The organism is Alexandriicola marinus (assembly GCF_004000435.1).
Lineage (GTDB): Bacteria > Pseudomonadota > Alphaproteobacteria > Rhodobacterales > Rhodobacteraceae > Alexandriicola > Alexandriicola marinus.
The window spans coordinates 902,328-958,570 of the sequence record NZ_RBVZ01000001.1 but is presented as its reverse complement, the minus strand read 5'-3'; the positions used below and the strand labels follow the sequence as shown (position 1 = coordinate 958,570).

At 64.2% G+C, this 56,243-nt stretch carries 55 protein-coding genes, 1 tRNA gene and 2 pseudogenes (2 of these 58 cut by a window edge); 22 read left to right on the top strand and 36 right to left on the bottom strand.

Annotation, left to right across the window (positions count from 1 at the left end; all coding sequences use genetic code 11):
- Positions 1-606, top strand: the final stretch of a protein-coding gene (locus tag EP376_RS04735) for a calcium-binding protein (protein ID WP_203331166.1). The gene continues 1,824 nt to the left of window position 1, outside the view; the window shows 606 of its 2,430 coding nt (coding positions 1,825-2,430); its start codon lies beyond the left edge, outside the window; it ends in the stop codon at positions 604-606.
- Positions 607-624: 18 nt separating this feature from the next.
- Here the strand turns inward: EP376_RS04735 and EP376_RS04730 are convergent, their stop codons facing one another.
- Positions 625-1,266: a hypothetical protein gene (locus EP376_RS04730; protein WP_127654368.1), complete on the bottom strand. Its 642-nt coding sequence runs from the start codon at positions 1,264-1,266 to the stop codon at positions 625-627.
- Positions 1,267-1,459: 193 nt separating this feature from the next.
- Positions 1,460-1,545: transfer RNA gene (locus EP376_RS04725), tRNA-Leu, on the bottom strand.
- A gap of 166 nt (positions 1,546-1,711) precedes the next feature.
- Here EP376_RS04725 and EP376_RS04720 point away from each other — a divergent pair.
- Together EP376_RS04720 and EP376_RS04715 are read left to right on the top strand one after the other, a co-directional pair.
- On the top strand, positions 1,712-2,290 hold the full coding sequence (locus EP376_RS04720) for a YqaA family protein (RefSeq protein ID WP_127654367.1): 579 nt from the start codon (positions 1,712-1,714) through the stop codon (positions 2,288-2,290).
- On the top strand, positions 2,287-2,745 hold the full coding sequence (locus EP376_RS04715; RefSeq protein ID WP_127654366.1) for a disulfide bond formation protein B: 459 nt from the start codon (positions 2,287-2,289) through the stop codon (positions 2,743-2,745). The genes EP376_RS04720 and EP376_RS04715 overlap by 4 nt, the downstream gene beginning before the upstream one ends.
- On the opposite strand, the gene EP376_RS04710 is transcribed toward EP376_RS04715, so the two are convergent.
- Positions 2,720-3,166: an Lrp/AsnC family transcriptional regulator gene (locus EP376_RS04710; protein WP_127654365.1), complete on the bottom strand. Its 447-nt coding sequence runs from the start codon at positions 3,164-3,166 to the stop codon at positions 2,720-2,722. The two genes, EP376_RS04715 and EP376_RS04710, sit on opposite strands and share 26 nt — an antisense overlap.
- Positions 3,167-3,253: 87 nt before the next feature.
- On the opposite strand from EP376_RS04710, the gene rocF reads away from it, so the two are divergent.
- On the top strand, positions 3,254-4,183 hold the full coding sequence (gene rocF / locus EP376_RS04705) for an arginase (protein WP_127654364.1): 930 nt from the start codon (positions 3,254-3,256) through the stop codon (positions 4,181-4,183).
- A complete protein-coding gene (locus EP376_RS04700; protein ID WP_127654363.1) occupies positions 4,180-5,223 on the top strand; it encodes an ornithine cyclodeaminase in 1,044 nt (347 codons plus the stop codon). The genes rocF and EP376_RS04700 overlap by 4 nt, the downstream gene beginning before the upstream one ends.
- 21 nt (positions 5,224-5,244) lie before the next feature.
- Here EP376_RS04700 and EP376_RS04695 read toward each other — a convergent pair whose 3' ends face one another.
- On the bottom strand, positions 5,245-5,523 hold the full coding sequence (locus EP376_RS04695) for an usg protein (protein WP_127654362.1): 279 nt from the start codon (positions 5,521-5,523) through the stop codon (positions 5,245-5,247).
- 191 nt (positions 5,524-5,714) lie between these two features.
- On the opposite strand from EP376_RS04695, the gene gyrA reads away from it, so the two are divergent.
- The 4 genes from gyrA to gluQRS are packed head-to-tail and all read left to right on the top strand — an operon-like array spanning position 5,715 to position 11,506.
- Positions 5,715-8,474: a DNA gyrase subunit A gene (gene gyrA, locus EP376_RS04690; protein WP_127654361.1), complete on the top strand. Its 2,760-nt coding sequence runs from the start codon at positions 5,715-5,717 to the stop codon at positions 8,472-8,474.
- Positions 8,471-9,250, top strand: coding sequence for a hypothetical protein (locus EP376_RS04685; RefSeq protein ID WP_127654360.1), 780 nt, complete (start codon positions 8,471-8,473; stop codon positions 9,248-9,250). Before gyrA ends, EP376_RS04685 begins: the two co-directional genes overlap by 4 nt.
- A 49-nt stretch (positions 9,251-9,299) precedes the next feature.
- Positions 9,300-10,655 carry a methylenetetrahydrofolate--tRNA-(uracil(54)-C(5))-methyltransferase (FADH(2)-oxidizing) TrmFO gene (gene trmFO / locus EP376_RS04680; RefSeq protein ID WP_127654359.1) on the top strand — a complete coding sequence of 452 codons (1,356 nt, stop codon included), beginning with the start codon at positions 9,300-9,302 and terminating at the stop codon, positions 10,653-10,655.
- The gene (gene gluQRS / locus EP376_RS04675) at positions 10,652-11,506 is read left to right on the top strand and encodes a tRNA glutamyl-Q(34) synthetase GluQRS (protein WP_127654358.1); all 855 of its coding nucleotides are present in this window, start codon (positions 10,652-10,654) and stop codon (positions 11,504-11,506) included. Before trmFO ends, gluQRS begins: the two co-directional genes overlap by 4 nt.
- Here the strand turns inward: gluQRS and hisI are convergent.
- Positions 11,491-11,850 carry a phosphoribosyl-AMP cyclohydrolase gene (hisI, locus tag EP376_RS04670; RefSeq protein ID WP_127654357.1) on the bottom strand — a complete coding sequence of 120 codons (360 nt, stop codon included), beginning with the start codon at positions 11,848-11,850 and terminating at the stop codon, positions 11,491-11,493. The genes gluQRS and hisI overlap by 16 nt on opposite strands.
- A 71-nt stretch (positions 11,851-11,921) precedes the next feature.
- Between hisI and EP376_RS04665 the strand changes: the two genes are divergently transcribed.
- On the top strand, positions 11,922-12,374 hold the full coding sequence (locus EP376_RS04665; RefSeq protein WP_127654356.1) for an iron-sulfur cluster assembly scaffold protein: 453 nt from the start codon (positions 11,922-11,924) through the stop codon (positions 12,372-12,374).
- 202 nt (positions 12,375-12,576) lie between these two features.
- Here the strand turns inward: EP376_RS04665 and EP376_RS23495 are convergent, their stop codons facing one another.
- The 5 genes from EP376_RS23495 to sciP form a co-directional block, all read right to left on the bottom strand.
- Complete coding sequence (locus tag EP376_RS23495) at positions 12,577-12,699, bottom strand: hypothetical protein (protein ID WP_255519399.1); 123 nt, start codon at positions 12,697-12,699, stop codon at positions 12,577-12,579.
- A gap of 111 nt (positions 12,700-12,810) precedes the next feature.
- On the bottom strand, positions 12,811-14,907 hold the full coding sequence (recG, locus tag EP376_RS04660) for an ATP-dependent DNA helicase RecG (protein WP_127654355.1): 2,097 nt from the start codon (positions 14,905-14,907) through the stop codon (positions 12,811-12,813).
- Complete coding sequence (gene ligA / locus EP376_RS04655; RefSeq protein WP_127654724.1) at positions 14,904-17,171, bottom strand: NAD-dependent DNA ligase LigA; 2,268 nt, start codon at positions 17,169-17,171, stop codon at positions 14,904-14,906. The genes recG and ligA overlap by 4 nt, the downstream gene beginning before the upstream one ends.
- A 587-nt stretch (positions 17,172-17,758) precedes the next feature.
- Complete coding sequence (ctrA, locus tag EP376_RS04650) at positions 17,759-18,475, bottom strand: response regulator transcription factor CtrA (RefSeq protein ID WP_127654354.1); 717 nt, start codon at positions 18,473-18,475, stop codon at positions 17,759-17,761.
- An 86-nt stretch (positions 18,476-18,561) separates the two neighbouring features.
- Entirely contained in the window at positions 18,562-18,840 is a 279-nt protein-coding gene (gene sciP / locus EP376_RS04645) for a CtrA inhibitor SciP (RefSeq protein ID WP_127654353.1), read from the bottom strand.
- Between the two features lie 149 nt (positions 18,841-18,989).
- Here sciP and mnmA point away from each other — a divergent pair, with 149 nt between their 5' ends.
- A complete protein-coding gene (gene mnmA / locus EP376_RS04640; protein WP_127654352.1) occupies positions 18,990-20,129 on the top strand; it encodes a tRNA 2-thiouridine(34) synthase MnmA in 1,140 nt (379 codons plus the stop codon).
- Positions 20,044-20,967, top strand: a pseudogene (locus tag EP376_RS23285) (aminoglycoside phosphotransferase family protein). The gene mnmA and the pseudogene EP376_RS23285 overlap by 86 nt, the downstream one beginning before the upstream one ends.
- On the opposite strand, the gene lpxB reads toward EP376_RS23285, so the two are convergent.
- The 14 genes from lpxB to pyrH all read right to left on the bottom strand — a co-directional run bounded on the left by lpxB (position 20,964) and on the right by pyrH (position 33,686).
- Complete coding sequence (lpxB, locus tag EP376_RS04625) at positions 20,964-22,136, bottom strand: lipid-A-disaccharide synthase (protein ID WP_127654349.1); 1,173 nt, start codon at positions 22,134-22,136, stop codon at positions 20,964-20,966. The pseudogene EP376_RS23285 and the gene lpxB sit on opposite strands and share 4 nt — an antisense overlap.
- On the bottom strand, positions 22,133-23,053 hold the full coding sequence (locus EP376_RS04620) for an LpxI family protein (RefSeq protein WP_127654348.1): 921 nt from the start codon (positions 23,051-23,053) through the stop codon (positions 22,133-22,135). Before EP376_RS04620 ends, lpxB begins: the two co-directional genes overlap by 4 nt.
- Positions 23,050-23,832 carry an acyl-ACP--UDP-N-acetylglucosamine O-acyltransferase gene (lpxA, locus tag EP376_RS04615; RefSeq protein WP_127654347.1) on the bottom strand — a complete coding sequence of 261 codons (783 nt, stop codon included), beginning with the start codon at positions 23,830-23,832 and terminating at the stop codon, positions 23,050-23,052. Before lpxA ends, EP376_RS04620 begins: the two co-directional genes overlap by 4 nt.
- Positions 23,832-24,305: a 3-hydroxyacyl-ACP dehydratase FabZ gene (gene fabZ, locus EP376_RS04610; protein ID WP_127654346.1), complete on the bottom strand. Its 474-nt coding sequence runs from the start codon at positions 24,303-24,305 to the stop codon at positions 23,832-23,834. Before fabZ ends, lpxA begins: the two co-directional genes overlap by 1 nt.
- Positions 24,306-24,435: 130 nt before the next feature.
- On the bottom strand, positions 24,436-25,053 hold the full coding sequence (locus EP376_RS04605; RefSeq protein ID WP_240652429.1) for an OmpH/Skp family outer membrane protein: 618 nt from the start codon (positions 25,051-25,053) through the stop codon (positions 24,436-24,438).
- An 8-nt stretch (positions 25,054-25,061) separates the two neighbouring features.
- On the bottom strand, positions 25,062-27,410 hold the full coding sequence (gene bamA, locus EP376_RS04600) for an outer membrane protein assembly factor BamA (RefSeq protein WP_127654344.1): 2,349 nt from the start codon (positions 27,408-27,410) through the stop codon (positions 25,062-25,064).
- A 122-nt stretch (positions 27,411-27,532) separates the two neighbouring features.
- Positions 27,533-27,667, bottom strand: coding sequence for a hypothetical protein (locus EP376_RS23490; protein WP_255519401.1), 135 nt, complete (start codon positions 27,665-27,667; stop codon positions 27,533-27,535).
- Between the two features lie 102 nt (positions 27,668-27,769).
- Positions 27,770-29,104: an RIP metalloprotease RseP gene (gene rseP / locus EP376_RS04595; RefSeq protein WP_127654343.1), complete on the bottom strand. Its 1,335-nt coding sequence runs from the start codon at positions 29,102-29,104 to the stop codon at positions 27,770-27,772.
- 5 nt (positions 29,105-29,109) lie between these two features.
- On the bottom strand, positions 29,110-30,279 hold the full coding sequence (gene dxr, locus EP376_RS04590; protein WP_127654342.1) for a 1-deoxy-D-xylulose-5-phosphate reductoisomerase: 1,170 nt from the start codon (positions 30,277-30,279) through the stop codon (positions 29,110-29,112).
- Entirely contained in the window at positions 30,276-31,082 is an 807-nt protein-coding gene (locus tag EP376_RS04585; RefSeq protein ID WP_127654341.1) for a phosphatidate cytidylyltransferase, read from the bottom strand. Before EP376_RS04585 ends, dxr begins: the two co-directional genes overlap by 4 nt.
- Before the next feature lie 16 nt (positions 31,083-31,098).
- A complete protein-coding gene (gene uppS, locus EP376_RS04580; protein ID WP_127654340.1) occupies positions 31,099-31,833 on the bottom strand; it encodes a polyprenyl diphosphate synthase in 735 nt (244 codons plus the stop codon).
- A gap of 27 nt (positions 31,834-31,860) precedes the next feature.
- On the bottom strand, positions 31,861-32,424 hold the full coding sequence (gene frr / locus EP376_RS04575) for a ribosome recycling factor (protein WP_127654339.1): 564 nt from the start codon (positions 32,422-32,424) through the stop codon (positions 31,861-31,863).
- Between the two features lie 120 nt (positions 32,425-32,544).
- A complete protein-coding gene (locus EP376_RS04570) occupies positions 32,545-32,856 on the bottom strand; it encodes a hypothetical protein (protein WP_127654338.1) in 312 nt (103 codons plus the stop codon).
- 104 nt (positions 32,857-32,960) lie between these two features.
- A complete protein-coding gene (gene pyrH / locus EP376_RS04565) occupies positions 32,961-33,686 on the bottom strand; it encodes a UMP kinase (protein ID WP_127654337.1) in 726 nt (241 codons plus the stop codon).
- A gap of 153 nt (positions 33,687-33,839) precedes the next feature.
- On the opposite strand from pyrH, the gene miaA reads away from it, so the two are divergent.
- The 3 genes from miaA to EP376_RS04550 all read left to right on the top strand — a co-directional run bounded on the left by miaA (position 33,840) and on the right by EP376_RS04550 (position 37,414).
- Positions 33,840-34,718: a tRNA (adenosine(37)-N6)-dimethylallyltransferase MiaA gene (miaA, locus tag EP376_RS04560; RefSeq protein WP_127654336.1), complete on the top strand. Its 879-nt coding sequence runs from the start codon at positions 33,840-33,842 to the stop codon at positions 34,716-34,718.
- Between the two features lie 155 nt (positions 34,719-34,873).
- Positions 34,874-35,689 carry a helix-turn-helix domain-containing protein gene (locus EP376_RS04555; RefSeq protein WP_127654335.1) on the top strand — a complete coding sequence of 272 codons (816 nt, stop codon included), beginning with the start codon at positions 34,874-34,876 and terminating at the stop codon, positions 35,687-35,689.
- Positions 35,690-35,770: 81 nt separating this feature from the next.
- A complete protein-coding gene (locus EP376_RS04550) occupies positions 35,771-37,414 on the top strand; it encodes an ABC transporter substrate-binding protein (protein WP_238928570.1) in 1,644 nt (547 codons plus the stop codon).
- A 4-nt stretch (positions 37,415-37,418) separates the two neighbouring features.
- On the opposite strand, the gene EP376_RS04545 is transcribed toward EP376_RS04550, so the two are convergent.
- On the bottom strand, positions 37,419-38,012 hold the full coding sequence (locus EP376_RS04545) for a lytic transglycosylase domain-containing protein (RefSeq protein WP_127654334.1): 594 nt from the start codon (positions 38,010-38,012) through the stop codon (positions 37,419-37,421).
- A gap of 319 nt (positions 38,013-38,331) precedes the next feature.
- On the opposite strand from EP376_RS04545, the gene ssb reads away from it, so the two are divergent.
- Complete coding sequence (gene ssb, locus EP376_RS04540) at positions 38,332-38,844, top strand: single-stranded DNA-binding protein (protein ID WP_127654333.1); 513 nt, start codon at positions 38,332-38,334, stop codon at positions 38,842-38,844.
- Positions 38,845-39,035: 191 nt separating this feature from the next.
- Here the strand turns inward: ssb and aroB are convergent, their stop codons facing one another.
- Positions 39,036-40,148 (bottom strand): 3-dehydroquinate synthase, encoded by a 1,113-nt coding sequence (aroB, locus tag EP376_RS04535; RefSeq protein WP_127654332.1) that lies wholly within the window; start codon positions 40,146-40,148, stop codon positions 39,036-39,038.
- Between the two features lie 2 nt (positions 40,149-40,150).
- A complete protein-coding gene (locus EP376_RS04530; protein ID WP_127654331.1) occupies positions 40,151-40,741 on the bottom strand; it encodes a shikimate kinase in 591 nt (196 codons plus the stop codon).
- A 166-nt stretch (positions 40,742-40,907) separates the two neighbouring features.
- Here EP376_RS04530 and EP376_RS22930 point away from each other — a divergent pair, with 166 nt between their 5' ends.
- The 4 genes from EP376_RS22930 to EP376_RS04515 are packed head-to-tail and all read left to right on the top strand — an operon-like array spanning position 40,908 to position 44,910.
- Complete coding sequence (locus EP376_RS22930) at positions 40,908-41,063, top strand: hypothetical protein (RefSeq protein ID WP_164744826.1); 156 nt, start codon at positions 40,908-40,910, stop codon at positions 41,061-41,063.
- The gene (locus EP376_RS04525; protein ID WP_238928569.1) at positions 41,060-42,607 is read left to right on the top strand and encodes a hypothetical protein; all 1,548 of its coding nucleotides are present in this window, start codon (positions 41,060-41,062) and stop codon (positions 42,605-42,607) included. The genes EP376_RS22930 and EP376_RS04525 overlap by 4 nt, the downstream gene beginning before the upstream one ends.
- Positions 42,604-43,551, top strand: coding sequence for a site-specific tyrosine recombinase XerD (locus EP376_RS04520; protein WP_127654330.1), 948 nt, complete (start codon positions 42,604-42,606; stop codon positions 43,549-43,551). The genes EP376_RS04525 and EP376_RS04520 overlap by 4 nt, the downstream gene beginning before the upstream one ends.
- Before the next feature lie 54 nt (positions 43,552-43,605).
- Positions 43,606-44,910 carry an HlyC/CorC family transporter gene (locus EP376_RS04515; RefSeq protein WP_127654329.1) on the top strand — a complete coding sequence of 435 codons (1,305 nt, stop codon included), beginning with the start codon at positions 43,606-43,608 and terminating at the stop codon, positions 44,908-44,910.
- Positions 44,911-44,928: 18 nt separating this feature from the next.
- Here EP376_RS04515 and EP376_RS04510 read toward each other — a convergent pair whose 3' ends face one another.
- The gene (locus tag EP376_RS04510) at positions 44,929-46,476 is read right to left on the bottom strand and encodes a helicase HerA-like domain-containing protein (RefSeq protein ID WP_127654328.1); all 1,548 of its coding nucleotides are present in this window, start codon (positions 46,474-46,476) and stop codon (positions 44,929-44,931) included.
- 488 nt (positions 46,477-46,964) lie between these two features.
- Here EP376_RS04510 and EP376_RS04505 point away from each other — a divergent pair, with 488 nt between their 5' ends.
- Positions 46,965-47,567 carry an invasion associated locus B family protein gene (locus EP376_RS04505; protein WP_127654327.1) on the top strand — a complete coding sequence of 201 codons (603 nt, stop codon included), beginning with the start codon at positions 46,965-46,967 and terminating at the stop codon, positions 47,565-47,567.
- A gap of 64 nt (positions 47,568-47,631) precedes the next feature.
- On the opposite strand, the pseudogene EP376_RS04500 reads toward EP376_RS04505, so the two are convergent.
- From EP376_RS04500 to EP376_RS04485, 4 genes and pseudogenes are all read right to left on the bottom strand, one after another.
- Positions 47,632-48,847 (bottom strand): annotated as a pseudogene (locus EP376_RS04500) (beta-ketoacyl-[acyl-carrier-protein] synthase family protein).
- On the bottom strand, positions 48,844-49,101 hold the full coding sequence (locus EP376_RS04495; RefSeq protein ID WP_127654326.1) for an acyl carrier protein: 258 nt from the start codon (positions 49,099-49,101) through the stop codon (positions 48,844-48,846). Before EP376_RS04495 ends, EP376_RS04500 begins: the two are co-directional and overlap by 4 nt.
- 45 nt (positions 49,102-49,146) lie before the next feature.
- Complete coding sequence (locus tag EP376_RS04490) at positions 49,147-50,247, bottom strand: UDP-3-O-(3-hydroxymyristoyl)glucosamine N-acyltransferase (protein ID WP_127654325.1); 1,101 nt, start codon at positions 50,245-50,247, stop codon at positions 49,147-49,149.
- Positions 50,248-50,281: 34 nt separating this feature from the next.
- Positions 50,282-51,865 (bottom strand): L,D-transpeptidase family protein, encoded by a 1,584-nt coding sequence (locus tag EP376_RS04485; protein WP_127654324.1) that lies wholly within the window; start codon positions 51,863-51,865, stop codon positions 50,282-50,284.
- A gap of 351 nt (positions 51,866-52,216) precedes the next feature.
- On the opposite strand from EP376_RS04485, the gene mepK reads away from it, so the two are divergent.
- Positions 52,217-52,786: a peptidoglycan L,D-endopeptidase MepK gene (gene mepK, locus EP376_RS04480; protein WP_127654323.1), complete on the top strand. Its 570-nt coding sequence runs from the start codon at positions 52,217-52,219 to the stop codon at positions 52,784-52,786.
- A gap of 78 nt (positions 52,787-52,864) precedes the next feature.
- Here mepK and EP376_RS04475 read toward each other — a convergent pair whose 3' ends face one another.
- From EP376_RS04475 to EP376_RS04460, 4 genes are all read right to left on the bottom strand, one after another.
- Complete coding sequence (locus EP376_RS04475) at positions 52,865-54,604, bottom strand: SulP family inorganic anion transporter (protein WP_203330875.1); 1,740 nt, start codon at positions 54,602-54,604, stop codon at positions 52,865-52,867.
- 136 nt (positions 54,605-54,740) lie between these two features.
- A complete protein-coding gene (locus EP376_RS04470; protein ID WP_127654322.1) occupies positions 54,741-55,160 on the bottom strand; it encodes a protein tyrosine phosphatase family protein in 420 nt (139 codons plus the stop codon).
- Between the two features lie 14 nt (positions 55,161-55,174).
- Positions 55,175-56,059 carry an MBL fold metallo-hydrolase gene (locus tag EP376_RS04465; protein ID WP_127654720.1) on the bottom strand — a complete coding sequence of 295 codons (885 nt, stop codon included), beginning with the start codon at positions 56,057-56,059 and terminating at the stop codon, positions 55,175-55,177.
- Between the two features lie 40 nt (positions 56,060-56,099).
- Positions 56,100-56,243: the 3' portion of a DUF6691 family protein gene (locus EP376_RS04460; RefSeq protein ID WP_127654321.1), read on the bottom strand. 297 nt of this gene lie beyond the right edge of the window; the window shows 144 of its 441 coding nt (coding positions 298-441); its start codon lies beyond the right edge, outside the window; the stop codon is at positions 56,100-56,102.

The following is a 56,243-nucleotide window of genomic DNA, read 5'->3' as shown; positions in this document are numbered from 1 at the left end:
GCCGATACGATCTATGGCAATGTCGGAAACGACGAGATCCATGGCGGCGCGGATGCCGACAGGCTCCGGGGCGGTGACGGTGCCGACCTGTTGTACGGTGGAACGGGCGCGGATAACCTCGACGGCCAGACCGGTGACGATATCCTGTTTGGTGGCGACGGATCAGACCGGCTTTTCGGCGGTGATGGCAACGATGTGCTCGATGCCGGCGGCGCTGAGGTTGAAACCGTGACAGAGGCGATGTCTGATCCGGGCGCCACCACGACGGCGGGAGTGTCCAGCGCCGACTGGTGGTTGGACGTGTCCGGGCTTTATGACACCAACTATCTGGACGGGGGCGCCGGCGACGACACACTGATCGGCTCGAAGGGGGCTGACGAATTCGTCTTCTCCAGTGGGCACGACACGATCGAAGGCTTTCAACCGATCCTCGACAAGATTCTGTTTGCTGGAGAACTGTTCGATCAGATCGATATCGACGACGTGCTCTCGACCGCGACACAGACGACGTCGGGCATCGTGTTCCAGTTCGACGAAGACGCTTCCCTGACCCTGAGTGACATGTCGCTTTACCCGGATATCGACCGCGATCTGTTCATCCTGTGACCGGTCGACGAGGCAAACTCATTCCCGCTCGGCGATAAAGGCGGCGTCGGCGCCGATTTCAGCAACCGGCTCGGTCGCCAGGATCAGATTGCCCGCGACGATTCCCGCGATCGCGTCGAGCTCGCTATAGAAATCACCGAACAGGCCCGCATCGACGGTGATTTCTGTTCCTTCATCGAAGCGGAGCGTGCCTGTCAGGTCTGACTGATATGTGACGTCCTGGTCGAAGTCCGCGTCGCGATCGATGGTGCCGTTTCCGACATACAGGCTGCCATCGGCAAGGCCGAGATCTTCGTCGACAACGTTCGACACGGCCCCGGAAAATGCGTCCGACGCAAACTGCATCTCGATCGTCAGCAGGCCGAGCATGCTGTAATCCGTCCCACCGACACTGCCCGGAAGGCGCAGGGTGCCGACATAGTCGACCCGCCCGCTCTCAGGAAGCTCGGCACCCGGCTCCGGTGTTTCCAGATCGGTGACCTGCCGGATCTCGGCACCGTAACCGCTCAGCTGATCGTAGGTAAGGATCGCGTCGTTATCTGTCGAACGGGGCGGGCCGATCGCGGGATCTGGCCCGGGGGTCGCGCCTTCCGGTGAACCAAGGCAGCCCGACAATGCGACGACCAACACCACAAGTCCCGACGCGGTCAATAATTTCATCGCTGGCTCTCCTATTGGAGCGCGTATCCCTGACAGCACGATTGCTGCCCGACCACTTCATAAATCCGCAAGAAGGAATGCGAAAAACGAACCGACCGCGCCATCTGATTCAACCGTTCGTAACGTGATGTCTGCATGAGAGTTGAATTCCCCCCAAGCCATAAAGATCATGGAAGTAAATCAAACAGATCTATGGTGCCGGTGGAGAGACTCGAACTCTCACGATGTTGCCATCGGGGGATTTTGAATCCCCTGCGTCTACCATTCCGCCACACCGGCCCATTGGTCATGCTCTAGCCGCCCTTTTCTGCGGGGTCAACGATCTGAAAGGGGACCCTGCGCGATCGACGGTCTGGACACGTCGTGCAGTTGACCATTGCCCTGCGCCATGCCCTAAGGGGGACGATTTCGATTGGTCGGATTTTGCACGGGCAGATAGCAACCGATGATACGCAGCTTGTATGACTGGACGATCCGCAAGGCGTCGTCGGATAACGCGCTTTGGTTTCTGGCGTTCGTGTCGTTCATCGAATCGTCGGTATTTCCGATCCCGCCCGACGTGCTGATGATCCCGATGATCCTCGCGCGTCCGAACCGGGCCTTCGTGATCGCGGGTGTGGCGCTTGTCTCGTCGGTTCTGGGCGGGCTTCTGGGCTATGCGATCGGGGCCTTCGCCTTCGAAAGCATCGGCCAGCCCATCCTGATGAGCCTTGGCAAGGCGGAGGCGATCGAGGCCTTCAACGGCCGGTTCAACGATCTTGGCTTCTGGCCGGTTCTGATCGCGGGGCTCACGCCTTTCCCCTACAAGGTGATCACGATCATGTCGGGCTGGACGGGATTGCCACTGGCCACCTTCATCGTAACCTCGATCGTCGCGCGCGGCATCCGGTTCTTTCTGGTAGCGGGCCTTTTGTGGAAATTCGGTGAACCCATCCGCGATTTCATCGAGCGGCGGTTGGGGCTGATGTTCATCCTGTTCTGCGGTCTTCTTCTGGGCGGCTTCTATCTCGTGAGGTTCCTATGACCCGAAATGCATTGATTGGCCTTGCAGGCGGCGGGTCGCTTGCGCTTCTGGCCGGGGCGTTCCTTTTCCAGTCGCTGGGCTATGCGCCCTGTGCGATGTGCCTCTGGCAGCGCTGGCCCCATGCCGCCGCGATCGTGATCGCCGCCATTGCGCTGGTGCTCGGCGTGCGGGCGCTGGCATGGGTGGGCGCGCTGGCCGCGCTCACGACGGCCGGGATCGGCATCTACCACACCGGTGTCGAGCGCGACTTGTGGGAGGGCCCGTCAAGCTGCACCGGCGGGGGCGATCTGGGCGGCCTCGATGGTGCGGCACTCCTGTCGATGGACGCGCCCGCGATCGTGCTGTGCGACGAAGTCGCGTGGGAATTCCTGACGTTGTCGATGGCAAGCTGGAACGCGCTGTTCTCGATCGCGCTTGCCGTGATCTGGATCATGGCCGCCCGCCTTCGGGCCTGACGGGGCGCCGGGTCGACAGAAGAAGACTGGTCTCGCTACGGCGCACCCCATCGAGTTTGCGCACCGCGAACAGGACCCGGTCGAATTGCTCGAGCGTGTCGGCCCCGATCTCGACGATCAGATCCCAGCTGCCATTTGTCGTGTGAACCGCGCGCACCTCGCGCAGCGCCGACAGCCGGGCCATGATGCGTTCGGTCCCCTGCCCCTCGATCCCCAGCATCATGAGACCGCGAACCGGGCTTTGCGCGACATCGGCGCGGGTCAGCACGGTGAACCCCGCGATATCGCCATCTGCGATCATGCGCGCCATGCGGCTGCGCACGGTGGTGCGGGTGACGCCCAGGTCGGCCGCAAGCTCTGACAGCGACGCCCGCCCGTCGCGCCGCAAGGCCCCAACCAGTTCATTGTCCAGTTTGTCCATGATGACTGCCCGATATGATCAACTCCGACACATATTGCACATTATCAGGGTTTGAGACATCCCCGATCGGGCGCGATATCCGCGGGCATGACACATGACACCATCATCCTGATCGGCGCGCCGGTCGATAGCGGCAAGCGCAGCCGGGGCTGCCTGATGGGGCCGGACGCGTTCCGCGTGGCGGGGCTCGATACGGCGCTGGGCGATCTGGGCCTCAGGGTCGAGGATCGCGGCAATCTTGCCCCCGACGCCGCAACAGCCCCTGCCGGAGCGCCTGCGCATCTTCATGCGCCGGGCGAGACAATCGGCTGGACGACGGCCATTGCGCGCGCCGCGCGCGAGGCCGCCCCGTCGGGCATGCCCATCTTTCTGGGGGGCGATCACGCGCTGTCGCTGGGATCGGTGACCGGCATGGCGGCCCATGCTGCCGGGCGCGGGCGGCCCCTCTTCGTGCTGTGGATGGATGCCCATAGCGATTTTCACACGCCGCAGACGACCGAGACGGGTCATCTGCACGGCACGCCCGTTGCCTATGCCACGGGTCAGGCCGGGTTCGACGCCTTCCCTGCCGTCGAGGCACCTGTCGATCCCGCACATGTCGCGATGATCGGGCTGAGGTCCGTCGATCCGGCCGAGCGCACGGCGCTGGCCGGCACCGAGGTCGACCTCACCGACATGCGCCGCATCGACGAAGAGGGCATCCGCGCACCGCTCGAGGCGTTTCTGGATCGGGTCGCGGCAGCGGGTGGCGATCTGCATGTCTCGCTCGACGTGGATTTCCTCGACCCCGCCATCGCGCCCGCCGTGGGCACGACCGTGCCCGGAGGCGCGACCATCCGCGAGGCGCATCTGGCGATGGAACTGCTGTGCGACAGCGGGCTGGTGACATCGCTCGATCTGGTCGAACTGAACCCGTTCCTCGACGAGCGGGGGCGCACGGCCTCTCTCATGGTGGATCTGGCGGCCTCGCTTCTGGGGCGGCGCATCTTCGACCGGCCAACACGGAGTTTCACATGAACACGCCCTCACAACGGGCCATGGTGCCCTTTATCAGCGTCGAAGCGATGATGCAGATCGTCCACAAGCTGGGCATTCGCACCGTGCTGCGCGAACTCGCCAACGAGATCGAAGCCGATTTCCTGCGGTGGGACAGCTTCGACAAGACGCCCCGCGTGGCGTCGCACTCACCGGTGGGCGTGATCGAACTGATGCCCACGTCGGACGGCGCGCTCTATGGGTTCAAATACGTGAACGGCCATCCCAAGAACATGGCCGACGGCTTGCAGACGGTGACGGCCTTCGGGCTTCTTGCCGATGTTGCCACGGGCTATCCGGTGCTGCTGTCAGAGATGACGCTTCTGACGGCGTTGCGCACCGCCGCCATGTCGGCCCTTGCCGCACGGCACCTCGCCCCGAGCGGCGCCATGACCATGGCGATGATCGGCAATGGCGCGCAATCGGAATTCCAGAGCCTTGCCTTTCAGGAAATCGTGGGCGTCACCGATGTCCGCCTGTACGATATCGATCCGGCCGCAACCGCAAAATGCCGGCGCAACCTCGAAGGATCGGGCCTGAACGTGATCGCCTGCACATCGGTCGAAGAGGCATTGGAAGGCGCGCGGATCGTGACGACCTGCACCGCCGACAAACGCGCCTCGACGATCCTGACCGACAACATGATCGGGCCCGGCACGCATATCAACGCGGTGGGCGGCGATTGCCCCGGCAAGACGGAACTGCACCGCGACATCCTTCTGCGTTCGGACATCTTTGTCGAATACCCCGAACAGACCCGCATCGAGGGCGAGATCCAGCAGCTGCCCGCCGATCACGCGGTGACCGAGCTTTGGCAGGTCTTCGCGGGCCACGCGCCCGGGAGGCGCGACAAGAGCCAGATCACGCTTTTCGACAGCGTGGGCTTCGCGATCGAGGATTTCTCCGCCCTGCGCTACATCCGCCGCGCGGCCCTCGAGACCGGCACCTACCAGGAGCTTGACCTGCTGGCCGACCCCGACGATCCGCGCGATCTTTACGGCATGCTGCACCGAGCCCGCTGAGGCCGGGTCCGTCGCACAGCCCTAGTGGTAGTGGAATTCGCCCGTCACGTTGCGCCATTCTCCCGGCGAGATCATCTTGCGATGGACGAACCGCACCGAATGAAGCGGGCCCTCGATCTCGTCCTGCCAATACTCGATGAAGTCGAACAAGCGGGGGTGATCCGGGGCAAGATCGTAATCCTGCCAGACAAAGGTGTTGAGCACCGATTTGTGGTCCGGCATCCGGTAATAGAACTCTGCCGTCGTCAATCCGTAGCCTTGCAGCATGAGTTCGGTTTCACGCGCCAGCGATTGCGTCATGGGCATTCCCTTTTCTATTACGATAAGGCTATCGCAGCAGAAATTAAAAATAAGTCAATCATCACAATCTGTTAGCATCCACCCGTCCCGGCTGCTTGCAATCGGGCTTGCGACCATTGCACCCCAGACCTCGCGTCTGATATAGATGTTTTCAACTAGATGTAGATGAAACAACGCATCGGGCAGACATTGTGAGCGATACGCCAGAACCACCTGAAAACAAAGAAGATTCTGCGCCGCCCCCGCCAAGGCCAGAAGGTCCGTCGATCTCCATCGTCGAGGAGATGAAGACCTCCTACCTCGATTACGCGATGAGCGTGATCGTCAGCCGTGCGATCCCCGATCTGCGTGACGGGCTCAAGCCTGTTCACCGACGGATCCTTTATGCAATGCATGAAGTCGGCAACACCCACGACAAACCCTACCGGAAATCCGCCCGGCCCGTCGGCGACGTTATGGGCAAGTATCACCCGCACGGGGATTCGGCGATCTATGATGCGCTGGCGCGGATGGCGCAGGATTTCTCGATGTCGCTGCCGCTTCTGGACGGTCAGGGCAACTTCGGCTCGATGGACGGCGATAATCCGGCGGCCATGCGCTATACCGAAGTGCGGATGGACAAGCCCGCCGCCTATATCCTTGCCGATATCGACAAGGACACCGTCGATTTCCAGGATAACTACGACGGCAAGGACCGTGAACCCACCGTTCTGCCGGCGCGGTTCCCGAACATGCTGGTCAACGGGGCGGGCGGGATCGCCGTCGGCATGGCCACGAATATTCCGCCGCACAATCTGGGCGAGGTGGTCGACGCGACGCTGGCGATGATCGACAACCCCGACATCTCCTCCGAGGAACTGATCGAGATCGTACCGGGCCCCGATTTCCCGACAGGCGGCCTGATGCTGGGCCGCTCCGGCGCGCGCAAGGCCTATCTCGAGGGGCGCGGCAGCGTCATCATGCGCGCCCGCACCGAGGTGGAGGAGCTGCGCAAGGATCGCTTTGCGATCATCATCTCCGAAGTGCCCTACCAGGTGAACAAGGCCTCGATGATCGACAAGATCGCCGAGGCAGCCCGCGAAAAGCGGATCGAGGGCATCGCCCATGTTCAGGACGAAAGCGACCGGAACGGCGTGCGCGTGGTGATCGAGCTGAAGAAGGACGCGACGGCCGATGTCGTCCTGAACCAGCTGTTCCGCTTCACCCCGATGCAGACTTCGTTCGGCTGCAACATGCTTGCGCTGAACGGCGGGCGACCGGAACAGCTGACCCTGCATTCCTTCCTGTCGCATTTCATCGACTTCCGCGAAGACGTGGTCGCGCGCCGCACCGCTTATGAGCTGCGCAAGGCCCGGGAACGCAGCCACATCCTGTGTGGCCTTGCCGTTGCCGTTTCCAACGTCGACGAGGTGGTTCGCACGATCCGGTCCTCTGCCGATGCCGCCGAGGCGCGTGAAAAGCTGATGACCCGGCGCTGGCCGGCCGGAGATATCCTCGAATACATCGAGCTGATCGACGATCCGACCCACCGCGCCAACGAGGATGGCACATACAACCTGTCGGAAACGCAGGCCCGTGCGATCCTCGATCTGCGGCTTCAGCGCCTGACACAGCTGGGCGTGTCTGAAGTCACCTCGGAATTGCAGGAGCTTGCGGGCAAGATCCGCGACTACCTCGAGATCCTCGGCTCGCGCGAACGGATCCTCCAGATCATCCGCGATGAGCTCACCGAGGTCCGTGACTTGTTTGCCGTGCCGCGCCGGACCGAGATCGTCGACTGGGCCGGCGACCTCGAAGATGAGGACCTGATCGAACAGGAAGACATGGTCGTGACGGTCACGCAGGGCGGCTATATCAAGCGCACGCCGCTGGCCGATTTCCGCGCGCAGCGGCGCGGCGGGAAGGGCCTCAGTTCGATGCAGACGAAGGACGAGGATGTCGTAACGACGCTCTTCGTCGCCAATACCCATACGCAGCTTCTGTTCTTCACAACCGACGGGATGGCCTACAAGCTCAAGTGCTGGCGCCTGCCGCTGGGCTCGCGCACGGCACGCGGCAAGGCCATCGTCAATATCCTGCCCATTCCACAAGGCGTCTCGATCGCGGCGATCATGCCCGTCGACCGGCCCGAAGACGAATGGGACGACCTTCAGGTCGTCTTCGCCACCGATGCGGGCACCGTCCGGCGCAACAAGCTGTCGGACTTCACCAACGTGAACCGCGCCGGCAAGATCGCGATGAAATTCGAGGGCGAGAACGAGGGCATGAGCCTGATCAACGCCCGTATCGCGTCGCCCGAGGATGACGTGATGCTCGTCACCGCGTCTGGCCGGGCGATCCGATTCCCCTCGACGGATGTGCGGGTGTTCAACAGCCGCGCCTCTGTCGGCGTGCGGGGTATCCGGCTCAAGGACAAGGACAGGGTGGTGTCGATGTCCGTCATCCGTCATTTCGATGCTTCGGCAGAGGAACGGGCGGGCTATCTGAAAATGCGCCGCGCCATGGCAGGGCTGACGGATGAGGCCGAATCGGATGACGAAGAAGAGGCAGTCGCCGGCGCCATCAGCCCCGAGCGCTATGCCGAAATGTCCGCGTCAGAGAACCTGATCCTGACGATCACCGCCAAGGGATCGGGCAAGCTCAGCTCCAGCCACGATTATCCCGTGCGCGGGCGCGGCGGTCAGGGCGTCACCGCGATGGACAAGGCGATGCGCGGCGGGCCGATCGTGTCGTCCTTCCCTGTCGAACTGGCAGATCAGATCATGCTGGTGACCTCGACCGGACAATCGATCCGGATCCCCGTCGAGGGCATCTCATTCCGGTCGCGTTCGGCCGGTGGGGTGCGGGTCTTCAACACCGCGAAAGACGAAGAAGTCGTCAGCGTGGCGTGGATTGCCGATCAGGGCGATGCAGATCAGGTCGAGGACGAAGACGGCGACACGGAAGAATGACCTGTCGCCCCGTGGCGCGCCTTGCATCCGGGCTTTTCCTTGCGCTGGTCGCGGGTCTGGCCTCGGCCGAACCCGCGACCCGCTTTCAGGCGGAGTTGGGCCGCGAGGGAATGCGCCTGACCTCGGATGTGAACCTTGATTTCGGGAATTACGCGCTTCAGCTCGGGGCCACGTCGAACGGTCTGCCCGAGACAGGCGGCATGTCCGATTTCCATGTGATCGCCTCGCGCCGGATCAGTCCGCTCTTCCGGTTCGGCCTCGAAGCGCAGATCAGCAATGATGACGCGCTTGATGGCGCGCGGGCAGCCTATGCCGTGCGGGCGCTGGCCACGCGGGGCAGCAGATCGCTCGATCTGCGCCTTGGCGTGATCGACGGCGGCGCGCCTGGTGCGCTGTTCTACACGGTCAAGGTGTCGGAGGATTGGGGCCCGAACCTGCGGGCCACGGGGCGGCTCCATCGCTATAGCACCAAAGATGAAGACCTTGATTATTATGCCATAGGTCTCGATGGGGCCTATGATCTCGGCGATGGTCTGCACGCCCGCGCGGGGGGCGTCTATCGACTGTCCGACGACCTGACCGAAGAGGGCAGCTTTGCCCATATCGGCCTGGGTCTCCGGCCCCACGAGGCGGTCACCCTTTCCGCCGATCTGGTCGGGCGTGACATGAACGGCGACCCGGGCCTGTCGGCCGAACTGACCGTGACGATCGCCACGGGCCAGGTCCATTTTTCGACGGATGTGTTCGGACAGAGCCTTGCGACCTATGGCCATTGAACCGACGCCCGGGCTTTTCATTTCGCGCGCCCCGGCCTAGATCGGGGTCATGGCAGAGACACTTCATATCATCGGCGGCGGCATGGCCGGATCCGAGGCCGCGTGGCAGGCCGCGCAGGCCGGCATTCCCGTCACCATCCACGAGATGCGGCCCAAGGTCGGCACCTTCGCCCATCGCACGGGCGATCTGGCCGAGATGGTCTGTTCCAACTCGTTCCGGTCCGACGATTCCGAACAGAACGCCGTGGGCCTTCTGCATTGGGAAATGCGGGCTGCCGGCGGCCTGATCATGCAGATGGCCGACAAGCACCGCCTGCCCGCCGGTGGTGCGCTGGCCGTCGACCGCGATCCCTTTGCGCGCGCCGTCACCGCGATGCTGCGCGACCATCCCCTGATCACGGTCGAGGATGGCGAGATCACCGATCTGCCCAGCTATGGCCACTGGATCATCGCGACCGGCCCGCTGACCTCTGGCGCGCTGGCCGAAAGCATCCGGGCCGAGACCGGTGCCGAGGCGCTGGCGTTCTTTGACGCAATTGCCCCCATCGTCCATTTCGACAGCATCAACATGGACGTGGCCTGGATGCAGTCGCGCTATGACAAGGGCGAGACCGAGGAAGAGCGCACGGCCTACCTGAATTGCCCGATGACCAAGGATCAGTACGAGGCTTTCATCGATGCGCTTCTGGCCGCCGACAAGACCGAGTTTCACGAGGGCGAGACCGCGGGATATTTCGACGGCTGCCTGCCCATCGAAGTGATGGCCGAGCGGGGCCGAGAGACCTTGCGCCACGGGCCGATGAAGCCCGTCGGCCTGACCAATGCGCATAATCCGCAGGAAAAAGCCTATGCGGTCGTTCAGCTGCGCCGCGACAACGCACTTGGCACGCTCTACAACATCGTGGGTTTTCAGACCAAGATGAAGTACGGGGCACAAACATCTGTTTTCAAGATGATTCCGGGCCTGGAAGACGCGCGTTTTGCCCGGCTTGGCGGCATTCACCGCAACACGTTCATCAACTCGCCTACGCTGCTCGATCCTCAGATGCGGCTCCGCTCGCGGCCCAATATCCGCTTTGCGGGCCAGATCACCGGGGTCGAGGGTTATGTCGAGAGCGCCGCGATGGGGCTATTGGCCGGGCGCATGGCCGCGGCCGAGATACGCGGCGAGGTCCTGCCGCCCGTTCCCGGCACGACGGCGATGGGCGCGCTGGTCCATCACATCACCGGTGGCGCCGAGGCCAAGACCTTTCAACCCATGAACGTCAATTTCGGCCTGTTCCCGCCGCTGGACGGTGTGCGCGGTGGGCGGCGCGGCCGGAAGGAGCGCTACAAAGGCTATACCGACCGGGCCAAGGAAGACTGGCAGCACTGGCTCGGGCAGCACAGGCTGGCCGCCGAGTGATCACGCGGTTTGCCCCCTCTCCCACGGGGCCGCTGCATCTGGGCCACGCCTTTTCCGCCATGACCGCCTCCGACATGGCGCGCGCGGACGGGGGCGTGTTCCTGCTCAGGATCGAGGATATCGATCGGGCCCGGTCAAAGCCCGAATGGGAAGCATTGATCTTCGAAGACCTCGGCTGGCTGGGCCTTGACTGGCCGCGCCCTGTTCTGCGCCAGTCAGACCGTCTGCCCGCCTATCGCGAGGCGCTTGGACGCCTGTGGGACGAGGGGCTTCTTTATCCCTGCACCTGTTCCCGCCGCGACATCCAGGAGGCGGCATCCGCGCCGCAAGAAGGCGTCCGCATAGGCCCCGACGGGATCGTCTATCCGGGCACCTGCCGGGGCGCACCCCGCACAGGCCCCCTGCCCGACAGCGTGTTGCGCCTTGATATGCAGATGGCACTTCGCCGGATCGGAGAGCGGGCATTTGACGAGACCGGACCATCGGCGCCGGGATGGCACACGATCGACCCGCAGACCCTGATCGAGGGCGCGGGCGATGTCGTGCTGGCCCGCCGGGATTTCGGAACCTCCTATCACCTGAGTGTCGTTCTGGATGATGCGCATCAGGGCGTGACCCATGTGGTCCGCGGGCAGGATCTGTTCGAGGCGACGGCGATCCATGTCGTTCTGCAAGCGCTCCTCGATCTGCCCGTTCCCCGGTATCACCATCACAGGCTGATCCGCGACGAGACCGGCCGAAGGCTGGCCAAGCGCGACGATGCGCGCGCGATCCGGCTCTATCGCGAGGACGGCAAGACGCCGGCAGAGCTGCGCGAGATGCTGGGTCTCGGACCTCAGCCCTCGGGCTGAGTAAGCTCGACCACCTCGCCGCCGCGCACCGCGCGATAAAAACAGCTGCGCCTGTTGGTGTGGCAGGCCGGGCCGGTCTGACGGACCTGAACCAGCAGGCAATCCGCGTCGCAATCAAAGCGCAGATCGACAAGCTCCTGCACATGGCCCGAGGTCTCGCCCTTGATCCAGAAGCTTTGCCGCGACCGCGACCAATAGGTCACCCGCCCTGTCTCGATCGTGCGGGCGACCGCCTCGGCATTCATCCAGGCCATCATCAGCACCTCGCCGTTCTCGGCATCCTGCGCGATGGCGGGGATAAGACCCCTGTCGTCATATGAAAGATCGGCGGGATCGAAGGGCATCGGAATTTTTCCTTTGGACAGGGCGCGGCGGATGCCTATGTAGAAACCCGAAGAGGAAAGGGCAAACCCGGATGTCTGGCGAAAGCGACCTGATCAAACTCTATTCGGCGCGAATTCTTGCGCTGGCGGCGGACATGCCGCGCACGCAGCGGCTTGAAAATCCGGATGCCACCGCGCGCAAGCGGGCGCCTTTGTGCGGATCGACCGTGACGGTCGACATCCGCATCGACGGGGACCGGATCGTCGATTACGGACAGGACGTGAAGGCCTGTGCCCTTGGGCAGGCCTCGGCCGCCGTGATCGGTGCCGCCATCATGGGCCAGACCGAGGCGACGATCCGCAAGGGCCGTGACCAGCTGGTCGCGATGCTCAAGGAAGGCGGCCCCGTGCCCGAGGCCCCGTTCGAGGGGCTCGACGTGCTGGAACCGGCCAAGGATTACAAGAACCGTCACGCCTCGATCCTTCTGGCATTCGACGCGACGCTTGACGCGTTGGATCAGGCCAAGGCCGCGAACTGCGCCTGACCTCCCCCTTACTCAAGACCAAAAAAAACCGCCGCACATCCGTTGGGATGGCGGCGGCAGGAAAAGCGTTCTCGTATGGGACACCGCTGGGCCCAGAACAGGGCAGGCAAAGCCCTGAAAGGATGGGTCGGACAGGCAAATCCGATATGCGGCCGGGACAGGCGGCACTGGTCAGCGGTACGAGACGCCGGGCAGAAACAGGTTACAGGATCGACGGCAGGCTGAGCCCTCCGATCAGGATCACGACAAGAGCGGCGGCACCCAAAGCATCCCCGAGAATCGTCGTCCGGGACCGGTCAATGATGTCTGCGACTTGGCGTGCCATGGTAAGCTCCTTCCTCTGTGTTGCTCCTTTGTTCTCATATCATTAACAATCTGTAAAGAACTAAATGAGAACAAAAGTGAACTTTCCGGGATTATTGCGTTCGGGACGGGATCAACCGACGCCGATCAACTGGATCGCGCGATCCTGTTCCATCAGCCACAGAAGCGTGCGCACCGCCGCGCCACGATCCGATGTCAGGTCGGGATCGTCCGACAGCAGCTTGCGCGCATCGCTCTGCGCAAGGGCCATCAGACCGGCCTGATTTTCCAGATCAGCGATGCGGAACCGTGGCAGACCCGATTGCGCGGTGCCGATCACGTCGCCCGCGCCGCGCATGGCAAGGTCTTCTTCGGCGATGCGGAATCCGTCCTCGGTTTCGCGTAGAATCTCCAGCCGCCGTTGTCCGGTTTCCGACAGGGGCGGCTGATACATCAGCAGGCAGGTCGATTTGGCCGCCCCGCGCCCCACCCGGCCGCGCAGCTGGTGCAGCTGGGCCAGCCCAAAGCTTTCGGCCCGCTCGATCACCATGATCGAGGCATTGGGCACATCGACGCCCACCTCGATCACGGTGGTGGCCACCAGAACCTTGGTCTCGTTCCGGGCAAAGGCCGCCATGGCCGCGTCTTTTTCGGAAGGCGGCAATTGACCGTGAACCAGCCCCACGACCCCCTCGCCCAGGGCCGCGCGCAGGTGTTTGAACCGCTCCTCGGCGGCGGTCATGTCGCTGACCTCGCTCTCCTCGACCAAGGGGCAGACCCAATAGGCCTGCCGGCCCTCGGCCACGGCGCTGCGCAGATGTTCGACCACCTCGCCCATGCGGCCCGTCGAGACGAGCGCGGTCGTCACCGGCGTGCGCCCGGGCGGTTTTTCATCGAGAACCGAGATATCCATATCGCCGTATTGCGCCAGCGACAGCGATCGCGGGATCGGCGTGGCCGTCATCACCAGCACGTCGACACCGTCGCCCTTGGCGCCCAGTTCCATCCGCTGAGCCACGCCAAAGCGGTGCTGTTCATCGACGATCGCGAGGCGCAGATCGTGGAAATGCACATCCTTCTGAAACACGGCATGGGTGCCCACGAGGATCCCGATCCGGCCATCGGCAAGAGCGGCGAGCTTTTCCGCGCGCTCGCGCCCCTTGTCACGCCCGGTGAGCAATTCCAACCGGATGTCGGCCGCCGCCGCCAGTGGCGCGAGCCCTGCCAGATGCTGACGGGCGAGGATTTCGGTCGGCGCCATCATGACCCCCTGTCCGCCCGCTTCCACCGCGATCAGAAGCGCCATCAGCGCAACCAGCGTCTTGCCCGCGCCCACGTCGCCCTGAAGCAGGCGGTTCATCCGTAGCGGTCCGGCCATGTCCGCCGCGATCTCCTCGACCGCACGGCGCTGTGCGGATGTGGGCGAATAGGGCAAGGCGGCTGTCACCATGGCGCGCAGCGCGCCCGTGCCTTCGGTCGGACGCCCGCGTTTGCGGCGCACGCGCGCACGGGCGAGCGCAAGCGTCACCTGATGGGCGAAAACCTCGTCATAGGCCAGCCGAAGCCGGGGCAGCGCAGTGGCCGCGATCTCGGTCGCGGCCTCGGGCCGGTGGGCGCGGCGCAGAGCTTCGGCCCAGCCGGGCCAGCCCTCGCGCGCCATCAGGCCGGGGTCGATCCATTCCGGCAGGTCGGGCAGCAGCTCCAGCGCATTGGCGGTGGCCTTCCACATCAGTTTCTGCGTGACCCCGCCATGCAGCGGGTAGACCGGTTCGAATTCGGGGATATCGCCGGCCTCGTCCGGGCGCAGAACGTGATCGGGATGGGCCATCTGCGGCACCCCGTCGAACAGCTCGACCCGGCCCGAAACGATCCGCTTCTGCCCCGTGGGCAGAAGCCGTGTGAGATAATCGCCGCGGGCGTGGAAATAGACGATCTCGAACGGCGTTCGCGAATCCTCGACCATGATCCTGTAGGGTCGGCCCTTGCGCGCGGGCGGATTATGGGCGCCCACCGTGACCTCGACCGTGGCGACGGCAGGGGCGCGCACATCAAGAACCGACGCCTTGCGCGACCGGTCGATCCCCGAGGCCGGCAGCGTCATCAACAGGTCTCGGGGCTTTTCGATCCCGGCCTGGGCAAGCGTGGCCTCGGTCTTGGGGCCGATCCCATCCAGCCCCGACATCGCCCCGAAGAGGGGCCAGAGTATCTCGGGCCGGCCGCGCGCCGTCATCCGCCATCCCCGATCAGCGACAGCCAGCCATCCTCGTCGATGGTGCGGATGCCCAGTTCGGCCGCCTTGGTGGCCTTCGACCCCGCGCCCGGCCCCGCGACAAGAAGATCGGTCTTGGCACTGACCGAGCCCGACACCTTGGCGCCGAGGGATTCGGCCCGGGCCTTGGCCTCGGCGCGCGTCATCTTTTCGAGGCTTCCCGTGAAAACGACCGTCAGCCCGGCAACCGGGCTTTCCTCGGCGCGTGCCTCGGGGGGGTCGATCTCGAGATGCGCGATCAGTCTCTCTATCGAGGCGCGTTCCTCGGGCTGCGAGAGCGTGGTGACCAGCGACGCGGCAAGCACCGCGCCCACACCCTCGATATCCAGCAGCTCGGACCAGGCGGCGATCGCCGCATCCGGCACGTCAGGCGGGCTGGCCCAGACCGCATCCCTTGCCTTCTTGATCGTGGCACGCCGCCCCTCTTCTGCGGCGGCCGCGCGCTCCTCCTCCTCCGCCTGATCGGCGGCGAGGTGGCGCAGCGCGGCCGGGTGAGCCGCGTCGACCGTCTGTGCCAGCGCCTCCCAGGTTTCGAAGGCCCGCGCGAAATCCTTGGCGGCGACCTCGCCCAGATGCCGGATACCAAGGCCAAAGAGCAGACGCTCGAACGGGATGCGCCGACGTTCCTCGATGGCGGCAAACAGGTTCTCGGCCGATTTTTCGCCAAAGCCGTCACGGTTCTTCAACCGGGCGAGGTTCTTGGCGTCGCGGTCCTTCAGCGTGAAGATATCCGCAGGCTCACGGATCGGAAGGGTCTCATCCTCGAAGAACATCTCGATCTGTTTCGCGCCCAGCCCCTCGATGTCGAAGGCCGCGCGCGAGACGAAATGCTTCAGCTTTTCGACGGCCTGCGCGGGGCAGATCAGACCACCTGTGCAGCGGCGCACACTGTCGCCGGGCTCGCGGATCGCTTCGGATCCGCATTCGGGGCAGGTCTCGGGAAAGACATAGGGCGCGGCCCCTTCGGGCCGTTTGGACAGGTCGACATCGGCGACCTTGGGGATCACGTCGCCCGCGCGATACACCTGCACCCAGTCGCCCACGCGAATGTCTTTGCCGTCACGGATCGGCTGGCCCGAGGAATCGCGCCCGGCGATGTAATCCTCATTGTGCAGCGTCGCGTTGGACACCACGACCCCGCCGACCGTGACCGGCGTCAGCCGCGCCACAGGGCTGAGCGCGCCGGTGCGGCCGACCTGGATGTCGATCGCCTCGAGCCGAGTCCAGGCCAGCTCGGCCGGAAATTTATGCGCGACCGCCCAGCGGGGCGTCGTCGCCCGAAAGCCCAGCCGGCGTTGCAGATCAAGGTCGTCGACCTTGTAGACGACACCGTCGATATCATAGTCGAGCGTAGCGCGTTGCGCCTCGATCTCGCGATATACCGCGATCAGGTCATCCGGTCCGTCACAACGCCGGGTCAACGGATTCGTCACGAAACCCAGCGCATCCAGCCGCGCGATGGCCTCCCATTGGGTGGCGGCCAGCGGTTCGGACAACTCGCCCCAGGCATAGGCAAAGAACTTCAGGGGCCGCGACCGTGTGATCCGCGCATCAAGCTGCCGGAGCGACCCGGCGGCGGCATTGCGCGGGTTGGCGAAAGTCTTGCTGCCCTCGGCCTCGGCACGTTCGTTGAGAGCCGCGAAATCGGCGTGGCTCATGTAGACTTCGCCGCGCACCTCGAGGATGTCGGGCGCACCCTCGAGCGACGTGGGAACATCGTCAATTGTCAGCGCATTGGCTGTGACGTTCTCGCCCGTCGTGCCATCGCCCCGGGTTGCCGCCTGAACGAGGGACCCGCCCTCGTAGCGGAGCGACAGCGACAGGCCATCGATCTTGGGTTCGGCCGTGAAGGCCAGCGGCGCCGATGGGCCGAGGTTCAGAAAGCTGCGGATGCGCGCGTCGAATTCGGCGACCTCGGCATCGTCGAAGGCATTGCCAAGGCTGAGCATCGGCAGGGCATGGCGGACCTTGCCGAAACCTTCCGACGGCCGCGCGCCGACCTGATCGCTGGGGCTGTCGGCCCGCTTGAGGTCGGGAAACGCAGCCTCGATCTCGGCGTTCAGATGCCGCAAGGCATCGAAATCCGCGTCCGACAGGATCGGCGCATCCTCGGTGTGATAAGCCTCGTTCGCCCGGGCAATGATCTCCGCCAGTCGGGCCAGCGCAACGGCTGCGGTCTCGGGCGTCAGATCTGCCACCCGGGTGCCAAGGATGGCGCGGGTCATGACCTGTGGATCAGAGGGATCATCCCGCGTCACTGTAGAATTCTGGGCCACGGCACCCCCCGGTTCGGATTGCAGAACGGGGCCGTCGAGCCTGCCCCTGCCATGGTTCTAGGAGCAAGGCCTGCGGCCGTCCAGCATCGCGGCGCAGGGACATGCCATGGACAGGTAGAAATGGCACCGATCAAGTCGTGGAACAGCTCCATCGAGCCGGGCAAGTCGCGGGCCGCGCGGCCCGCCTCACCGACCGGCGCTCGGCCGCACGAAAAGGGCTTGGTCGTTTGGGCCGGGACCAGAGATGTCTTGTATGTCCCGTCCTGCGCCGAGCCCGAAATGGCAGGAACGCGGTCCCGGCAGGGGCCCTCTTTCGGCGTCATCCAGGTACGGATCAGGACACCCGCATGACTATGATATCGCCAATGATCCTTTGCCCGGACGCCGATGGATCGGGAGCGCAAGTTCCAGAACCGTTATCGCCGGCACGACAACTCGGTTTGGGTGCGGGGGGCATAATTGCGTCCCCGCACCCGATGGGACCCGTGAGTGGGTCATCTCTCGCGACACGCACTCCGATAGCCGGAGCTCAGACCTCAGGCACCCAGGGCCAATGCCTCCTCGGCTTCTGCTGCGCGTTTGTCGTCCCGCAGCACATAGCCGCGGCCCCAGACCGTTTCGATGTGGTTTTCGCCACCTGTGGCCTGGCTCAGTTTCTTGCGGAGCTTGCAGATGAAGACGTCGATGATCTTGAGTTCGGGTTCATCCATCCCGCCATACAGGTGGTTCAGGAACATCTCCTTTGTCAGGGTCGTGCCCTTTCGCAGGCTGAGAAGCTCCAGCATCTGGTATTCCTTGCCCGTCAGATGGACCGGCTTGTCATCGACCTCGACCGTCTTGGCATCAAGATTGACGGCGATTTTCCCGGTCTGGATGATCGACTGTGAATGCCCCTTTGAGCGTCGGATAATCGCATGGATGCGCGCCACAAGCTCTTCGCGGTGGAACGGCTTGGTCAGGTAGTCGTCCGCACCGAAGCCAAAGCCCTTGATCTTGCTTTCGGTGCCATCCTCGCCCGACAGGATCAGGATCGGCGTGTCGATCCGGGCCACGCGCAATTGACGCAGAACCTCGAGCCCGCTGATATCGGGCAGGTTCAGGTCGAGGAGGACGATGTCGTAGTCATAAAGCTTTGCAAGGTCGACCGCCTCCTCCCCCATGTTTGTCGCATAGACGTTGAGATTCGCATGAGTCAGCATCATCTCGATGCTCCGAGCGGTGGCGGGATCGTCCTCTACCAGCAATACGCGCATTCCGAAGTCTCCATGTTCCTATCCCGTTCTTGATGACTCGGAATGGTTAATCGCACGTTACTTCAGATGAATGATGCCACTACCACCTATGGTTGTCTATACTTTTGCACAGCTGTCGCTCTGAGTGCAGATTCGCCGTGTCGTTCAATGCAATCCTCCCAGTGGCTGAACTCCTCGTCCGACAGGCCATAGGTCTCGAGCGCAGTGTTGCGCGAAAGCAATCCCGCGGCCACCGCCCGCACCACCGCCGCCTTGCGTGATGCGACCCAGCGTCGGGTATCCGCGGGCGGCAGGTCGGCCCGGGTCATCACGGTTCCATCCTTGAGCCGGACCGACCGCGGCCCTTCGACTTTTCGCAGATACATGTCTCACCCCGATAATTATCCACATGCCGCGATTTTTCGCACTCAGGGTTTATTCATCGTGAAACCGGGGCTTGAGAGTATGTGGCATTTTCCTATATTCCCACGGATTTCCGGTTCATAAGAGAAATCCGCCCCGAAGGGACCTGTCCATGCCTCTCGATCCTGCGCTGAATTCACTTGGCCTGCCCAAGCCACCGGCCGAGACACGTGTCGTCGTGGCGATGTCGGGCGGCGTGGATTCCTCCGTCGTCGCCGCCGAACTGGCGGGCGAAGGCTATGACGTGGTGGGTGTCACGCTCCAGCTTTACGATCATGGCGCGGCGCTTGCGAAGAAGGGCGCCTGCTGCGCGGGCCGCGATATCCACGATGCGCGCCGCGTGGCCGAGACCATGGGCTTCCCGCATTACGTGCTGGACTACGAGAATACCTTCCGCGAAGCGGTGATCGATGAATTCGCCGACAGCTATCTGGCTGGCGCAACGCCCGTTCCCTGCATCCGGTGCAACGAACGGGTGAAATTTCGCGACCTGCTGGAAACGGCAAAGGACCTCGATGCAGATTGCATGGCGACCGGCCATTACATCCAGCGCAAGATGGGGATGGCGGGGCCAGAGCTGCACATGGCCGCCGATCACGCCCGCGATCAGAGCTATTTCCTGTTCTCGACCACCGCCGAACAGCTGTCATACCTGCGCTTTCCTCTGGGGCATCTGCGATCGAAGGCCGAGACGCGCGCGCTTGCGGCCCGGCACGGGCTGCCGGTTGCGGACAAGCCCGATAGCCAGGACATCTGTTTCGTGCCGAACGGCGATTATGCCGCCGTGATCGAGAAATTGCGCCCCGGCGCGGCCGATCCGGGCGAGATCGTGCACGCGGACGGGCGGGTTCTGGGCACCCATGGTGGCGTGATCCACTACACCATCGGTCAGCGACGGGGCCTTGGCATCGGCGGCCTGTCCGAACCGCTTTATGTCGTGCGGCTCGACGTGGAGGCGCGGCGCGTGATCGTCGGCCCCAAAGAGATGCTCTCCACCCGGGTGATTCCGGTGCGCGAGATCAACTGGCTGGGGGACGAACCCTTTGCCTCGCGCGCCGAATGGCCGCTGGCGGTCAAGGTCCGCTCGACCCGACCACCCACAGACGCGGTGATCCGGCCCACCGGGCCCACGACGGCCGAGGTCGAATTGCTGACCCCCGAAGAGGGTGTCAGCCCCGGTCAGGCCTGCGTATTCTACGACCCCGAGGGCAGCCGGGTGTTCGGAGGCGGCTGGATCTGGCGTGGCGCCTGACCGGCTGGGCCGTGCCTGCACGGCCCTTGGCGTCGCGGACCCGACCCTGATCGCAACCACCCTGTCGAGCCATGTGTTCCGGGTGGCGCTGCCCGACGGCACGCCGGCCGCGCTGAAACTTCTGACGGACGCGGGCCGGGAGGAACTGACCGGCGCGCGGTTCATGATCTGGCGCGACGGGGCTGGCACGGCCCGCGTGCTGGGCATGCACGACGATGCGATCCTGATCGAATGGCTGGACGGGCCGTCGCTTGGCGAGGTGATGCGCGCCGGCGATGTGGCCCGGGGGATCGACGTTATCGCAGACCTCCTGCCCCGGCTTCACGCGCGGGGGCGGACCCCCTGCCCGCCTCTGCAATCACTCTAGGATCGGTTCGGCGCGCTCTTAGGTACTGATCTGTCGCGCGTGCCGCCTGCCCTGCGGGGCGACATCGCACGCGCCGCCCAGCTCGCCCGGCAGTGCCTTGCGCAATCGGGCACTGCCATTCCGCTCCATGGCGATCTGCATCACGACAACATCATGGGCCAGGGCCGGAACTGGCGGGCCATCGACGCCAAGGGCGTGATCGGCTGCCGGGGATACGAGGTGGCGAATAGCTTCGGCAATCCGCTCGGCATGCCGGAGCTCACGCAAGACCCAGCCTATCACAGCGCGCTCGCATCGCGATTTTCAAGCGTGCTCGATCTGGCGGAACGGCGGATCCGGGAATGGGCCGCCGCGCATATGGGCCTCGCGCTGTGCTGGCATCTGGAGAGCGGCGAGGCCGGCATATCCGGGTGGGACAAGACCCTGCCCATCCTTCTGGCAGGCGTCGACATGGCGAAGAGTTCGGACTAGTGGCCCGCGCGGTCCAGCTGGCGCAGGATCGAGATCGCCGCCCGCTCCCCCGGGGGGAGACCAGTGCGGCCCAACCGGTCCATCGTCAGAGACAACGCGGCTTGCTGCGCCCCCGGATCGTCCAGCAGGGCCAGCACCGCTTCGGCCATGGGCGTGGGCCTGCAGGCCTTGCCCAGAAACTCGGGCACGGCGCGGGTGTCGCTGACAAGGTTCACCAGCGTCACCGTATCGACCATCAGCATCCGCGAGACGATCTGCCGGGTGATCCAGTTCATGTCATAGCCGATCACCATCGGCGTGCCCGAGGCCGCCAGTTCCAGCGACACCGTGCCGGACGCCGCCAGAGCGACATCAGCGGCGGCAAAGGCCGCGCGCTTGGCGGCCTGCGTGACCGCGTCCGTCGCGGGTGCAAGGATCAGCGGCGCGCCGGGCCAGTCGCGCACCAGATCCTCGAGTTCCGACATAACCGAGCCGGCCGCGGGGATCACGATCCGCGCGCCGGGGCGTTCGCCCAGCACCCGGGCCAGCGTCTCACCGAAGATCGGGGCCAGCCGGGTCACCTCGCCCCTGCGCGACCCCGGCAGCGCGAGGATCACGGGCGCATCGTCCAGACCATAGGTCGCCCGAAAGGCCCGTGCCTCTTCCGGGCTGGCGGTCGGCTCGGCCACCACGGGGTGGCCCACGAAATCACACGTGACGCCGGCGACCTCCATCATCGGCGGCTCGAACGGCAAAAGCGCCAGAACGTGATCGACGCATCGGGCCATCTTTTCCGCCCGCCCGGGCCGCCACGCCCAGACCGAGGGGGCAACGTAGTGCACCAGACGCGGCCGCGAGGCAGAACGTCTCGCCCGCACCATCCGCGCGACGCGCAGGCAGAAATCGGGACTGTCGATCGTCAGCACGATATCGGCATCAAAGGCGATCGCCGCCTCGGCGGTTTCGCGGATCCGGCGTTTGAGGTGGCGGTACTTCGGCAGGATCTCGGCCAGCCCCATCACGGATAATTCCGACATCGGGAAAAGGCTTTTCAGCCCTTCGCCTTTCATCAGCGGGCCGCCCACGCCCGCGAATTCGATTTCGCCTTCGACCTTGGCGCGCAGTGCCGACATCACCGCCTGTCCCAGCTTGTCGCCCGAGGGCTCACCGGCGACGACAAAGACCCTCACGCCGCGCCCCCGTGTGGGCGGACCCAAAGATGGGCGCCTGCCGCATCGAGCGTGGCAATCGTGCGGGTCCGGTCCACGATCATCACACCACCCTCTTCTATGACGATCCCGCTCAGCCCGGCCTCGACCGCGCGCCGCGCGGTTTCGGGGCCGATGACGGGCAGATCGGCGCGCCGGTCCTGCCCGGGCTTCGGTGCCTTGAACAGGATCGCGCCACTGCCTTTCCGGCCCTCGCTGGTGTTCGACAGCCAATCGGCCGCGTCACCCACCAGATCGGTGGCCGTATCGAACAGCCAGCTGACCGGATCGGCCGGTGGCCGTGAAGGCCGCGGCGCCCCCTTGAGCCCGTCAAGCATCGCGTCGGTGCCCTCGGGCCCTTCACGGGCAATCACCTGTCCTTCGCGGACGACACAGGCCTGACCGGCATCGGCCAGACCCATGCGCGCCACCTCGGCCTCGCCTGCGGCGGCGTCAACCTCGGTTCCCGGCGGAGGGGCGGCGGCGGTGAGCACACCTGACGGCGGCAACAGGTCAGGGACAAGATCCTGTACCGCGCGGATGGCAAAGCCCCTGTCTTCGAGAATCGAGATCAGCGCACGCAGGGTACCGTCATCGCCCCGGGCCAGAGCCGCCGACAGGCGCGACATCAGGGGCCGGGTCTCAGCATCCAGACGCGCCGGATCAAGTGCGGGGCGATCCAGCGCGCCCACGAGGCACAGATCCGTGACGCCCATCAGACGTAGCGTTTCAAGGGTGCTGCCCAAAGTCTCGAGCCGGTAGCCCAGCCGGGGGACGGCAACCGAGATCGCGGGCGTCTGGCCCTCCAACTCGCACACGACGGGAACACGGCCGTCTTGCCGCAGATGACGGGCAACGATGTCCGGCAATGCGCCGCGTCCTGCGAAAAGACCGATCATCGCGGGGTCAGGAATTGCCGATCGGATTCGCCGGTCACGAAGGCCACGAGTTCCGCCACGAGATCGCTGTCGCTACTCGCACCTAATGCGCGGGCCCTGTCGACGAAGCTGCCGTCGCCTGCGCGGATTGCCTCGAAGGCGCCGCGCAGGGCGTTGATCTCGTCGCGCGCCACGCCACGGCGTTTCAGACCGACGAGGTTCAGCCCGTCCAGCTCGGCCCGCGGACCCTGCACCAGACCGTTGGGGATGACGTCATGGGTCACCATCGACAGGGCCCCGATGATCGCCCCGCGCCCGATCCGCACCCATTGGTGCACGCCCGCAAGCCCACCCACGATCACCTGATCGCCGATCCGGCAATGCCCCGCGATCGAGGCATGATTGACAAGGATCACGCCATTCCCGATCCGGACGTCATGGGCCACGTGGGCGCCCGCCATCAGAAGGCAATCGTCGCCGATCTCGGTCAACCCGCCGCCACCTTCGGTGCCGATATTGATCGTGACATGTTCGCGGATACGGGTGCCCGCCCCGATCCTGAGCCGGGTCGCCTCGCCGCGATATTTCAGATCCTGCGGCACCTCGCCTATGACCGCGAAGGGCCAGATGGTGGTGCCCGGCCCGATTTCGGTCGCGCCCATGACGACCACATGGGATTTCAGGCTCACCCCCGCGCCAAGGACAACCTCTCCGCCCACATGGCAGAATGGCCCGATCGTGACATCCGGGCCGATTTCGGCCCCGTCCTCGATCACCGCGCTGGGATGGATCCCGGACATCACCCTGCTTTCGTGTCCATCATGGCAGAGAATTCGGCCTCTGCGGCGAGTTCACCGTCAACGGTCGCGACGCCGCGGAATTTCCAGACCTTGCCGCCCGGCTTGCCGCGAAGCGTCGTCAGTTCCATGCGCAGCTGATCGCCCGGGATTACCTTGCGGCGGAACTTGCAGCCGTCGATCGCCATGAAATAGATCAGCAGGTCGCCGTCCGTCAGATCAAGCGTCGTGCCGACCATCACGGCCGCGGTCTGCGCCATCGCCTCGACGATGGTCACGCCGGGCATGATCGGCTGTCCGGGGAAATGGCCCTGAAAATGGGGCTCGTTCATCGTGACGTTCTTGATCCCGATGGCCGAACTTGTGCCGTCGATATCCGTCACCCTGTCGACCAGCAGGAACGGGTATCTGTGCGGCAGGATCCGCTGGATCAGCTGGATGTCGGCCTCGGTCGGGGTGGTGGCGGTGTCGGTCATTCACGAATTCCTTGGAGGTGTCGGTCAGCCGCGCGGGGGCGGTGCCGAAGTCGGTATCGGCCGCGCTCGGCCCGGGACTGACTAGCAATCCCGATGGCGGGCGGCAACCCACAGGCCACCGGCCTGCGCGCTACTCTTGGGTCGGTTGCCCGATTTCGACACCGGCGCCGATTTCAGCGTCAATCGCCTCGATCGCGGCATCGGTGACGTCGACGATCCCCACCCCGAGGAACACCGTCCGCCGGTCAAGGATCACGACCGCCCCGCGATCCAGCATCAGGCGGCCGAGGATCGGGGTCGCCGTGGAGAGAAACGCCTCCTGACCATCGGCGAGGCGTTCCTGCAAGGCCCGTTCCTTGGCGTCCTGTTCCTGACGGATCCGCTGAACGCGGGCATCGAAGGCATCGGCCTCCTGCCGGAATGTGGCGACATCCATATCCGCGCGCCGCTCTGTCAGACTGCGTTCTTCTTCTTTCAGTTCACCCTCGATGCGGCGGTTCTCGGCGGCCAGTGCCTCGGTTGCCTCGCCCAGCTCCGACAGTACGCGCTGACCGAAGAGTGAATCGCCGAACAACCGATCCGTATCGATGGTCAGAACCGGGCTGCGTACCTGGTTCGATGCCGGCCCGTCGATCTGGACGGGCGCGCTCGGCGGCACCGGGGCCTCTTGCTGTGCGACGGCCATCGATGCCAGCGTGAACACCGCAAGGATCGCCCCTGCGCCCCCGGTCCACAGCCCTCGCGGCACCTGTCGCATCAGAAGCTGGTCGAAACCGTGAGATCGAAGCTCTTGGGCCTGTCGAACTCTTCGGCCAGAAGCGGTTCGGTGAAGTTGAACCGCAAGGGACCGATCGGCGTTTCCCAGAAGATGGACAAGCCTCCGACGGCACGCGGGGTGAAGTCGTTGTAGAGAACATCGGCCTCGCTCAGCGAGCGCAGGTCGCCCACCGACCAGAGCGAGCCGTAATCGACAAAGGCGCCGCCGCTGATGCCGTATTCTTCGGGCAGGCCGATGGGGAATTGCGCCTCGAGACGGGCCACGGCGAAGATTTCGCCCCCCAGCGCGTCATCGGTCGCGGCGTCTCGGGGGCCGATGCCGCCCGGCTCGAAGCCGCGCATCACGCTCGATCCCATGAAATAGCGGTCGGTCACGCGGCTCGCCCCGTCGAAGTAGTTGAGAACACCCCCCTCGAGAACTGCCCGCAGGGTCACATCCTCGCGCAGCACCCGTGCCTCGGCCGCGATCAGCGCCGATGTCCGGAGGAAGTTGCTGTCGCCAACACCCAGTTCCTGACCAAAGCGGAACAGGATGCCTGCGGTGGGATCGATGCCCTCGCGCCGCGTATCGAAACTGTAGGAATAGCCAAGCGAATTCGTCCAGACGCCGCCTTCATCCGCCTCGTCGAAGATCAGAAGGCTGGCCCGATCCGCAGGCGCATCGGTGCGTTCGCCGCTGACATCGGTGATGTCGGTGTATTCGGCCGCATAGAAGACCGTCAGACGGCCATTCTCGCTCACCGGGAAGCGCAGGGCCGGGGTCACGCGGAACGTCTCGGTGTCGTAAAGCGCGTTCTGGTTGTCGGTGGTCCGGTAATCCAGCCCGAACGAGAACCGAAGGTCGCGGCCCAGGAGCTGGGGTTCGGCGAAGTTGAACGCCAAAACGCGGTTGCTGGCGCCGGTGGACAGTTCGAAACTCAGGTTCTGGCCCCGACCGAGGAAGTTGCGTTCGCGATAGGACGCCAGAAGCGAGACCCCGAAATCGGTCGAGTAGTTTGCTCCGAACGAAAGCGATCCCGTCGGCGCCTCGATCACATTGACATCGACCACCACCTGATCCGGCGCCGAGCCCTCCCGCGTGTTGACGTCCGTCGCCCCGAAGAACGACAGCGCGCGAATACGCTCTGCCGCCTGACGGATCGCGCGCGGGTTGAAGGGGTCGCCTTCGACGATATCGAACTGGCTGCGCACGACACGATCAAGCGTGGTGTTGTTGCCCTCGATGTCGATCCTTTCGACGAACAGACGCTCGCCGCGGACAAGGACATATTCAACATTCAGAAGAAGATTGCGGTCATCACGGGTGATGCGCGGCTCGACCGTCAGGAAATTGATGCCCTGGCGCAGGGCCAGACGTTCCAGCCGCTCGATATCCTGATCGACCGTTTCGGGCGAATAGACGGCGCCGGGACGGGTCCGCAACACGGCCTCGAACTCCTCGGCACTCGCTTCGGGGATCGTCGTCGAAAGCGAGACGTCGCCAAACCGGAACTGCTGACCTTCCTGCACGTTGAAGGTGATCAGATAGGCCTCGCGGTCGCGGGTCAGCGCCACGTCGACGTTCAGGACCTGGAAATCGGCATAGCCGCGGCTGAGATAGAAATCGGTGAGCATCCGGCGGTCGGCGGCAATCCGGTCGGCAATGAAGGTATCGCGCCCGACCAGCGCCCGCAGAAGCCCCGCCTGTTTAGATTCGAGAACGCCGCGCAGCCGATAGTCGCCGAACGAACGGTTGCCGACAAAGCTGATCCGTTCGATCTCGGTGATCCCGCCTTCGGTGATCTCGAACACCAGATCGACGCGGTTGTCGGCGCGGCGAATGATCGCCGGCGTCACGACGGCGTTGATCCGGCCCTCGTTCGCATAGGCCTGCGTGATGGCGCGCACATCGGCCTCGGCCTGTGCGGGGCTGTAGACACGCCGTTCGCGTGAGCCGACGACAGTTTCAAGCTCGGCATCCGAGACGCGGCGATTGCCTTCGAAATTGATGCGGTTGATCGTGGGATATTCGCTGACGCGGATGACAAGACGGCCGCCTTGGGGAATCAGATCGACCGTTTCGAACAGGCCCGTCGCCCGTATTGCCTGTGCCGCATCATTCAGCTCGCCCCCGCTGAGTGCCTGCCCCGTGTTCAATCCGGCGAAATTGATCACCGCCGCATCGCCCACGCGCTGGTTTCCCTCGACCTGGATCGACGAAAACTGAAAGGTCTGGGCCGCAACGTGCTCCGGAGAAAGAAGGACGCTTGCGATGGCAAGTGTCAGGACAGCCCAGAGGCGTGTCAGCCGTATGGCCGCGTCAGCCACGGCTCCCAGAATTCGCGTCATTTCTTCCCGCCCAGAGCAGCTAACAGGTTGGAACGGAGTATCGGGATTGTCGGGCCTTGTCAAAACGAAGACGCGCGCCCGGAGGCGCGCGCAAGCGGTTCGGCGAAACGTGGCTGATGGCGTCAGAAGATGCCCAATGTTCCGACCCACGCACCGGCACAAAGCGCCACGATGCAGGTCAGGACATAAAGGATACGGTCCCAGTTCAGGTTGAACAGGACGCTCAGCCCACGAGTGCTGTTCAGGATCGTCTGCATGAAAGCCTCCGACAAATCAGCGAATGGTTTTATTGCCTTGGGTCGATGTTCTCGCCAGAAAATCTGTCGGAAATATGGCGCGGGGCGCCTATTCGGACGAAATCAGGGGCAAAGCCACAGATCATTTGCGATCGCAAAGATCATCAGCGTCCCGATCAGGGCCAGTCCGATCGACATCAGGATCCGCAGGGCCGCGTCACTGGGCGGCTTGCCGGTGATCCCCTCATAGGCATGAAACACGAGGTGACCGCCATCGAGCACCGGAACCGGGAAAAGGTTCAAAAGCCCCACGGCCGTCGACAGGACGGCGACGAACCAGATGAAGCTCTGGCCACCCTGACTTGCCATGGCGCCGCTTGTCTGGGCGATTCCCACCGGACCGGAAAGATTGCAGGTCGAAATCGCGCCGGTGATCATGTGGCCAAGGCCTGACAGCGAACTCGTGATGATGAACCAGACCTGCTGCGCCGCCATCGAGAGCGCCTCGAACACGCCCGGACGCTCTGTTTCAAGATCGAAATGAACGCCGCCCGTGATCCCGATCAGCCAGCGAGTCTCGAACCCGCCCTCTGCCAGCGGAAGATCCATCCGACGCGGCGTCACGCTGAATTCGAGGGTCTCGCCATCGCGCCAGACATCCAGAAGAAGCGGCTGGCCGTTCGATTCGGTAACCTTTTCGACCAGTTGACCGAAGGCATAGATCGGCTCGCCATCCACGGCGAGGACCACGTCGCCTGGACGCATGTCAACGTCATAGGCCGCCGAAGCCGGGTTCAGGCCAAGCGCGATCGGCGGATAGGGCCAATGACCCGTGATATCAACGACATCACCGCCCCGCCGCACGGTATACCCGATCTCGGGCATCGGCGTCAGAGCGCCCATCGCAGCATAGAATTCCTCTATGGTTTCAACGGGCTGACCTTCAATGGCGATGATCTCATCCCCGGGTTCGAGGCCCGGCGCCATCACGTCAGGAAGCGGTTCGAGAGCCGCGACACGCGCCGGATCGGCGGGTTGACCCTGGGCAAACAGGACAGCGGCAAAGATCAGCAGCGACAGGATGAAGTTGAAGATCGGCCCTGCCGCCACGGTGGCGGACCGCGCCCAGAGCGGCGCGCCCAGCATCGTTCGGCGGCGGTCGATATCGGGAACCGCGTCGGCGCTGCCGACCGAGGCCGCATTGGCATCGCCCAGAAACTTGACGTAGCCGCCAAAGGGAAGTGCCGCGACCTGCCAGCGCGTCCCGCGCTTGTCGACCCGGCTCCAGAGAACAGGGCCGAACCCCAGCGAGAACACCTCGGGATGAATCCCGCTCCAGCGTCCGACGATGTAGTGGCCGTATTCATGGATCGCCACGATGATCGACAGGGCGACCACGAAGGCGGCAATCGTGAAGGCGGCATTGCCGAAACTGGGAAGAAACTGGGATGGATCCACGGCTGCTATCTCGTCTCTCTTATCACTTCGGTGGCCCGGATGCGGGCCAGCCGGTCTGCCTCGAGAACTGTATCTAGGGCAAGATGGACATTTTGCAGCCCGTCACTGGACGATATTCTGTTCATCGTCGCCTCGACGACCGGGGTCATCTCGGTAAAGCCGATCTCACCGTCGATAAAGGCATCGAGCGCGCGTTCCTTGGCCGCGTTGAAGACCGCGCCCGACAGGCCGCCCTCCTCCATCACCCGACGCGCAAGCGCGAGCGCGGGATAGCGGGCGGGATCTGGCGCGCGAAAGGTCATCTGCGCGACCTTGGCCAGATCGAGCCGTTCGACAGGTAGGTCGCGGCGTTCCGGCCAATGGAGCGCATAGCCAATGGCGTGGCGCATGTCCGGCGCGCCGATATGGGCCATCATCGCACCGTCGCGAAACCCGACAAGGCTGTGGATCAGGCTTTCGGGGTGGATCACGGCCTCGATCTGATCGGGACGCATCCCGAAGAACTCCTTGGCCTCGATCAATTCGAGCGCTTTGTTGAACATCGACGCCGAATCGATGGTGATCCGCTGTCCCATGTCCCAGTTGGGATGGGACGAGGCCTCGGCCAGCGTCGCGGTGGCAAGCTTGTCGAGCGGCCAGTCGCGGAACGCGCCACCCGAGGCCGTTACGACGATCCGTTCAACGGCAGCGATATCCTCGCCGACCAGGGCCTGAAAGATCGCCGAATGTTCGCTGTCGACGGGCAGGATCGTCGCGCCGTGATCCCGCGCATGGGACAGCAGGATCGGACCCGCAGTCACCAGCGATTCCTTGTTGGCCAGCGCCAGCGTCGTGCCCTGTTCAAGCGCGCGCCAGCCCGGTGCGAGGCCCGCGGCGCCAACGATGGCCGACATGATCCAGTCGGCAGGGCGGCTTGCCGCCTCCTCGATCGCGGCGGAGCCAACGGCGACCTCGATCCCCGTCCCCGACAGAAGATCGCGCAGCGCGGCATAGCCCGCCTCATCCTCGATCACGGCAACTTCGGCACGCAAGTCTTTGGCATCGCTTGCCAATTGCGCAACATTGCGCCCGCCCGTCAGCGCCACGACGTCATAGGAGTCGCGGTCACGGCGGATCAGGTCGAGCGTGCTCTGGCCGATGGAACCGGTCGCGCCAAGGATACTGATCCGTTTCAAAACGACAGCCCCGTGAAATAGGACAGAACCGTCACCGCAAGCATGAAGAGCGTGGCCCCCAGAAGCGCGTCGAACCGATCCAGCACACCACCATGGCCGGGGATCAGATCGGAGGAATCCTTGACGCCCACCCGCCGTTTCAGCGCACTTTCCGCGATATCGCCCATCTGCCCGGCAAAGCAGGTCAGGACCGATAACAGGATCAGCATCGGCCCGGCATCGGTCGAGATCATGAAGATGAATGCCAGACAGGCCGCCCCGACCCAGCCCGCGATGGTTCCGCTCCATGTCTTTTTCGGGCTGATCCGGGGCCAGAACTTCGGCCCACCTAACGTGCGCCCCGCGAAATAGCCGAACACGTCCGAGATCACGACGATCCCCACGATCCAGACGATCCAGACAAGGCCCAGCTCATTTCGGAACGACGCCAGACCCCATGCCGCAAGCTGAATGCCAAGCGCATAAATGGCGAACATCAGACCCATGCGCCGCGACAGGGCGAACCCGATGGCGGGCACGATCAGGAACAGAAGCAGACCCGGCGAGGTATCAATGGTCAACTGTCCGGACACGAGCGTCGATGTCAGGACACCAAGGATCAATGCGGGCACCGGGCGGTCCGGGTCGATCATCGACCACAATTCCCAGATCATCAGGCCCGCGACGAAGATCGCTAACATCTCGAACCACGGGCCACCGGCCCAGATCGCGGCGATTCCCACGACGGCAATCGCCAGTCCGGAAACGATTCGGGTCGTCAGATCCCCCCAACGGGCCGGTTCTGACGAAGGCTGATCCTGCACGTCTGTCTTGTCCGGTTCAGGCCTTCACGGCCCCGAAGCGACGATCCCGGGCCCCGTAATTCTGGACCAGACCGGCGAACACCTCGGCCGTGAAATCGGGCCAGAGCGTGTCGATGAATTCATATTCCGCATAGGCCGATTGCCACAGCAGGAAGTTCGAGATGCGCGCCTCACCGCTGGTGCGGATCACCAGGTCGGGATCGGGCAGCACATGAGTATCGAGGAACTTGGCCAGCGTCTCGGCATCCACGTCCTTGTGGGTGAGACGCCCGGCCTCGATTTCATAGGCCAGCCGCTTGGCCGCGCGAGTCAGCTCGTCCCGGCCGCCGTAATTCAGCGCAATCGTCAGGTTAACCCTGGAATTTCCGGACGTTAGAAGCTCAAGCTCATCCATGAGGGAGACGAGTTTCTCATCCAGCTTGACCCGGTCACCGATGAACCGGACGCGCACGCCCTCATCGAACAGGTCGCGCGCTTCGCGGGTGATATACCGGTGGAACAGCTTCATCAGACCGGCGACCTCGGTCTGGGTGCGTTTCCAGTTCTCGGTCGAAAAAGCAAAGATCGTGACGTATTTCACGCCCAGATCGGGACAGGCTTCGACGATCTCGCGCACGCGACGTGCTCCGGCATGGTGCCCGAACAGCCGTGGACGACCCCGGTTCTGGGCCCAGCGTCCATTTCCATCCATAATGATGGCAACGTGCTTCGGCCCTGTCGCGGGGCGGTCGTCCTGAATGTCACGGGCCATGCGTGGCCTCCCCTCATGCCATGCAGGTCAGACCTGCATGATTTCACCTTGCTTCGTTTCTAGCGTCTGGTCCACCAGCTTGATGTACTTGTCGGTCAGCTCCTGAACGGCGTCTTCCCAGAATTTCTGGTCGTCCTCGCTCATGCCATCTGCCTTGGCCTTCTTGATCTGATCCATGCCATCGCGCCGCACGTTGCGAATCGAAACGCGTCCGTGCTCGGCATATTGCGCGGCAACTTTGGTCAATTCACGGCGGCGTTCTTCGTTCAGCTCGGGAATCGGCAGCATGATGATCGTGCCGTTCAGCTGCGGGTTGATGCCAAGGCCCGAATTGCGGATCGCCTTTTCGACCTTATTGACCAACCCCTTGTCCCAGACGTTGATCGTGACCATCCGCGGCTCGGGGACGTTGACGGTGCCGACCTGGTTGATCGGGGTCATCTGGCCATAGGCCTCCACCATGACGGGCTCGAGCATCGAGGCCGAGGCCCGACCGGTGCGAAGAGACGCAAGTTCGGTGCGGAGATTGGCGATCGCGCCGTCCATGCGGCGGCCAAGGTCGTCGGTATCAAGTTCGAATTCTTCAGCCATGTCTTCTGCTCATTGTCCGGCCGTTTGGCACGACTTTTTAGGCTCTTACGGCAAAAGTCTTGGCTTGTATAGGTCGTGAACCGTCTTCATCGCCTTCTGTTGCAGGCAAAGACCCGCCGGTCAGGCAGCCTTTGTTTCAGAGGGTTCTTCCGGCTCGGAGGATACGGCGCTTTTCCCTGTGGTCTCTGCCTCGGGCGTTTCCGACGACTCGCCGGTCGGGGTCGGCGCGGGCAGCGCCTTGGCCTCGTCGGGCATCTGTTCGGGCCAGTCGATTTCGACGCCCGCGCCGGCGCCGCGCACGGTGATCGCCGGCTGTTCGGGCAGCGCGGCCAGAACCGCGTTCAACTCTTTCAGGGACCGTTCAGCCGTCTGGCGAAGGGTCTCGGCGGCGGCTTTCTTCGTGGGTTTCTTACCGAAGAGAAATTCGAACATGTGTGATTCTCCTGCTTGCAAACACCTCACTCATAGCTGTGCCGCAGCGCAGCAAGAGACAAGGGGAAAGCCGGAAAATTTTCCGCGCGCGGTCACCCCGCCGGTCAATCCTTGACGATGGTATAGGTGCCCTCGCCCGCCAGAATTCCGCGAAATCCGCCGGGCTCGTCGAGGCTGAACACGATGATCGGCAGGTGGTTGTCCCGCGCGAGCGCAATCGCCGAGGCATCCATCACGCCCAGATGCTGCTGCAGCACGTCATCATAGCTGATGACGTCGTAGCGCACCGCGTCGTCGTACTTGTTCGGATCCTTGTCATAGACGCCATCGACCTTGGTCCCCTTGAAGATCGCCTCGCAGGCCATCTCATTGGCGCGCAGCGTGGCGGCGGTATCGGTCGTGAAATAGGGGTTGCCGGTGCCAGCGGCGAAGATACAGACCCTCTTCTTTTCCAGATGGCGCACCGCGCGGCGGCGGATATAGGGTTCGGCCACCTCGTTCATCGTGATCGCACTGATCACCCGGGTAAAGACGCCCAGCCCTTCGAGCGCGCTTTGCATCGCCAGCGCATTCATCACCGTGGCAAGCATCCCCATGTAATCGGCCGTGGTGCGTTCCATCCCCTGGGCCGAGCCCTGAAGCCCGCGAAAGATGTTGCCGCCACCGATGACCATGCAGATTTCGACCCCGAGATCATGCACCGATTTCACCTCTCGGGCGATCCTCTCGACGGTGGGCGGATGCAGGCCGAACTGGGTCTCGCCCATCAGGGCCTCGCCCGAAATCTTGAGAAGGACGCGGCTGTATTTCTTGTTCTTGTGATCTGTCATGGGGGGCCTTTCCATCTGGGACGGCGCGTGACTTGTGGCCCCGTCCGATCCGCGTCTTTCGCTGGGGCGGAAAATGTCCGAAAACGGGCCGAGGTTCAACGGCGCGCGAACGGAAATCGCGGGCAATGACGAAATGAGAGGCGACGGCGCGCGATGGGGACCGACGAAATCCTTGAGACGATCGATCCCGACCGGCCCGTCCTGATTGCCGGTCCGACCGCGAGCGGCAAATCCGGTCTGGCGCTGGCCATCGCCGAACGGCAAGGCGGGATCGTCATCAATGCCGATGCATTGCAGGTGTTCGACGCCTGGCCGATCCTGACGGCGCAGCCCGACGCCGCAGACCGCGCCCGTGCGCCCCATGCGCTCTATGGGCATGTGCCTTACGACGCGCCCTATTCCGCGGGGGACTGGCTGCGCGACCTGCGCCCGTTGCTTGGAGGGGCGGATCGGCCGATCATCGTCGGCGGCACGGGGCTTTATTTCGTGGCGCTGACCCAAGGTCTGGCCGAGATCCCGCCCACGCCGCCCGCGATCCGGGCGGAGGGCGATGCCCTGCCCCTGACCGAACTGGTGGCCGCCCTCGACCCGCGCAGCCGCGCGGCGCTGGATCTGAACAATCGCGCACGCGTGCAACGCGCCTGGGAGGTTGCCCGCAACACAGGCCGCCCGATCACCGACTGGCAGGACGAGACGCCGCCGCCTGCCCTGCCCCTGACGCAGGCGACGGCCCTGTGCCTCGAGGCGCCACCCGACTGGCTCACCCCCCGGATCGAGGCCCGGTTCGACGCCATGCTCGACCACGGCGCCATCGACGAGGCGCGCGCCATGCGGCCCCGTTGGGACCCGACGCACCTGTCGTCACGGGCCATCGGCGCGGCCGAACTGATCGCCCATATCGACGGCGAGCTGACCCGGGACGAAGTGCGCGACCGCGCCGTCATCGCCTCACGTCAATATGCCAAGCGGCAGCGCACCTTCTTTCGCGCGCGTTCAGCCGGTTGGCGGATGATCACGGCCGCGACGCTGTAACAACGGGCGCTTTCAAGCTGTCCACCGACTTCTCCACAGGAAAATGGGGCGCGCCACAAATCCGCCATTGAAATTCGATACCGGGCCGCAGACAGTTGCACTAATCGAACATGTCTCGGGGATCAGGGGCCCCGAGCGGATCTGAACGGGACAGCATGACAGACGATGCGAAAAATCGCCTCAGCCTGACCTCGATAGGTCAGAACCAGAACGCCGCCCGCTGGCGGACCGAAGCGATGCGGAGCCATTCCAGCCCGCGCCTATTGTATTTCAACAAGGGGCAAGGCCGGATCACGCTGGCCGGTCTGACCTCGGGCTATGGCCCGAACAACCTGATCTTCATCCCCGCCCATGTCATGTACGGCTTCGAAGCCGGCTCCAGCGTGTTCGGCCAGATGCTGTCGATTCCCGCCGCCATGGCCACCGAGTGGCCCGACGAGCCGATCCACCTGCGCCTGCGCGATGTCGTGGTCCAGAAAGAGGCCACGGCGCATTTCGAGAACCTCGAACGCGAATTGCATTCCGACCGGTCCGGGCATTCGCGCGCCGCGCATTACTACGTCGGCATCCTGTCGGTCTTCTTCCAGCGCCAGGTCGAGACACGGACGCCCGATCCTAATGAATTGCGCGCGCAGACGACCTCTGCGCGACTTGTGGCCGCCTATACCGATCTGGTCGAGCGCGACTTCGCCAGCGGACAGGGTGTATCGGAATTCGCCCGTTCGCTGGGGGTGACGCCCACCCATCTGACACGCTGCTGCAAGCAGACCTGCGGGAAAAGCGCCCATGCGATCCTGAGCGACCGGCTGATCTACGAGGCCCGCGTTCAGCTGCGCGATTCGGGCAAGCCCGTGAAACGGATCGCCGAGGATCTGGGCTTTAACTCGCCGGCCTATTTCACCCGCAATTTCCAGCACCGCACCGGCATGACCCCCAGCGCCTTTCGAAAGATGTCGGCCCCGGGCACCTGACGCATTGACCCCGCCGGCCGGTTCGTGCGGGACTGGTGCTGTCCGGCATCTGGACCGGAAACAGACTGGCGAGGCCCGATCATGACCGGTTCCTCTGGCACTCCTCACCCGGTGGTCCTGCGCGACGCGCAAGACCTGCGTCTGGGCCGAATGGACCGTCGCGAATTCCTGACCCGCGCGACGGCGCTTGGCGTGAGTGCGACGCTGGCCCATGGTCTGGGCGGTTTGACGCGTCCCGCGGCGGCACAATCTGCGCCGCGACCGGGCGGCACGATGCGGATGCAGATGATCACCAAGCCGGTGGGCGATCCGCGCCTGTTCGATTGGTCGGAAATGGCCAATTTTACCCGCGGGTGGCTGGAATACCTTGTGGAATACAATGCCGACGGCACGCTGCGCGGCATGCTTCTGGATCGCTGGGAGGCCAGCGACGATGCCACGTCGTACATGCTGCATGTGCGCGCCGGCGTGCGCTGGACGAACGGCGATCCCTTTACCGCCACCGATGTCGCACACAATATCGCGCGCTGGTGCGAGGCCGATCTGCCCGGCAATTCCATGGCCAACCGGATGTCGGGCCTGCTCGACCCCGCAACGATGCGCGCCCGCGACGGGGCGATCGATGTGCTCGACGACTTGACCTTGCGGATCACCCTCGATGCGCCGGACATCACGGTGATGATGGGCATGGCCGATTACCCCGCGGCCATCGTGCATCCCTCCTATGACGGGGGCGATCCGTCCCTCGCGCCTCTGGGAACCGGCCCCTACCTGCCCGAAGTGAACCTGCCCGGCGACCGGCAAATCCTCGTGCGCAACGCCGATCACGACTGGTGGGGCACCGAGGTCTATGGCGGCCCCTATCTCGACCGGATCGAATATCTCGATCATGGAACCGATCCGCGCAGCGCGCTTCTGGCCGCCGAAGCCGGCGAGATCGACGCGACCTACCAGACGACCGGCCGCTTCATCGATGCCTTCGACGCGCTGGGCTGGAGCCAGAGCGAGGTTCTGACCTCGGCGACGATCGCGGTGCGCTTCAACCAGACCACGCCGCCCTATGACAATCCGCTGGTGCGCCGCGCGATGACACTGGCCGTCGACAACGCGGTGATCCTCGAACTGGGCTATGGCGATCACGGGCTGATCGGGGAAAACCACCACGTCTGCCCGATCCACCCCGAATATGCCGCCCTGCCCCCGATCGCCCCCGATCCGGACCGGGCCGCCGAATTGCTGAAAGAGGCGGGCGAGGCCGATACGCGATTCGAACTGATCTGCCTCGACGATGAATGGCAGGCCGCGACCGGCGCCGCGGTCGAGGCGCAATTGCGCGACGCGGGCATCGATGCGCATGAAAAGATCCTGCCCGGCGCCGAATTCTGGACCAACTGGAAAAGCTACCCCTTCTCGGCCACCGAATGGAACATGCGCCCCCTCGGCGTGCAGGTTCTGGCGCTGGCATACAAGTCGGGCGGGGTCTGGAACGAGACCGGCTTTGCCAATCCCCGGTTCGATGCGCTTCTGGCCCAGGCCATGGGTCTGGCCGATGCCGACGAACGGCGCGAGGTCATGGCCCGGCTGGAGACGATCCTTCAGGAAGAGGCCGTGTTGATCCAGCCATTCTGGCGCCGGCTCTATCGTCATTCCGCCCCGCAGGTGCGGGGCACGGAGATGCACCCGACCTTCGAGCATCATCACTACAAGTGGTGGATCGACGCGTAGCCGCCTAGCGACCCATGATCACCTGCACGTAATTCTGTGTCTCGCGATAGGGCGGGATGCCGTTGTGCTGCTCGACCGCGCCGGGCCCCGCGTTATAGGCGGCAAGGGCCAGCCGCCAGTCGCCGAAGGTGTTGTACTGCTCTCTCAGGTAGCGCGCGCCGCCTTGCAGGTTCTGGACCGGATCGTTGGGATCGACCCTGAGATAGGCAGCCGTTCCCGGCATAAGCTGAGCCAGACCGATCGCGCCCTTGTTGCTGATGGCCCGCGGATTCCAGCCGCTTTCCTGTTGAACGAGGCGAAGGAACAGGTCCTCGGGAATGCCGTGCCGCCGCGCCGCATCCCGGGCGACCGCGAGATAGGGGCCCGTATAGCGGCCCGAAAAGGCTGGTACGGAGGCGGCCGGGACTTCGGCGCGCGGCGGCTGAAGACGAACCGAGTTCTCGTATTGCTGGGAGGCGCGGCCATCCAGAACCGACAGCTGGTTCTGGAAGAGTGCACTGCGCGACATCGTCGACACCGTTTCTGCCGGAAGGCTGGTCGCCCCGCCCGAGGCAAGGATCGCCGCCATGACAACCCGTCGGGAAAAAACCGCGTTCATGTAAAATACCGCCACCTTGTTTTTCTCTCAATAAGCGATTGCGCGGCCGGTTTCCACATTCCTGTGCGCGCAGGACCTGAGCGAACGGCAAAGTCCCGCCAGAGCGTGCGGATGCAAGAAACATTCCGGGTCCGGAATGCCATGCAGGCCATCGCGTTACGGCAAGCAAGACACGCCATCTCCGGGCCTGCACTGCCACATGGCCGGATGACTTCCGGAAGACAAACCGCCCAGATTCGGCTTTCATTAACCACAATGGGATGGTGTAACCATGACGGAACAGGCGCGGATTCGCGCGTAACGGACGACGGGGGGCAAGATGGCCGGATCTGTGAACAAGGTAATTCTGATTGGCAATCTGGGTCGTGACCCCGAGGTGCGCACATTCTCGAACGGCGGCAAGGTCTGCAACCTGCGGATCGCCACCTCCGAGCGCTGGCGCGACCGGAACACGGGCGAGAACCGCGAACGCACAGAATGGCATTCGGTCGCCATCTTTTCCGAACCGCTGGCCAAGATCGCCGAGCAATACCTGCGCAAAGGTTCCAAGGTCTATATCGAAGGCCAGCTTGAAACCCGCAAATGGCAGGACCAGTCCGGACAGGATCGCTATTCCACCGAGGTCGTTCTGCGGCCTTATCGCGGAGAACTCACCATGCTGGACGGCCGTGATGGCCCGCAGGGCGGTGGCAGCGGTGGTGGCAGCGGATACATGTCGGATCAATCCGGCGGCGGCTATGGCGGCGGATATGACAGCGGCCCGTCGGATGGCGGCGGAAGTGTTGGCGGCGGCGGTGGCCGCAGCGACCTCGACGACGAGATCCCGTTCTGAGCCGGGCTGCCGTCATGAGGCGCGCCTGACGGCGCATTCGATTTTTTGTCGCCTCCGGCGGGAGTATTTCGGCCAACGCGAAGGATCAGCCTTGGTGCGAGCATGGCGGGCGCAGCGGGATTTCTTTCCGTCGGAGCGGCGGTGATCGCTGGCCGCCTGAGGATGGATCGCGAACGCGCATCCGGAAGATGTCACCTTGAGGCGAGGGCCTCGTTCAGCAGGTCTCGAACAACGGGGCGCGGAACATCGGCGGTAACGAAGGCATCGCCGATCCCGCGGGCCAGGATGAACCGCAGCTGACCGTCGACCACCTTCTTGTCCTGAGCCATCAGATCAAGAAGCCCGTCTGCATCGGGCAGATCGCCCGGGATGTCGGAGAGCGTCGTCTTCATCCCCATGGCCCGCAGATGTGCCGCCACGCGGCTGGGGTCTTCCTGCGGGCAGAGGCCGAGACGGGCCGACAGGTCGAAGGCCAGTGCGCATCCCACCGCCACGCCCTCTCCGTGCAGGAGCCGGTCGGAATAGCCGGTCGCCGCCTCGAGCGCGTGGCAGAACGTATGGCCCAGGTTCAGCAGCGCCCGGTCGCCATGTTCCTTTTCGTCGCGCAGGACGATCTCGGCCTTCATCTCGCAGGACCGCTGCACGGCATGGGCGCGGGCCGCAGGGTCGCCCGCGGCAACGGCCGGTCCGTTCTGTTCGAGCCAGCCGAAGAAGTCCGCGTCGCCCAGAAGACCGTATTTCACGACCTCGCCATAGCCCGCGAGGAAATCGCGCCGCGGCAGCGTGTCGAGCAGGCCGATATCGGCCAGAACGAGCACGGGCTGATAGAAGGCACCGATCAGGTTCTTGCCCTGAGGCGCGTTGATGCCGGTCTTGCCGCCCACCGAACTGTCGACCTGCGCCAGAAGCGTCGTGGGGATCTGCACGAACCGGACACCGCGCCGGACGACCGCCGCCGCAAAGCCCGCCAGATCGCCGATCACGCCGCCCCCGAAGGCCACGACAAGATCGCCCCGCTCGACCTTGCGCTCGAGCAGCCACTCGACCGCGCGGCTGAACTGCGGCCAGCCTTTTGTCTGCTCGCCCGGTGGCAGGGCCAGCGCATCGACATGGATGCCCGCCCCTTCGAGTACCGATGTCAGCCGGGCCAGATGGGCCGCGGCCACGGTCTCGTCTGTCAGAATCGCCGCGCGCTTGCGCCGCAGATGCGGGGCAAGAAGCGTATCGGCCCGGTCGATCAGGCCCTCGCCGATATGGATTTCATATTCCCGGCCGGGCAGGTTCACGTCGACGATACGGCTCATGCTCAAAGCTCCAGAATATCGGGGCGCGTCCCAAGGGCCGCGATCACGCGGTCGGTCGTGTCCTCGATCGAGTATTCGGGCCGGACCTCGACGCGCAGGTCTGCCAGCGCATAGATCGGCACCCGCTTTTCGTAAAGATCGGCCAACGTGGCGCGGGGATCGGCGGTGCGCAGCAAGGGCCGCGTATCCTTGTGCCGGACCCGGTCCCACAGGGTCTCGAGCCCCACATCGAGCCAGACCGACGCGCCGGTCTCGCTGATCTGGGTGCGGTTGCGTTCGGCCATGAAGGCGCCGCCGCCCGTCGACAGAACACCCGCTGGCCCCCTCAGGAGACGGGCGATCACCTCGGCCTCGCGGTCGCGGAAGAAGGCCTCGCCGTCGCGGGCGAAAATCTCGGCGATGGTCGCATTGGCCGCGCGTTCGATCTCGGCATCGGAATCGAGAAAGGGAACATCCAGTTTCAGGGCCAGCATCCGGCCGATCGCCGTCTTGCCGGACCCCATCATCCCCACAAGAACGACACTGCGCTTCAGCTGCGCCCGGTCGTTCAGACCCTTTGCAGGTTGCGTGTCTTCCTCGCTCCGGCGTTCCATTTTCTCCCCTCGCATGCACCGACCCGCACCGTTTCGACCCTTTTCCGCCAATCCATCGCGAAAGACCACCCGAATGGCGTGATCTTGCGAAAAAGACACGCTATAAGGACAAGGCAACACGAGGCGGGTCCGAACACCGCCCGATCCGAGCGGGGGCAGTCAGCCTATGATGTGGCGCATCGTCAAATACCTCTTGATCCTGCTGATCCTGGCGGGCCTGGCCCTTGTGGCCTATGCCTATGTGGGGCCGATCCTGTTCCCGGCGGATTTCGCCGCCCCGTCCGAGGAGGTAACGGCCCCTGTGACGCTGGATCTGGAATGACGATGCGGATCGCGGCGCTGGTCGCGGGCCTTGCTGCCGGGCCCGCCTTCGCGCAGGAGGGCGGAGCACCGCTGTCCGCTATCGACTGGTTGTCGCAAAGCGTCGCGGTCGAGCCTGTCGCGGCACCCGGGCCCCGGGGCCTGCCCGGCGAGCCTCCGATCGCGGATTCGGCCACCGCGCCCGAAGTCACGGTGACGCCCCTCGATGTCCCGTCCCCCGACGGAACCGGGCTCTTGCCCCCCGATGTGACCGGCCTTCCCGGCACGCTTTGGGCGGGGAGCGATCTGGAGACACTGACAGATCTGGTGTCATCGGGCGGGTCGGACACCCTGCCCGCGATACGGGATCTTTTCGTCACGCTGCTTCTGGCCTCGGCCGATCCGCCGAGCGCCTCCGGGCCGGATGGCCTGTTCCTGCTGGCGCGGATCGACAAGCTTCTGGATCTGGGCGCGCTTCAGCCCGCCCAAGCGCTGGTCGAGGCGGCCGACATCGGGCAACCCCGGCTTTATCGGCGCTGGTTCGACATATCCCTTTTGACGGGCACCGAAGATCTGGCCTGCGAGGCGCTGCGCAACCAGCCTGATCTGGCGCCGACCTATCCCGCGCGTGTCTTCTGTCTTGCGCGGAACGGCGATTGGCGGGGGGCGGCGCTGACGCTCAACACCGCCCGCGCGCTGGGCGATGTAACGGAGGAGGAAGACCGCCTTCTGAGCCGGTTCCTCGACCCTGCGATCAGCGAGGATGCCGACCCCCTGCCTCCACCATCGCGCCTGAGCCCTCTCGTCTTCCTGATGCGCGAGGCGATCGGAGAGGGGCTGCCTACGGCCAACCTGCCGCTGGCCTTCGCCCATGCCGATCTGCGCTCGACCGCTGCGTGGCGAAACGAGATGATCGCGGCCGAACGGCTCGTTCGACATGGATCGATCTCCGAATCCCAGCTTCTGGCCGCCTATACCCGCCAGCGCCCCGCCGCATCCGGCGGCGTCTGGGACCGGGCGCAGGCGGTGCAGTTGTTCGAACTCGCCCTTGAACGGGGTGACAGCGATGAAATTGCAGCGACCCTGCCGCTGGCCTGGTCCGCCTTCGAAGAGATCCGCGCCGAAGTGCCGTTCGCGCGGCTATTCGCCGAAGAGCTGAGGGCCATCGAGACGGACGAGGCAACCGAGAGGCTGATCGCCCGGATCGGCCTCCTGTCTCCGAGTTATGAGGAAACGGCCCTCTCTGACCTGGGCGCGCTTGTCTCGCCCCTTCTGGTCGGGATCGCGACGGGCGAGATGACCGGGGTGGCCCAGCCTGCGACCCCGCCAGAGCGCGCGATATTCGAGGCGTTTTCCGGCGCCGCGCCCCCCGAAGACCTGAAAGCGATCCTTCCCGATGAGCGTTTGGGCGAGGCGCTCCTGCGCGGCATCGGCCTCTTTGACGAGGGGCTCAGAACCGATCCGGCGCTGGTTCGGGATGCACTGGCGTTGTTCCGCGAGGTGGGGCTCGAGGATGTGGCGCGGCGTGCGGCGTTGCAATACCTGATCCTGGATCGCTCGGCATGACGGCCCGGGCCCAGCCGATGTCGCACTGGATATCGGCCTTTCTCGATGCGCAGGCGGCAGAGCTGGACGCGGCCGACAACACCCGGCTTGCCTACGCGCGCGACCTGCGCGATTTCGCCGAGTGGCTGGCAGGTCGCGACCTGCATTTCGCCGAAGCCTCGCAGGATGGGATCGAAGACTACCTGATCCATTGCGAGGCGCAGGGCCTTGCCCGCGCCACGCGGGCGCGGCGGCTGTCGGCCATCCGGCAGCTTTACCGGTTTGCCTTTGAAGAGGGCTGGCGCGAGGACAACCCGGCCATTCGCCTCAAAGGCCCCGGCAAGGACAGGAAACTGCCCGGAACATTATCCGTCGACGAGGTCGAGGCCCTGCTGGTCGCAGCGCGGACGCCGGGCCGCGACCAGCTTCGCAACATCTGCCTGATGGAGCTTCTTTATGCGACGGGCATGCGGGTGAGCGAGCTGGTCGGCCTGCCGGTCTCGGCGGCGCGCGGTGATCCGGGGATGCTGCTGGTGCGGGGCAAGGGCGGCAAGGAACGGATGGTGCCGCTGTCGGGCACGGCGCGCACGGCGCTTGCCGAGTGGCTGGCCGAACGTGACGCCTCAGAAGAAGCCGCGCTGGCCGCGGGAAAACCTTCGTCCCGCTATCTGTTTCCGTCGCGCGGGGCGTCAGGCCACCTGACCCGCCACAGGTTTTACGGGCTGATCAAGGAATTGGCCGTCGCCGCCGGCATCTCTCCCTCGAAGGTCACGCCGCATACGCTGCGCCATGCCTTTGCGACACATCTTCTGGCCAACGGGGCCGATCTGAGGGCGATCCAGACGATGCTGGGCCATGCCGATGTCTCGTCGACCGAGATCTATACCCATGTTCTGGATGCGCGGCTGCGGGAACTGGTGCTGAAACACCACCCACTTCAGCGGGAGGACGGGGAGCGCACTTGAAGCGGAGCGGCCTCGCACCCATAACCATCACAACTCTCATCTGACCGGTTAGACATGGAATCCCTTTTTACCGATGCCGCCTTTTGGGCCACGGCGGGCGCTATCCTCGTTCTGCTCATCTTGTCGGGCTTTTTCTCCGGCTCTGAAACGGCGCTGACCGCGGCCTCCCGGGGCAAATTGCGCACCGCCGCCGACCGCGGCTCAACCGGCGCGGGACAGGCGTTGAAGGTCACCGAGGACGGCGAACGCCTGATCGGGTCGATCCTTCTGGGCAACAACGTGGTCAACATCCTTGCCACCTCGCTGGCGACCGCGTTCCTGACGCGCATCTTCGGCGACAGCGGCGTGGCCTTTGCCACGCTGGTGATGACCCTTCTTGTTCTGATCTTCGCCGAAGTCCTGCCCAAGACCTTTGCAATCACCTACCCCGAGGCCGTGGCCAGCCGTGTTGCCCGCCCGATCAGCCTTGTCGTGATCGTCTTTGCCCCGGTCGTCTCGGCCGTGCGGGTGCTGGTGCGCGGCGTGTTGCGTCTGGTGGGCGTGCCGACCGATCCGGACACCAACATCCTTGCCCTGCGCGAGGAAATCGCGGGCGCCTTGTCGATCGGTCATTCCGAAGGCGTCGTCGAGAAAGAGGATCGCGACCGCATCCTCGGCGCGCTCGATCTGGGCGATCGCACGGTCGAAGAGATCATGCTTCACCGCTCCAACATCGAAATGATCGATGTCGGCCTTCCGGTGACCGAGATCCTGCGGCTCTGCCTCGAAAGTTCGCACACGCGCCTGCCCCTGTGGAAGGACGAGCCCGAGAATATCGTGGGCATCCTTCATGCCAAGGACCTGCTGCGCGCCATGCAGCGGATGCTGGGCGACGACGGACACATCGATCCCGGCGAATTGCAGGGATTCGACATCATGACCGTGGTGATGAAGCCCTATTTCATCCCCGAATATACGACTCTCGACGACCAGATGCGCCAGTTCCTGCGCCGTCACACGCATTTCGCGCTCGTTGTCGATGAATACGGCGATCTTCAGGGCCTGATCACGCTCGAGGATATCCTCGAAGAGATCGTGGGCGAGATTTCGGACGAATTCGATGAACGCGACGACAACCTGATCGCGCGCGCAGCCGACGGGTCGTTCCTTGTCGATGGGAGCATGACGATCCGCGACCTGAACCGCGCAAAGGACTGGAACCTGCCCGATGACGAGGCCAACACGATCGCGGGCCTCGTGATCCACGAGGCTCAGGTGATCCCGTCCAAGGGCCAGGTCTTCAGCTTTCACGGCTTCCGCTTCGAGGTAGAGGAAAAGCAGGAAAACCGGATCGCGACGCTCAAGATCCGCAAGCTCTGACGCGCGGGCCCGTCCGGGTCAGCGGCCCTTGAACAGCCCACCCAGAATGCCCCGGACGATGCGGCGCCCCGTGGTGCCGCGCAATTCCTTGACCACCGCAGAGGTCAGAGCCTCTGACAGGGCTTCTGCCGTGCCGCCCTTGTCGTCGTTCAACCGGCGGGACCGGCTGGTCCGGCCGCCGTCATAGCGGCGCGCTCGGGCGAATTCGCGGGCCTCGTCCTCGGCCTCGGCCTCCTGCGCGTCGGCACGGGCGGCGGCATCGGCGGCTTCGCTTGCCCGACGGGCCAGCATTTCCGCCGCGCTGTCGCGATCGAGACGGGTGTCGTATTTCGCCCCCATGGGCGAGGCCGCCATGATCGCGTCACGCTGTGCAATATCAATCGGTCCCAATTGCGACGCGGGCGGACGGATCAGCGTGCGTTCGACGATGCCCGGCACGCCCTTGGCGTCGAGCATCGAGGTCACGGCCTCCCCGGTGCCGACATCGCGGATCGCCTCCGCCGTATCGAACCGGGGATTGTCGCGATAGGTCTGGGCGGCCTTATCCAGGTCCTTGCGGTCGCGCGCAGTAAAGGCGCGCAGCGCATGCTGAAACCTGTTACCCAGCTGGCCCAGAACCGTGTCAGGCACATCGCCGGGATTCTGTGTGATGAAATAGACCCCGACCCCCTTTGACCGGATCAGGCGGGCCACCTGTTCGACCTTGTCGATCAGCGCCTTGGGCGCATCGTCGAACAGCAGATGCGCCTCGTCGAAGAAAAAGACGAGCTTGGGCTTGTCCGGATTGCCGACCTCGGGCAACTCCTCGAACAGTTCCGACAGCAGCCAGAGCAGGAACGTCGCATAGAGACGTGGCGCGTTCATCAGACGGTCGGCGGCGAGGATGTTGATCATCCCGCGGCCATCCTCGGAATTGCGCATGATGTCGGCCAGATCGAGCGCCGGTTCTCCGAAGATGCCCGCACCACCCTGGTTGTCGAGGATCAGCAGCTGCCTCTGGATCGCCCCCACCGAGGCCGCGCTGACATTGCCGTATTCCAGCGACAGGTCCCGCGCGTTCTGGCCGCACCACAGCAGGAGTTTCTGCAAATCCTCCAGATCGAGAAGTGGCAGGCCCTGATCGTCGGCCACCTTGAAGACGACGTTGAGAACGCCCTCCTGCACATCGCTCAGATCCAGCAGTCGCGACAGGATCAGCGGCCCCATCTCGGCCACGGTGGCGCGCACGGGATGGCCCTGCTCGGCGAAGAGATCCCAGAACGTCACCGGAAAGGCCGAATAGGTCAGATCGAGCCCGATCGTTCCGGCCCGCTTCATGAAGGCGTCATGCAGGCGGAAATCCTCTCGCCCGGTCGCGGCCAGCCCCGACAGATCGCCCTTCACATCCGCCAGAAAGACCGGAACACCGGCCGCCGAGAACCCCTCGGCAAGGATCTGAAGCGTGACCGTCTTGCCGGTGCCCGTCGCGCCTGCGATCAGGCCGTGGCGGTTGGCATATTCCAGAAGAAGCTGTTGTGGCGCGGCATAGCCGTCACCGCCGCCTCCGATAAAGATATGATCCGTCATTCACTCACGTCTCCCTGCACATACCGACGCGATCCGTATCAGGAGGCGCAGGCCTTTATTCAATTTTAACAGTCTTCGGGCACAAATGTCTCTGTTCCCGGCAACGGACCTTTGGTGTCGGGGGCATGACTTCCTCCCTGTCAGACTTGCCGCGCCCTCGGGCGCGGCTTTTTTCTGTGCAAAACAAGGGAAAATCAATCCCTGACGGCCCAACCCCGCCAAATGGCGAGGCGCTCCATTTTGCCTGTTGACGGATGCCTGTCCTTTGCGTAGCGTCGCCCACGATAAGTCGGCCAAGTCCGACAGGGAGAAGTGAAAAGGGGGTCCTCAATTGGCCCCTTTTTCTGTGTCTGGAGGCAGGCTCACCCGATCCCGGCCCGGCGACCGGCGCCGGCGGAATGCTGCCCTTGGGCGCAAGGATCCGACTGACATGGGCAAAGTCGCATGTTAGGGAACCTTCAGATTATACAGTCCAACGGGGAAGACCGATGCTTAGACCGATTACCCTCCTTATGGCTGCCGGCTTGACCTGCTGGGCCGCGCTTGCCACCGCGCAAGAGGAGGCACCTGCCGCGCAAGCCGAAGAAACCTCGCCCTTCGAGGATCTCGGCAGCCCCGAGAGTGAGGCCAATCCCAACGCGCCCTTCATCCGTGAAACCTTTGGCGACTGGGCCTTGCGCTGCATCCGCGCCGCAGACAACAGCGATCAGTGCCAGCTCTACCAGCTTCTGCTCGGCCCCGACGGCACCCCGATCTCCGAAGTCAGCATCCTGCCGCTTCTCAATGGCGGGAACGCTGCCGCCGGGGTCGTGGTCGTTGTCCCGCTCGAGACGCAGTTGACGGAACAGCTGACCTTGCGCGTCGATGGCAGCGAGGGCCGGCGTTATGATTTCGATTTCTGCAACGTGGCCGGCTGTGTCGCGCGCTTTGGCCTGACCGCCGAGCAGGTCGCCCAGTTCAAGGCCGGCATCGCCGGCACGATGGAAATCGTGCCCGCCGCGGCGCCCGATCAGCGGATCGAGCTGACAATGGGGCTGTCCGGCTTCACCGCGGGCTACACGACCATGGAAGAAGAGCTGTCGGGCGAATAGACCAAAGCCTTCGTTGCCCAAGAGACAAACGCCGTGCAGGCCCCCCTGTGCGGCGTTTCGCGTCTCAGGCCGCGCGGAGCGCCAGGACCGCGTTCAGCCCGCCAAAGGCAAAGGCATTCGACAGAACCGCCGTCACCTTGGCATCGCGCGCGACATTGGGCACGACGTCCAGCGCGCATTCGGGATCAGGCTCCTCGTAACCCACGGTCGGCGCAATGATCCCGTCGCGCAGCGCCATGATACAGGCCAGCAATTCGACCGCGCCGGTTCCGCCGATCAGATGGCCGTGCATGGATTTCGTCGACGAAATCATCAGCCTGTCGGCATGGGTTCCGAAAGCATGGGCGACGGCGGCGCATTCGGTCTTGTCGTTTGCGGCGGTGCCGGTGCCGTGGGCGTTGATATAGCCCACATCCGATGGCGAAAGGCCGGCATCCGTCAGCGCTCCGGTGATCGCGCGTTCCGCCCCCTGCTGCGAGGGCATGACGATATCGGCGGCATCCGAGGTCATGGCAAAGCCAACCACCTCGGCCAGGATATCGGCACCGCGCGCGCGCATGGTCATATTCCTCGAAGACGAAGACGGCTGCGCCCTCGCCCTGCACCATGCCGTTGCGATTGGCCGAAAACGGGCGGCAGGCATCGCGCGACATGACGCGCAGACCTTCCCACGCCTTGATCCCGCCGAAACAGAGCATCGCCTCGGACCCGCCCGTCAGCATCGCGGTGCACAGCCCCGAGCGGATCATCTGAAACGCCTGACCCATCGCGTGATTGGACGACGCGCAGGCCGTGGCCACCGTGTAGGACGGGCCCTTGAGGTTGTATTCCATCGACAGGTGGCTGGCGGCGGCATTGTTCATCAGCTTGGGCACGATGAAGGGATGGACCCGGTTCTTGCCGCCCTCATAGACCACGCGGTAATTCTCGTCCTGCGTGGTCAGCCCGCCGCCCGAGGTTCCCAGAACGACGCCCGACCGTGCGGCAAGCTCTCCGGCGAAAGTCAGGCCGGACTGGGCCATTGCCTCTTTGGCTGCCAGAAGGGTGAATTGCGTGAACCGGTCATACAGCGCGATCTGTTGGCGGTTGAAATGCGTGGATTCGTCGTAATCCTTGACCTGCGCCCCGATCTGAACCGTCAGTCGATCCAGATCGCGCATCTCGAGCGGGCCGATCGCAGACCGCCCCTCGCGCATCGCCTCCAGCGTCGTGGCGACGTCGGGGCCAAGCGCATTGATCGTGCCCGCCCCGGTGATGACAACGCGATGCCCGCGCGTCACGACTGGTCCCGGATCAGATTTTCGACCGCCTCGATGATTGCGGCCACCGAAGAGATGTCGAATTCGCTCTCTCCCGGGGCGTTGGCATTGAACGGGATCGAGATATCGAACGCTTCCTCGATGGCAAAGATGCTCTCGACGAGGCCCATGCTGTCGATGCCAAGATCGTCTAGGGTCTTGTCCGGCGTCACATCCGCGGGATCAAGAAGGGCCTGTTCGGCGATGATGCCGATGATCGTCGATTTGACGTCCATATTCGGGGTCTCGTGCTCGGTGAGTGAAAACGCGCTGGCGCTGATTTAGTCACTCTCCGCCCGCTTTGGAACAGGTTTCTGCTCATTTCTCAGGCGGTCGAGTATCCGGGGCAGCCGGCGCAGCGCGCGGTAGCTTTCAATATGGCTTTCGATCCGCATCGCAGGATAGCCCAGCATGATCCGCCCCGCAGGCACATTCGACAGCGCGACCGACCCGCCGCCCAGAACGACATCGGCACCGATCGTGACATTGTCGGCCACCCCGGCCTTGCCGCCCAGCACCGTCCTGTCCCCGATACGGGCAGAGCCCGCCACGCCCGATTGCGCGCACAGCAGGCAGTTGCGCCCGACGATCACATTGTGGCCGACCTGGACCAGGTTGTCGATCTTGGTCCCCTGCCCGATCCGGGTTGCGCGGATCGTCCCGGCGTCGATCGTGCTGCCTGCACCGATCTCGACATCGGCGCCGATCTCGACCCCGCCGAGAGAATGGATCTTGCGCCAATCCTGTTCAGGTGCCTCGTCGGGCAAGTCGAGCTGACCCAATGCATCGCGCGCCGCCTCGACCCGGGCCGGGGCCTCGGTCACGAAGGAAAACCCGTCGGCCCCGATCACGACGTTGGGGTGCAGCACGGAGCCCGCGCCGATCCGGCAACCGCGCCCGATCCGCACCCCATCATGGATATGGCAATCCGCCCCGATCTCGACGCCTGCCGCGACCGAGACATGATGTCCGATGCGCGTGCCCGGACCAATACGGGCGCCTGCTCCGATGTAGGAAAACGCGCCGACCCCCACGGTGTCGGAAATCAGGGCACCAGCTTCGATCACGGCTGTGTCGTGACATGTGTCGGGCAGGTCAGGTCCCGGGTCCAGAAGCCGCGTTAGGCCGGACATGGCCAACCGGCCACGCGGCGCTATGATTGCGGCCTCAAGGCCAAGACCCTGCCAATCGGTGCCCGCGGGGACCAGCGCGGCACGTGCATTCCCCTGATCGAGGGACGCGAGGAACCCGGCGGTGATCGCGATTGCGATATCCGTGGACCGCGCCTCTGCGGGCTCGGCCGCGCCATCGACCTGCAAGGCGGTATTACCGACCGCTTCGGCCCCGATGGCCGCCGCGATATCGCCGATGCTGTGGCTCATGTCGTCCCCGGTTGTGGGTGTCCCGGGAAAACGACTAACCCTGAACGCCGCCGATCTCCACCCCTGCCGCGGCAAGGGCCGCCCAGATCCGCGCGTCCCGACCGTAGATATCATTGCGGAACTGCAACTCGCCCGTCACCGACGTGAACGCCGTCCGGTAGACAAGGTGAACGGGAACCGGCTCTTCGAGATTGACCCGGCGCTCGGCCCGCGTGTTCAGGATCGAGTTGAAGAATCCTTCGGGATCGCTTTCCTGAGCCGACAAGAGCTCGTAGGCGAAGTCATGCGGATCATCGAGCCGGATGCAGCCATGGCTGAAGGCCCGAACCTCGCGGGCAAACAGATCCTGTGCCGGCGTGTCGTGCAGGTAGATGTTGTATTGATTGGGGAACATGAACTTGACCGATCCAAGCGCATTGCGCGGCCCGGGCAATTGCCGCAAACCATACCGGACCTGTCCGTTCACGATCACGTTCGACACGTTGACCGGCCCCGAACTGCCAATCGCCTGAAACCCGGCCGGCACCCGGCCACTATAGGTTCCCACGATGATCGAGCGGGGGACATACCAGCTTGGGTTGATGACCATATGGCTCATTATATCGGAGAATTCCGGCGTCTCTCGATTGCCGGTCGTGGCCCCGATCACAGAGCGGGTGGTAAAGGTGACGCGGTCGAAATCCACGATACTGGCGTGGAAATCGGTGAGGTTCACCCAGATGTGACGATCCCCCCGGTCGATGTTCATCCAGCGTTCCCGCTCCATCGCGACCAGCACCGACTGTAGCCGTTCGCTCGCCGGCGTGTTGATCGCCTCAAGCGTGGCACCACTTGCAACGCCGTCGACGGTGATCCCATGGGCCGCCTGAAGACGCTCGACGGCGGCGGTGATCTCGGCATCGTAGGTCTGTGTCACGCTGCGCCCGAGATAGCCCATCGCCATGAGTCTGTTGCGCAGGGTCACGACCCGGTCGCCGGTGTCGCCCGGCCTCAGCGCGCCGCCAGTGACCGTCGGGCCCCAACCGCCCGTTTCGATCTGGGCGCGCAGTTCAAGCTGACGCCGCATCAGCCGGGTGTATTCGGGCGATTGCGGAGCAAGCCCGCGCAGATAGCCCTGCGGCGACCGCGCAGCAAGGAACCCCTCGAGAAGTTCGCGCTTGTCGATCAGGGGCACTTCACGCTTGATTGCCGAGACGACCTGCCTCGGTGCAAGGATGCCGGTATTCACATCGCGCGCATAGTCGAGGAACGCGCGGCTCAACTCGACCTCCATCCCCCCTTGGGCCAGCGTCGATTTGGCGGCATGAAGACGTTCGATCAGACCTTCGACATCATACCGACCGGCCGGAAGCCCATGGGCATGCGCCTCGCTCAGCGCGAACAGCAGCGCGTTTCGCCGATTGATCACCTCGGGATCGGAGCCGGTCCAGATGCCGTCGAACCCCCTCTCACGATAGAATTCGGCAAGCACGTCATCACGGGCCGCGTTTTCCGCAACGGCCTGATGGAAACCTGTGATCTGGAGTTGGGCCTGCGCGGCAGAGACAGACACGACGGACACGGCGGGCACGGCGCACAAAAGCGCCGCACAGAACCGAAGCGGGAGCAATCGGGACATCTGGAACAATACGAATCTTTCTACGAAGTGGCAGCAACGTCTTCTAAGTAAGCGCGATTGCGCGACATTTCGTCCACTCACAAAAACGCCATACGGGCGCTGAAACCGTATTTTGTGGCCAATCTGCCCCGCTTTTCGAGCCGAGACGTCCCTTTCCGAGCTATCGGCGACAGCGGTTGCTCCGAATTTGCGCAAAATCCCGCCGATTTTTGGCGGGGCCGGGGCCTGCGACAAGACCGGCCTTGGCCCGGAAATTCCTTTGTGCAATAAAAATGCTGCATCTGGGGACACGATGACACAATTCCTGCGAAAACGCGGGATTAGGTAAGCGACGGGACAGGCGCTCTTGATATGAAAACAGATGGCTCTTCGAGTTTGACTCGACGTTCTTTGCTTGGTGCGTTTGCGGCAACAGCCGTTGCCGCGGCCCCCACCTACTCCAATGCGGCAGGATTTCTGCGCGGTGGTGGCGACATCCGGCGGATCCGGATGTATTCCGGCCGGACAGGCGAACGTCTTGATACCGTCTACTGGATCGATGGTCGCTATATCGGCGAGGCGATCCGCGAAGTGAACCTCTTCATGCGGGACTGGCGCAACGGCAAGGCCATAGAGATCGACACAAGAACGGTCGATATCATGACCGCCGCGCACAACCTCATGGAAACGAGCCAGCCCTACATGCTCCTGTCGGGGTACCGATCCCCGGAAACCAACGCGATGCTGCGCTCCCAAAGCTCGGGCGTTGCGCGCAACTCGCTTCACATGCGTGGCCAGGCCGCTGACCTGCGCCTAACAGACCGTTCGGTGAGCCAGATGGCCCGCGCGGCTGCGGCCTGCCGGGCCGGTGGCGTGGGCCGCTATTCCGGTTCGAACTTCGTCCACATGGATTGCGGCGCGGTCCGCACCTGGGGCCGCTGACCTAGGTTCTCTAGAATTCGGCAAGAAAAAAGGCGCCTTACCGGGCGCCTTTCTTCGTTTGTGGACCTCGCCTTGCGCCTATTCCGCAGCGCGAGGCGTCTCGTGACGCGGCTTCAGGGCCTGCCAGGCGTCGTATTGCGACAGGAAGAACCGGCCGTTCAGATCGGTCAGGAAATGCGACGAGATCAGCTTGTCCATCACTGGCCCCTTCACTTCCGAGAGGTGCAACCCGATCCCGAGGTCCTTGAGCCGCCGGTTGATCGCCTCGAGACTTTCAAGCGCCGAGAAATCCACCTCGTTCACGGCCGAGAACATCAAGATCACATGCTTGATTTCGCAGCCTTCGCTGATCCGCGATTGCACCAGATCCTCGAGGAACCGGGCGTTGACGAAATAGAGGCTCTCGTCAACGCGCAGCGTCAGGACGGAGGGATCGGTCTCCACGTCGTGGCGGTTGATGTTTCGGAAATGCTGCGTTCCGGGCACCAGGCCCACTTCGGCCACATGCGGCTTTGACGTCTTGTAGAGATGCAGCAGCACGGAGATAATGACCCCCGTGGCAACCCCGATCTCGACCCCCATGCCCAGCGTCAGGCCGATCGTGGCAATAACGGCCACGAAATCCGCCTTTGCATAGCCCCATGTCTTCGCAACGATGGAGAAATCCACGAGGCTCAGAACCGCGACGATGATCGTGGCGGCCAGCGTTGCCTTGGGCAGGAAGAACACCAGCGGCGTCAGCGCCAGCGCCGCGATCGCAAGGCCCACGGCGGTGAACGCACCGGCGGCGGGCGTCGCAGCGCCGGCATCGAAATTCACGACCGACCGGGCAAAGCCGCCGGTCACAGGATAGCCGCCCGTAAAGGCCGCACCGAGGTTGGCGGCCCCAAGGCCGATCAGCTCCTGATCGGGATCGATCCGCTGGCGCTTCTTGGCGGCCAGCGTCTGCGCGACCGAGATCGATTCCACGAACCCGATGATCGAGATCAGGATCGCCGGCACCATGAGCTGAGAAATCAGTTCGGGCGAAAACCCGGGCATCGTTAGGGGCGGCAGGCTTTGGGGCACCTCGCCCACGATTGCCACGCCCTTGTCGGCCAGACCAAAGATCCAGACGGCGAGCGTGGTACTGACAACGGCCGCGACCGGACCGGCCTTGGTGGCGATGTCAGCCATCCGAGGCGACAGACCCGCCCGTCGCAACAGGGGCTTCAGCCCCTTGCGGACCCAGAACAGGAAACTGGTCGCCAGAACGCCGATCACGAGCGTGATCCAGTTCGTCTGATCCAGATGGGCAAAGAGAGAGCTGAGGATTTCTGGCAGCGTATGGCCATGCGATTCAACGCCAAGGATATGGCGGAACTGGCTCGCCGCGATCAGGATGCCCGATGCGGTGATGAACCCTGCGATGACAGGATGGCTCAGGAAATTAGCAAGAAACCCGAGACGCAGAACACCCAGCGCCACGAGAAAGGCGCCCGACATGAACGCCAGCGTGAGGGCGGCAATGGCATAGCCTGCCGTTCCCTGCTCGGCCACCTGCCCGATGGCAGAGGCCGTCAACAGCGACACAACGGCGACGGGGCCGACCGCCAGCGCCCGGCTGGTGCCGAAGATCGCATAAAGGATGATCGGCGCGATGGAGGCATATATCCCTGCCTCGGGCGGCAACCCCGCCAGAAGCGCATAGGCCAGCGATTGCGGGATCAGCATGATCGTCACGATCACCGCCGCGATCATGTCGTTGGAGAAGTCGTCGCGGTCGTAGTGCCGGCCCCATTCCAGGACCGGGAGATAGCGTCGCAATTGGTCGATCATTGTCTTGCCTTAGAATGCGGGGCGCGCGCGCCGCGTGGCTGCGCGGGCCCCATGGCGGGGGGCGCCCACACGGGGCAGCCCCTCAATCTGGTCTTCTTGGCGCCGCACCCCGAAGGCGCGCGCGCTTGCGCGGCCCTCAGGCCCGCGCGGCGATCCGGTCAGCCAGACCGGACATGTCGTACCCGGCCTTCGAGGTGGCCGACAGGATATCGTCAAGCGGCATCGCGCCAGACTGTGCCAGAGACCACAGCGTCGCGGAGCGCGTCCCGCTGCGGCAATAGGCGAGGATCGGCCCCGGCAGTTCCGACAGCGCCGCGGCGTAAGCTGCGACCGCCTCGTCGGAAAAGATACCCCCCGAGACCGGAATGTGCCGCGCCTCGAGCCCCGCCTCTTTGGCGGCGGCGGCAAGCTCGGCGAAATCCGGCTGGTCGGGGGTTTCCCCGTCGGGCCGGTTGCAGATGATCGCACCGAAGCCCTGGGCCTTCAGCGCCGCCATGTCGGCGGCGCTGATTTGTGGGCTGACCGACAGATCGTCGGTTATGCGTTTGATGTCCATGACGCTCACTCCGATTACAGGGCGTTGACCGGAACCTTGAGCATGGGATTCCCATCCTTGTCGGTCGGCACCTCGCCCGCGCGCATGTTCACCTGGAGCGACGGGATGATCAGCTTGGGCATGGCCAGCTGGGCATCGCGTTCGGTACGGAACTTGACGAAATCTTCCTTCGTCTTGCCGCCACCCACGTGGATGTTGTGGGCCTTCTCATCGCCGACGGTGGTTTCCCACTGGATGTCACGACCGTTGGGGCCGTAGTCGTGGCACATGAACAGGCGCATGTCCTCGGGCAGGGTCAGCACCTTCTGGATGCTGTCATAAAGCGTGCCCGCATCCCCACCGGGGAAGTCCGCGCGCGCCGATCCGCCGTCGGGCATGAACAGCGTGTCGCCGACGAACGACGCGTCACCGATCACATGCACCATGCAGGCCGGCGTGTGGCCAGGGGTGTACATGGCAAAAGCGTCCATGTTGCCGATCTTGTAGGTATCGCCATCCTCGAACAGCTTGTCGAACTGGCTGCCATCGCGCTGGAATTCGGTGCCTTCGTTGAAGACCTTGCCGAAGGTTTCCTGCACGACCATGATCTTCGATCCGACACCGATCTTCCCGCCCAGCTTCTGCTGGATATAGGGCGCGGCCGAAAGGTGGTCGGCGTGGACATGGGTCTCGATGATCCATTCGAGCTTGAGCCCGCGGGACTGGATGTTCTCGATCAGCTGGTCGGCGTGATCATAGGTGATCCGGCCGGCGGCATAATCGATATCCATCACCGAATCGATGATCGCACAGGCGTCAGAGGTCGGATCCTTGACGATATAGCTGATGGTGTTGGTGGCCTCGTCGAAGAAGGCATCCACCTCGGGCGTCACGTCCATATTGACGGGATAGCTGGTCATTTGCGTGTCCTTCATTGTCTTGTCCTTTCCGTTTGTGGTGTCAGGCCCGCACGAAACTGCGCGTGCGTCCTGCAAACCCTTGCAGGAAGTTGGCGATTGCGATGCCGGCCAGAAGTGCGCCGACGAAATAGAAAACTTCGATCCGGCCGGTCCCCAGGGCGGGAAGTGCGCCGCCCGGGCAGAA

Excerpts from the sequence above, each read along its gene's own strand:
- EP376_RS04710 (WP_127654365.1), bottom strand. The coding sequence starts at position 3,166 with ATGGACAAACTGGACAATGAACTGGTTGGGGCCTTGCGGCGCGACGGG.
- sciP (WP_127654353.1), bottom strand. The coding sequence starts at position 18,840 with ATGTATCTGCGAAAAGTCGAAGGGCCGCGGTCGGTCCGGCTCAAGGAT.
- uppS (WP_127654340.1), bottom strand. The coding sequence starts at position 31,833 with ATGGCCCGTGACATTCAGGACGACCGCCCCGCGACAGGGCCGAAGCAC.
- EP376_RS04545 (WP_127654334.1), bottom strand. The coding sequence starts at position 38,012 with ATGAACGCGGTTTTTTCCCGACGGGTTGTCATGGCGGCGATCCTTGCC.
- pyrH (WP_127654337.1), bottom strand. The coding sequence starts at position 33,686 with ATGACAGATCACAAGAACAAGAAATACAGCCGCGTCCTTCTCAAGATT.
- EP376_RS04685 (WP_127654360.1), top strand. The coding sequence starts at position 8,471 with ATGACCTGTCGCCCCGTGGCGCGCCTTGCATCCGGGCTTTTCCTTGCG.
- mnmA (WP_127654352.1), top strand. The coding sequence starts at position 18,990 with ATGCCTCTCGATCCTGCGCTGAATTCACTTGGCCTGCCCAAGCCACCG.
- recG (WP_127654355.1), bottom strand. The coding sequence starts at position 14,907 with ATGACGGCGCGCGGCCGGCCCGAGATACTCTGGCCCCTCTTCGGGGCG.
- trmFO (WP_127654359.1), top strand. The coding sequence starts at position 9,300 with ATGGCAGAGACACTTCATATCATCGGCGGCGGCATGGCCGGATCCGAG.
- EP376_RS04570 (WP_127654338.1), bottom strand. The coding sequence starts at position 32,856 with ATGTTCGAATTTCTCTTCGGTAAGAAACCCACGAAGAAAGCCGCCGCC.
- EP376_RS23495 (WP_255519399.1), bottom strand. The coding sequence starts at position 12,699 with ATGGCACGCCAAGTCGCAGACATCATTGACCGGTCCCGGACGACGATT.
- EP376_RS04475 (WP_203330875.1), bottom strand. The coding sequence starts at position 54,604 with ATGATCGACCAATTGCGACGCTATCTCCCGGTCCTGGAATGGGGCCGG.
- EP376_RS04665 (WP_127654356.1), top strand. The coding sequence starts at position 11,922 with ATGTCTGGCGAAAGCGACCTGATCAAACTCTATTCGGCGCGAATTCTT.
- fabZ (WP_127654346.1), bottom strand. The coding sequence starts at position 24,305 with ATGACCGACACCGCCACCACCCCGACCGAGGCCGACATCCAGCTGATC.
- EP376_RS04530 (WP_127654331.1), bottom strand. The coding sequence starts at position 40,741 with ATGGAACGCCGGAGCGAGGAAGACACGCAACCTGCAAAGGGTCTGAAC.
- EP376_RS04505 (WP_127654327.1), top strand. The coding sequence starts at position 46,965 with ATGCTTAGACCGATTACCCTCCTTATGGCTGCCGGCTTGACCTGCTGG.
- mepK (WP_127654323.1), top strand. The coding sequence starts at position 52,217 with ATGAAAACAGATGGCTCTTCGAGTTTGACTCGACGTTCTTTGCTTGGT.
- hisI (WP_127654357.1), bottom strand. The coding sequence starts at position 11,850 with ATGCCCTTCGATCCCGCCGATCTTTCATATGACGACAGGGGTCTTATC.
- EP376_RS04485 (WP_127654324.1), bottom strand. The coding sequence starts at position 51,865 with ATGTCCCGATTGCTCCCGCTTCGGTTCTGTGCGGCGCTTTTGTGCGCC.
- EP376_RS04495 (WP_127654326.1), bottom strand. The coding sequence starts at position 49,101 with ATGGACGTCAAATCGACGATCATCGGCATCATCGCCGAACAGGCCCTT.
- EP376_RS04490 (WP_127654325.1), bottom strand. The coding sequence starts at position 50,247 with ATGAGCCACAGCATCGGCGATATCGCGGCGGCCATCGGGGCCGAAGCG.
- lpxA (WP_127654347.1), bottom strand. The coding sequence starts at position 23,832 with ATGTCCGGGATCCATCCCAGCGCGGTGATCGAGGACGGGGCCGAAATC.
- EP376_RS04715 (WP_127654366.1), top strand. The coding sequence starts at position 2,287 with ATGACCCGAAATGCATTGATTGGCCTTGCAGGCGGCGGGTCGCTTGCG.
- EP376_RS04515 (WP_127654329.1), top strand. The coding sequence starts at position 43,606 with ATGGAATCCCTTTTTACCGATGCCGCCTTTTGGGCCACGGCGGGCGCT.
- miaA (WP_127654336.1), top strand. The coding sequence starts at position 33,840 with ATGGGGACCGACGAAATCCTTGAGACGATCGATCCCGACCGGCCCGTC.
- EP376_RS04555 (WP_127654335.1), top strand. The coding sequence starts at position 34,874 with ATGACAGACGATGCGAAAAATCGCCTCAGCCTGACCTCGATAGGTCAG.
- ssb (WP_127654333.1), top strand. The coding sequence starts at position 38,332 with ATGGCCGGATCTGTGAACAAGGTAATTCTGATTGGCAATCTGGGTCGT.
- EP376_RS04700 (WP_127654363.1), top strand. The coding sequence starts at position 4,180 with ATGAACACGCCCTCACAACGGGCCATGGTGCCCTTTATCAGCGTCGAA.
- ctrA (WP_127654354.1), bottom strand. The coding sequence starts at position 18,475 with ATGCGCGTATTGCTGGTAGAGGACGATCCCGCCACCGCTCGGAGCATC.
- EP376_RS04550 (WP_238928570.1), top strand. The coding sequence starts at position 35,771 with ATGACCGGTTCCTCTGGCACTCCTCACCCGGTGGTCCTGCGCGACGCG.
- aroB (WP_127654332.1), bottom strand. The coding sequence starts at position 40,148 with ATGAGCCGTATCGTCGACGTGAACCTGCCCGGCCGGGAATATGAAATC.
- EP376_RS04470 (WP_127654322.1), bottom strand. The coding sequence starts at position 55,160 with ATGGACATCAAACGCATAACCGACGATCTGTCGGTCAGCCCACAAATC.
- frr (WP_127654339.1), bottom strand. The coding sequence starts at position 32,424 with ATGGCTGAAGAATTCGAACTTGATACCGACGACCTTGGCCGCCGCATG.
- EP376_RS04620 (WP_127654348.1), bottom strand. The coding sequence starts at position 23,053 with ATGATCGGTCTTTTCGCAGGACGCGGCGCATTGCCGGACATCGTTGCC.
- EP376_RS04720 (WP_127654367.1), top strand. The coding sequence starts at position 1,712 with ATGATACGCAGCTTGTATGACTGGACGATCCGCAAGGCGTCGTCGGAT.
- EP376_RS04510 (WP_127654328.1), bottom strand. The coding sequence starts at position 46,476 with ATGACGGATCATATCTTTATCGGAGGCGGCGGTGACGGCTATGCCGCG.
- EP376_RS23490 (WP_255519401.1), bottom strand. The coding sequence starts at position 27,667 with ATGCAGACGATCCTGAACAGCACTCGTGGGCTGAGCGTCCTGTTCAAC.
- rocF (WP_127654364.1), top strand. The coding sequence starts at position 3,254 with ATGACACATGACACCATCATCCTGATCGGCGCGCCGGTCGATAGCGGC.
- EP376_RS22930 (WP_164744826.1), top strand. The coding sequence starts at position 40,908 with ATGATGTGGCGCATCGTCAAATACCTCTTGATCCTGCTGATCCTGGCG.
- bamA (WP_127654344.1), bottom strand. The coding sequence starts at position 27,410 with ATGACGCGAATTCTGGGAGCCGTGGCTGACGCGGCCATACGGCTGACA.
- ligA (WP_127654724.1), bottom strand. The coding sequence starts at position 17,171 with ATGACCCGCGCCATCCTTGGCACCCGGGTGGCAGATCTGACGCCCGAG.
- EP376_RS04525 (WP_238928569.1), top strand. The coding sequence starts at position 41,060 with ATGACGATGCGGATCGCGGCGCTGGTCGCGGGCCTTGCTGCCGGGCCC.
- EP376_RS04465 (WP_127654720.1), bottom strand. The coding sequence starts at position 56,059 with ATGACCAGCTATCCCGTCAATATGGACGTGACGCCCGAGGTGGATGCC.
- EP376_RS04730 (WP_127654368.1), bottom strand. The coding sequence starts at position 1,266 with ATGAAATTATTGACCGCGTCGGGACTTGTGGTGTTGGTCGTCGCATTG.
- EP376_RS04520 (WP_127654330.1), top strand. The coding sequence starts at position 42,604 with ATGACGGCCCGGGCCCAGCCGATGTCGCACTGGATATCGGCCTTTCTC.
- EP376_RS04695 (WP_127654362.1), bottom strand. The coding sequence starts at position 5,523 with ATGACGCAATCGCTGGCGCGTGAAACCGAACTCATGCTGCAAGGCTAC.